Origin of the sequence: Angustibacter sp. Root456, from assembly GCF_001426435.1 — a bacterium.
Classification (GTDB): domain Bacteria; phylum Actinomycetota; class Actinomycetes; order Actinomycetales; family Angustibacteraceae; genus Angustibacter.
Genome location: NZ_LMER01000003.1, coordinates 1 through 57,520, shown reverse-complemented (window position 1 = coordinate 57,520; position 57,520 = coordinate 1). Strand labels below are relative to the sequence as shown.

Genomic DNA, 57,520 nt, shown 5'->3' with positions numbered 1-57,520 from the left:
CTGGCCGGCTACCTGGCCGACAGCGGCTCGGTCGCCGTCCCGGCCCGGATCCGGGCGGCGAACGACGGCGTGCGCTACCCGGTGCCGGTCGACGACGTGCTCTGCGCCCTGGCCGCCGCGGCGGTGACGGCGCGCGCCCACGGGGTCGACCCGACACCTCTCGTGGTGCTGGGCCACTCCTCCGGCGCCCACCTGGCCGCGCTGGCGGTGCTCGCCGCCGACGAGCACCCCCCCGCGTGCCGGGCACCGGCGGTGCGCCCGGACGCCCTGATCGGCCTGGCCGGCCCCTACGACGTCAGCCAGGTGCCAGACATGGCGCAGGCACTGTTCGGCACCACGCCCGAGCAGGACCCTGCCACCTGGGCGGCGGGAAACCCTGCGCGCCGGGCGCAGCTGCGGCCCGAGGTGCCGGTGCTGCTGATGCACGGCGGCGACGACCCCGTCGTGCCGGCGTCCTTCACCGCCGACTTCGCGGCCCGGCTGCGGCAGGCCGGGCACCCCGTGACGATGGAGCTGGTGCCCCATGCCGACCACGGGTCGGTGTACTCCGCCGCGGTCGCCGGCCCGGTCATCACCCGTTGGCTGATGCGTCTGCGCTGACGTGAGGCGGTGCCACCCGCGCCAGCGCCACGCACGCCACGACGGCGACGGCAACGGCAGCGAGCGCCGCGGGCGCCCACCCCGGCCGCACCCGGTCGCCCAGCACGCTCACACCTACCGCCGCCGGCACCACCGCCTCCACCACCCACAGCAGCGCGGTGGCGATCGCCACCGCGCCACGCTCGAGGGCCAGCGCGTACGCCGTCGCGCCCACCACCCCGGCCACCACCAGCGCCCACACCAGCGGCTCGCGCACCACAGCGACCGGCCCGAGCCCGGCCGGCGCGGCACGTGCCGCCGCCGCAGCCACCGAGAAGCCCAGCCCCGACACCACCGCGAGCGCGGCCGCGCTGCCGCGGCGGCTGAGGACGGCCGTGGCGAGCACGAGCACGGCGGTGACGGCCCACGTCGCGGCGGTGAAACCTGCCGGCGCCGGGCGGGCGGACTGCGCGCCTCCGGCCGCCGCCAGCACCGTCAGCGCACCGAGGGCGCACACGACGGCGGCCACCTGCGTCCGGCGCAACGGGGTCCGCAGCAGCAGGTGCGCCGCGACCGCGGTGACCGCGAGGGAGCAGGCCAGCATGCCCTGGACGACGACCAACGGCAGGCGGCGCAGCGCGAGCAGCGACACGAGCCACGCCGCGCCGTCGAGCCCGAGGCCCGCGAGGTACCAGCGGCTCGCCCACCACCCCCGCGCGCCCCCGCGCGCGACCCCGACGGCCTGCAGCACCGAGGCCAGTCCGTACGCCAGGGCCGCGAATCCGGCGGCGAGCAGGCCGATGGTCACGGGCCAGCGTAGGCCCGCGACGGCCAGAGACAGCAGACGACGGCCCGCAGGTCGCGGACCGTCGTCATCGGTGGAGCTGAGGGGACTCGAACCCCTGACCCCTTCCATGCCATGGAAGTGCGCTACCAGCTGCGCCACAGCCCCGTGCCCCCGAAGGGGCTCCGCAAGTCTAGCCTGCGCCCCACCCGTTCCTCCAAATCGGGGTGTCGGCCCTGGTGCCGCCGCTACGACTCGTCGCCGACGACGGGTTCGGGCAGCGAGAACGCGTTGTGCTCGGTGAGCACCCAGCGTCCGTCGCGCTGCTCCTCCAGCACCGTCCAGTGGCAGTTGTTGACACCCGACACGACCGGCCAGCACTCGCGCGGGACGCCCATCAGCACCTGCACGCCGTTGCTGATCGAACCGCCGTGCGAGACGACGACGAGCAGCCCGCCGTCCGGGACGTCGGCCACGTGGTCGCGCACCGCCGCGGCCACCCGCTCCCCCACCTCCGAGCGCAGCTCGCCGTCGCCGCCCGGACGCACCTCGGCGCCAGAGCGCCAGGCCAGCCGCAGCTCGTGGTCCTGCTCGTCGATGTCGGGGCCGAGCATGCCCTGCCAGGAACCGGCGTACACCTCGCGCAGCCGCTCGTCGGTGCCCACCGGCAGGCCGGTGAGCTGGGCCAGCGGGTACGCCGTGTCGCGGGCCCGCCGCAGGTCGGACGACACGATCTTGGCGGGCGACAGCCGCACCAGCTCCGCGGCGGCCCGCTCGGCCTGCACCCGGCCCACGGCGTCCAGGTCGATGTCGGTCTGGCCCTGGAACCGGCCGTCGGCGTTCCAGGTGGTCTGGCCGTGCCGCAGCAGCAGGACCTGCCGCCCCGTCACGCCTCGTCCCGTGGACGGCCGCGCGCCTCGTCCGGCAGCTCGATGAGCGGGCAGTCCTTCCAGAGCCGCTCGAGCGCGTAGTAGGTGCGCTCCTCGTCGTGCTGGACGTGCACGACGACGTCACCGTAGTCGAGCAGCACCCAGCGGCCCTCGCGCTCGCCCTCGCGGCGCACCGGCTTCGCGCCGCGCTCGCGCAGCGCCTCCTCGACCGCGTCGACGATGGCGCCGACCTGGCGGTCGTTGGGGGCGGAGGCGAGCACGAACGCGTCAGTGATGACGAGCTGGTCGCTCACGTCGATCGCCACGACGTCGGTGGCGAGCTTGTCAGACGCCGCGTGGGCGGCAGCCAGGACGAGCTCGTGCGCGCGCTCGGACGCTGGCACGGCGGCTCCTTCGAGGGGGGGCTGGGCGGACGCCCTAGCCTCTCACGAGGCCTTGAAGTCGTGCCCCAGCACGACCACCACATCGGCCACCGTGGGCGAGCTGTCGCTGATCCGCAGGGCCGAGTCAGGCAGCCCAAGCGCGCGCGTGACCACCATCCCCCGCGCCCGGCTGGTCGAGCTGGCGTCGGGCAGCAGCACCATGGTCTGCCGGACCCCGAAGCCGTCGACGTTGCCGCCGCCGAGGTACTTCAGGCCCGCGGCGACGAGCTTGGAGCGCGCGGCGTCGCCGAGGCCGGGAGCGCCGTCGCCGTTCTGCACCAGCACGCGCAGCCGGCCACCGGGCGGGACGGCGATCGCCGCGCCGGCCAGGCGAGCCTGCACCATGGTCGCGGCCGCCGCGCTGTCGAGCCCGTAGGCGCTCACGGCGCCGCCGGTGTCGATCTCGTGCACCGGGACGACGGTGGAGCCCAGCGCCTGTCGCGCCGCGGGGTCGTGCAGGGCGCCGGTGACGTCGAGGACGCGCGCGAGCAACGCCCCGTGCGGCGCGCCAGCGAGTCCGACGACCATGGCCCGCCGTTGCGCGGCGTCCGTCGGCAGCGCCGCCAGCAGGGCCGTGACCACCCGCTCCTGACGCGCCAGGCGCGCCGCCTCCGGCTCGTCACCCACCAGCAGCGTCGCGTAGGCGGCCGCCTGCGTGCCGCCCAGGTGCTGGCCCGCTCCGGCCGAGGCGAGCAGCGCCGCGCCCTCGCGAGCGCTCGCGGGCACGTCGACGTCGACGTCGACCGTGAGGCCACCCAAACCGTCGACGAGCGTCGCCAGCTGGGCGGCGTCGAGCACCCACGTGCCGGCGAGCTTGATCTCGAGCGCGTCGGCGATGGCGGCACCTGGAGCCGACGCGCCCGGGGCCAGGGACTGCGCCACCGGCATACGGCCCGCACCGGGCACGTCGAGCAGCAGCCGGCTGGGCACCAGCACCTGCTGGGCGTCGCCGTCCTCGCGGCCGGCGGCGAGCAGCGAGACGCCGGTGAGCTGCCCGTCGCGCGCGATGGCCAGCGCCACCACCTGCTGCGACGGTGCGCTCGACGCGGAGGCGGTCTGCTGGGCCGGCCCTCCGCCGCGATGGGTGAGCACGAAGCCCCCGCCGGCGACGAGCAGGGCGCCTGCGGCCACGGCCGCGACCCACCGCCAGGGCCGGCGTGCGCGCGTCGGCTCGCTGGGCAGCACCTGCGCGGAGCCGTCCACGGAGTCGGGGTAGCGCTCGAGCTCGACCTCGACCCGCTCGAGCAGCGGCGCCGTGATGTGCGGGGCGGGGTCCCACCCGTCGCTGATCCGCGCCGCCTCGAGCGCGCGCCGGCGAGCCATGCGGGTGGGGTAGCTGACCTGGTCGACCTGCTCGATCACCCAGTCGGGCACCTCGGCCAGAGCGATCTTGGGTCCGCCTGGGGACGCCGACTCCTCCCCGGGCGCGGGGACGCCCTCAGGGCCGTCCCACGGTCGGTCGGTGTCGCCGTTCGGCACGAGCAGGTCTGCCACGACCTATCTCTCGGCAGGTTCACCCGTTCGGTAGAGCCCGTACTTGGCAATGAATTGCACGACGCCGTCCGGCACGAGATACCACACCGGCTCGCCGCGCCGGACGCGGTCGCGGCAGTCGGTGGACGAGATCGCCATGGCGGGCACCGGCATGAGGCCCACGCGGTCGGGGGGCAGGCCGGCGCCGCTGAGCTCGTGCTCAGGCCGGGTGACCCCTACGAACTGCGCGAGGTCGAACAGCTCGTCGACGTCCTTCCACGACAGGATCTGCGCGAGCGCGTCGGCACCGGTGATGAAGAACAGGTCGGAGTCCGGCTGCTCGCGGCGCAGGTCGCGCAGCGTGTCGATCGTGTACGTCGGGCCGGGGCGGTCGACGTCGACGCGGCTCACCGTGAAACGCGGGTTGGAGGCCGTCGCGATGACGGTCATGAGGTAGCGCAGCTCGGCCGGGCTCACCTCGCGGTCGTCCTTCTGCCACGGCTGCCCCGTGGGCACGAACACGACCTCGTCGAGGTGGTAGAGGCTCGCGACCTCGCTCGCGGCGACGAGGTGGCCGTGGTGGATGGGGTCGAAGGTGCCACCCATGACCCCCACCCGGCGCCGGCGCCGGGGCCCGTCAGGGCTCATGCCCGGCTCGATCCGGCTCAGCGGTGCTTGTTCGAGAAGCCGCGGAAGGTCCAGGTGAGGCCGAGCAGCGCCACGAACACGATGATCGCGATGGCGCCGAACATCTCCGGCGCCATCGGCAGCTGGGTGGTGTGCTCGGGGGTCGTGGCGGCCAGGACCAGGGCCTGCGACATCGGTGCTCCTCGGGACGCGGGAAGGGGGGCGCTGCCGCGTACAGTCTGACAGAACCCGCCCGACGACGGTGAAGGAGCCGGTCATCGACGCGCCCACGCTGTCGGTCGTCGTCCCCGTGTACGACGAGGCCGAGGTGCTGCCGCTGTTCGCCGAGCGCCTGCGTCCGGCGCTGGACGCCATCGGCGAGACCTACGAGGTGCTGGCCGTCGACGACGGCAGCACCGATGCCACACCCGTGCTGCTCGAGCGCATGCGCCGCGAGTGGCCGGCCGTGCGCGTCGTGCGGCTGCGCGCCAACAGCGGGCACCAGGCGGCGCTGTCGGCCGGCCTGGTGCGTGCCCGCGGCGACTGGGTCGTGAGCATCGACGCCGACCTGCAGGACCCGCCCGAGACCATCGCCGCGATGCTCCAGGCGGCTCGCTCGCAGGGGGTCGACGTCGTGTACGGCGTGCGCACCGACCGCAGCACCGACTCGGCCTTCAAGCGCGGCACCGCGGCGCTGTTCTACCGGCTGATCGGCCGCTCGGCGCACGGTGCGGTGTCGCACGCCGGCGACTTCCGGATGATGAGCCGGGCCACCGTCGACGCCGTCAACGTGCTGCCCGAGCACCATAGGGTGCTGCGGCTCGTCGTGCCGGCGCTCGGCTTTCCCAGCACGTCGGTGGGCTACCGGCGCGAGGCGCGGGCGGCGGGCCGCTCCAAGTACCCCTTCACGAAGATGCTGCGACTGAGCCTCGACAGCATCACGGGATTCTCGATCGCCCCCCTGCGCCTCGCGACCTGGTTCGGGCTGATCGGTGGCGTGGCGGCCGTCGGCTTGCTGGTCTACGCCTTCGTGTCGTTCCTCACCGGGCACACCACGCCCGGCTGGACCTCCACGTTCGTCGTGGTGGCGGCCGTCGGCGCGGTGCAGCTGCTGGCCCTGGGCGTGCTCGGCGAGTACGTCGGGCGCATGTACACCCAGCTGCAGGGGCGGCCCTCGTACTTCGTGGCCTACGACTCCCTCGAGCAGCCGACCGCAGACGGTCAGGGACGCCGGGCCTCGACCATCAGCGACACCCCAGGCAGCGAGCGCACCGGCAGGTAGCGCTCGGCGGTGATGATCGAGCGCAGGCCCAGGTTGACCACGGGCGACAGCGCCTCGAGGTCGCTGCCCGTGCTGGCGCGACGGCGCAACGACACCACCGGTCGCAGCAGCACGTTCCACGAACGCATCGGGCCGAGCGAGAACCCCCCGCGCACCAGCAGCGAGCTCAGCGTGGCCCGGGTGTAGCGGCGCACGTGGCCCACCGCCTCGTCGTGCGCCGACCACAGCCGCGGGTCGCACGGCACGGCCACCAGGTAGCGCCCACCCGGGCGCAGCACCCGGCGCACCTCGCGCACCGCGGCGTCGTCGTCGTCGAGGTGCTCGAGGACGTCGAAGGCCACGACGAGGTCGAGCGAGGCGTCCGCGACCGGCAGGGCGGTGGCGTCACCGCGCAGCGTGGGCAGGCCGCGCTCGTGGGCGACCTGCGCGCCCTCCGGGCCGTACTCGAGCGCGATCGCGTTCCAGCCCAGCCGTCGCAGCACCCGCGTGTTGCCGCCACCGGCGGCTCCGACGTCCAGCGCGGTGCCCGGGCGCAGACCGCGCAGGTCACGCTCGAGCAGCACCCGGCGCTCGCGGTACCACCAGTGGTGGTCCTCGAGCTCGGCCAGCTTGCGGACTTCGGCGCCTTCCACGGTCGGCCATCCTGCCAGTCGCCGGTCGACGACGACCCGGCGACGCCACTCGGTGCGGCCGGGGCCGTGCTCAGCTGCGGACGTGCCCCTCACCCGTGACCACCCAGGTGGTGGTCGTGAGCTCGGCGAGCCCCATCGGGCCGCGCGCGTGCAGCTTCTGCGTCGAGATGCCGATCTCGGCGCCGAGACCCAGCTGACCGCCGTCCGTGAAACGCGTGGAGGCGTTGACCATCACCGCCGCGGCGTCGACCTCGGCGACGAAGCGGCGGCTCGCGGAGAGGTCCTGGGTGACGATCGCCTCGGTGTGCCCGCTCGACCAGCGGCGGATGTGCGCGAGCGCCTCGTCGATCGAGCCGACCACGCGCACCGCGAGGTCGAGGCTGAGGTACTCGCGCGCCCAGTCGTCGTCGGTGGCCGGCTCCACGACGACACCGGACGTCGTGGCCGAGGCCTGCGTCGCGTCGTCGCCGTGCAGCCGCACACCCGCCTCGACCAGCCGCGGCAGCGCGGCGGCCAAGAACGCGTCGGCGACGTCGCGGTGCACGAGCAGGCTCTCGGCCGCGTTGCACACGCTCGGGCGGTGCACCTTGGAGTTCAAGGCTATGGCGACGGCCTGGTCGAGATCGGCGGCGGCGTCGACGTACACGTGGCAGTTGCCGACGCCGGTCTCGATCACCGGCACCGTGGAGCCTTCGACGACGGTGCGGATCAGGTCCGCTCCCCCGCGCGGGATCAGGACGTCGACCAGCCCCCGCGCCGTCATCAGGTGGTGCACCGCCTCGCGGCCGCCGCCGTCGAGCAGCGTGACGGCGTCGGCCGGCAGACCGGCCTCGGCCAGGCAGCGGCGCAGCACCGCGACCAGCCCGCGGTTGGTGTGCTCGGCCGCCGAGCCGCCGCGCAGCACCACGGCGTTGCCGCTCTTGAGCGCCAGGCCGGCGGCGTCGACCGTGACGTTCGGGCGCGCCTCGTAGACCATCGCGACGACGCCCATGGGCACGCGGGTCTGGCGCACCTCCAGGCCGTTGGCGAGCCGCTGCCCGCGCACCACCTCGCCGACGGGATCGGGCAGCGCGGCCAGCTCGCGCAGCGCGTCGGCGACGCCCACCACGCGGGCGTCGTCGAGGCGCAGCCGGTCGAGCAGCCCGGCGGTGAGGCCGGACTGCCGGCCGCGTTCGAGGTCAGCGGCGTTGGCCGCCACGACGTCGGAGGTGGCGGCCACGAGCGCGTCCGCCATCGCCAGCAGCAGGGCGTCCTTGGCGGCGCGGGTGAGCGGCCGGACGGCGCGGGAGGCCTCGCGCGCCGCGCGGCAGGCGGCCAGCACCTGCTCGCGCGACCCGGCGTCGGGCGGGCTGACGGGGGGGCTCAGCTCAGAGGTGCTCGCCATGCGAGCCAGGCTACGCGCGGGCAGCGGTGCACCGAAGGGCCTGACCACAGGCTGGTCGAGGGTTCCGCCCACTTGTCGAGGGGTGCAACCCTGGGCAAGCGGAGTGTCGCCCACTGAACGTGATCAACTTCGCAGGGGGCGGGGTGGCCGGAGGGCGGGGTGGTCAGAGGGGGGTGACGCCGGCGGCGATGAGCGGGGTCTGCGGGCGGTCCGCGCCGCGAGCGTGCACGGTGTCGCGATCGATCACCTCGACGCCGACCACGCGCCAGGGCGGCAGGCCGCAGCTCGCGCGGTGCTCGGCCCAGATGCGCAGCGCCATGGCGGCCGCGTCGTCGACGTCCTCGGCCTCGTCCCAGTACCGCAGCTCGGCGCGGTCGTCGGCGTAGCGGACGGCGAGCATAAACGGCCGCTCGTGCACCAGCTGCTCGAGCGCGTCCCGTAGCTGCGCTGCCGGCACCGGCTCGCCGGCGACCGTCAAGGTCACGTGCCACAGCGGCATCGCCGACTCCGGCGCCTGCTCGAGGCCCTTCACCGCCACTTCCTTCCAGCGTCAGCGCAGCAGCACCAGGTCGTCGCGGTGGACGACCTCGCGCTCGTACGCGGGTCCGAGCTCACGAGCCAGCTCTCGGGTCGAACGGCCCAGGAGACCGGGGAGCTCTGCACTTGCATAGTTGACCAGTCCGCGGGCCACGGCGTGGCCGTTTTCGTCACACAGGTCGACCGGATCTCCTGCCGCGAACTCCCCGGTGACGGCGCTGACCCCGGCCGGCAGCAGCGACAGGCGCCGCTCGACCACCGCCGCGACGGCGCCGGCGTCCAGGGTGAGCTGACCTCGCGGCCGGGTGGCGTGGGCCAGCCAGAGCAAGCGGCTGGCCCGCCGCGAGCCCGTGGGCGCGAACCACGTGCCGACGTCGGCACCGGCCAGCGCGTCTGCCGCCTGCTCGGCGCTGGTGAGCAGCGTCGCGATCCCGGCGGTCGTGGCGATGGCGGCCGCCTCGACCTTGGTGACCATGCCACCGGTGCCGACGCGGCTGCCGGACGACCCGAGCGCGATGCCGTCGAGGTCGTCGGGCCGGCTCACGCTGGCCACGCGCTGGGCACCGGGCCTGCTCGGCGCGCGGTCGTACAACGCGTCGACGTCGGTGAGCAGCACCAGGGCGTCGGCGTGCACGAGGTGCGCGACGAGCGCCGCGAGCCGGTCGTTGTCGCCGAACCGGATCTCGTCGGTGGCCACGGTGTCGTTCTCGTTGACGACGGGCACGACGCCGAGCTGCAGCAGCCGGTAGAGGGTGCGCTGGGCGTTGGCGTAGTGGCTGCGGCGGATGACGTCCTCGGCCGTGAGCAGGACCTGACCCACCCCGAGGCCGTGCGCGGCGAACGCCGTGGCATAGCGCGCGACGAGCAGGCCCTGGCCCACGCTCGCCGCCGCCTGCTGCGTGGCGAGGTCGCGCGGCCTGCGGGGCAGGCCGAGCGGCTCCAGCCCCGCCGCGATGGCACCTGACGACACCAGCACGACCTCGAGGCCCGCCGCCCGGCGGGCCGCCAGCACGCTCGTCAGCGCCGTCACCCGCGCGTCGTCGACCCGGCCGTCGGAGGTGGTGAGCGAGCTCGACCCGATCTTCACCACGACGCGCTGAGCCCGCGCGAGGTCGGCGCGTCGCGTCAGGTGCGCAGGCGGGGTCACGGGGTCGGGCCTAGTGCTCGGAGCCGTCGCCGGGGTGGTCGTCGCTGTGGTCGCCGGAGTGGTCGTCGCTGTGGTCGATGCCGTCGGGGTCGGTCCAGCGTCCGGCGGCCCGCTCGGCGGCGATCTCGTCGCGGGCGGCGTCACGCGCCGAACGGCGCCGCTCGAAGGCCTCGCGCTTGGCCTGGCGCGTCGGACGCGAGTCCTCGGTGCCGAGGCGCAGGTCGGTGCCGCGCGGCCCGGCGAGCAGCTCGGCGCCGGCGGTCATGGTGGGCTCCCAGTCGAAGACGACCGCGTCGTCGCCCGGCCCGATCACGACCTCGGCGCCCGGCGTCGCACCGGCCTTGAACAGCGCGTCCTCGATGCCCAGGCGGGCGAGGCGGTCGGCGAGGTAGCCCACGGCCTCCTCGTTGGCGAAGTCGGTCTGGCGCACCCAGCGCAGCGGGCGCTCGCCGACGATGCGGAACCGCGGGCCGTCGTCGCCGGCCTCGGTGACCACCTCGAACCCGGTGTCGTCGACCGCCTTGGGGCGCAGCACCACCCGCGGCGCGACGTCGATCGACCGCTCGGCGCGCGCAGCGGCCACCAGCCCGGCCAGCGTGAAGCCCAGCTCGCGCAGCCCCTGGTGGGTCGCAGCGCTCACGACGTGCACCGTCAGGCCGCGCGCCTCGAGGTCGGGCCGCACCATCTCGGCCAGCTCGACGGCGTCCGGCACGTCGGCCTTGTTGAGCACCACGACGCGCGGGCGCTCGGTGAGCGGGCGCCCACCCAGCGTCTCGTCGACCGTGTACGCCGCGAGCTCGGCTTCTATGACGTCGAGGTCGCTGAGCGGGTCACGATCCGGTTCCAGCGTGGCGCAGTCGACGACGTGCACGAGCACCGAGCACCGCTCGACGTGGCGCAGGAACTCCAGGCCCAGCCCCTTGCCCTCGCTGGCACCGGGGATCAGACCGGGGACGTCGGCCATGGTGAACCGCACGTCACCGGCCTGCACGACGCCGAGGTTGGGCACGAGCGTGGTGAACGGGTAGTCGGCGATCTTGGGGCGCGCCGCCGACATGGCTGCGACCAGGCTCGACTTGCCGGCGCTGGGGTAGCCGACGAGCGCGACGTCGGCGAGCGACTTCAGCTCGAGGACGATGTCGCCGGCGTCGCCGGGCTCACCCAGCAGCGCGAAGCCCGGCGCCTTGCGCCGAGCCGAGGCCAGCGCCGCGTTGCCGAGGCCACCCCGTCCGCCGCGCGCCAGCACGAAGCGGGTGCCGGCGCCCACGAGGTCGGCCAGCACCTCGCCGTCCGCGGACTTCACCACGGTGCCGTCGGGCACGGGGAGCACGACGTCCTGGCCGTCCGCGCCGTCGCGGTTCGAGCCCTGACCGGCCTTGCCGCTGCTGGCCTTGCGGTGCGGGCTGTGGTGGTAGTCGAGCAGCGTGGTGGTGTTGGGGTCGACGACGAGCACGACGTCGCCGCCGCGACCGCCGTTGCCGCCGTCCGGGCCGCCGAGCGGCTTGAACTTCTCGCGGTGGATCGAGGCGCAGCCGTTGCCACCGTCACCAGCGGCGACGTGCAGAACGACGTGGTCGATGAACGACGTCACGGTGACCTCCTTCAGGTGGAGTCGGTGGGGGCTGGACACGAGTCGAGGGGGTGGGCCGTGACCGGCCCACCCCCTCGACGAGGTTCAGTCTGCTGCGGGCCGCTCAGGCCTGCGGGACGATGCTGACGGTCTTGCGACCGCGCTTCGTGCCGAAGGTGACCGCACCCTCGACCAGTGCGAACAGCGTGTCGTCGCCGCCGCGGCCCACACCGACACCGGGGTGGAAGTGGGTGCCGCGCTGACGCACGATGATCTCGCCCGCGCCGACGACCTGGCCGCCGTAGCGCTTCACGCCGAGGCGCTGGGCGTTGGAGTCGCGACCGTTGCGCGTGGACGACGCGCCCTTCTTGTGTGCCATGAGAGTGCCTGCCTTGTGGGGACGGAGGGCCTGGGAGTGAGCCGGAGCGGAGGCTCAGGCCTCGATGCCGGTGACCTTGACGCGGGTGAGGTGCTGACGGTGACCCTGACGCTTGCGGTAACCGGTCTTGTTCTTGAACTTCATGATCGTGATCTTGGGGCCCTTCTCCGGGGAGACGAGCTCGGCGGTGACCTTGACCTTGGCGAGCTTCGCGGCGTCGCTGGTCACGGTGTCGCCGTCGACGAGCAGCAGGGGCGCCAGCTCGAGGGTGTCACCCGCCTTGCCCTCGACCTTGTCGATGACCAGGACGTCGCCGACGGACACCTTCTCCTGACGGCCGCCAGCGCGGACGATCGCGTACACGTGAAGCTCACTTCTCTCGACGTTCGTTAAGGGCCCAGGCGCGCGCCACCAGCGGCGAAGCCGCACGAGAGGCGAGCACAGGGAGGCGCGCGCGGAGCGCACCGACTCATCAGGGTACCGCAGGGGCGCGGGGCCGGGTCAAACCGGCCAGTGCACCCCCTGCCAGGGGGCGTCCCAGAACATCCACTCGTAGCGCGTGGCCGTCCCGAACGCCTCCAGCATACGCGCGCGGGTGGCCGGGCCCGAGCACGCCGCCGCCCGGTCGGCCATCTCGCGCGCCTCGATCGTGCGAGCGGCGAAGGCGGTGTCGCCGTACTGGTCGATCCAGCGCCGGTAGGGGTGGTCGGGCTGGTCGCGCGTGCGCTCGAGCAGCCGCTCCCCCACGTCGGCGTACACCCAGAAGCACGGCAGGACGGCGGCGAGCAGCTCGGCGTAGTCGCCGCGCTGGGCCACGGCGAGCAGGTAGGAGGTGTAGGCGGTGCAGGCGGCCGAGGCCGCCGGCACGTCGAGGGCCGGGTCGGCGTCCGGCACGTCGACCCAGGACTCGTGCAGCTGGCGCTCGACGGCGAGGGCCTGCTGGGCCGACTGCGCCCACCACAGCTGCTGGTCAGCGTCCGGGGCGAGCGCGGCCAGCGTCGCCAGGGCCCGGGCGTACTGCTGCAGGTAGAGCCCGTCCTGGCGCAGGTACTCGGCGAACACCGGCTCGGGCAGCGTGCCGTCGGCCAGCGCCTGCACGAACGGCAGGTCGTCGATCGCGGCGCGCACCGCGGCGGTGGCGTCCCACGCCTGCGTCGTGAAGGACCGCCCGGACGACGGCACGGTGTCGTGCAGGTGGTCGACCGGCCCGGCGCCCTGCCCGATCTCGAGTCCCGCACCGGCCTCGATCGCGCCGGCCAGCCACGCCTTGGCGTCACGCACGGCTTCGTACCAGCTCGGGCGGCTGGGCCGCAGGGTCGCCACCGCGGTCGACAGCGTGCACCCGGTGCCGTGCGTGTGCGGCGTGGCGACCCGGTGGCCGCGCAGCTCGTGCACCGTGCCGTCGGCGTCCACGAGGGCGTCGGGGCTGAGCGGGCCACCGAGGTGGCCGCCCTTCACCAGCACGTGCACCTGGTGGCGGCGGGCCAGCTCACGGCCCTGGGTCAGCGCGTCCTGCCAGCACGTCGCCTCGGCGCACCTGAGCAGGTCGGCCAGCTCGGGCAGGTTGGGCGTCACGACGTCGGCGCACTCGAGCAGCCGGTCGCGCAGCGCGCTGACGGCGTCCGCGGGCAGCAGCCGGTGACCGGACTGCGAGACCATCACGGGGTCGAGGACGACGTACCGCGGGGCCTGGCGCGCGAGCCAGTCGGCCACCACGTCGACGACCTCGGCGGTGCCCAGCATGCCGATCTTCACCGCGTCGATGCGCACGTCGTCGGACAGCGCGTCGAGCTGCTCGCGCAGGAAGCTCGCCGGGGGAACGTGCACGGCACGCACGCCCTGGGTGTTCTGCGCGGTGAGTGCCGTGATGGCGCTCATGCCGTAACCGCCATGCGCGGCAACGGTTTTCAGGTCGGCTTGGATGCCCGCTCCCCCGCTGGGGTCGCTGCCGGCAACGGCCAGCACGCTGACGGGTCGGGTGGGTGTGGCAGTACGCGTCATCGCGTGACGATCCCTTCGCTAGTCCTAGCTAGATCAGGTTCGACGGGTCTCATCTCAGCTCCGCGACGGAGCACCCCGTGTCACTGCCAGCCACCGTAGCGAGGGTCGCGACCGCGACCCTCAGGGGGTCAGGTGCGCCCGCAGCGCGCGGACGGCCGCAGCCGGGTCGACCGCCTGCGTCACAGCGCGGACGACGACGACCCGCCGCGCGCCCGCCGCCAGCACCTCCGGCAGCCGCCGCTCGTCGATGCCGCCGATGGCGAACCACGGCTTCGCCGGCTCGGCGGCCGCCGCGGCTCGCGGCAGGTCGAGCCCGGTCGCCGCCCGCCCCGGCTTGGTGGGCGTGGTCCAGACCGGCCCGGTGCAGAAGTAGTCGACGTCGTGGTCGTCGGCGGCCTGCGCGGCCTGCTGAGGGTCGTGCGTGCTGCGACCGATGATCACGTCCGGCCCGACCACCGCGCGCGCCTGCGCCGGCGTGAGGTCGCGCTGCCCGACGTGCAGGACGTCGGCGCCCGCGGTCACCGCCAGGTCGGCGCGGTCGTTGACCGCGAGCAACGCACCGTGGCGCCGGCAGGCCGCCGCGAAGGTCGCCAGCAGGTCGAGCTCCTCGGCGGCCTCCAGGTGCTTCTCGCGCAGCTGCACGACGTCGACGCCGGCGCCGAGGACGGCGTCGAGGAACGGCTCGAGGTCGCCGCGCTCGCGTCGGGCGTCGGTGCACAGGTAGAGCCTCGCCGCGTCGAGTCGACGCGATCGAGCGGTGCGCGGCCTGGGTTCGGTCTCGGTGCGGGTCACGCGCCGATCCAACCAGGCGCTAGGGTCGGCCTCGAAGCACGGGAGCCCGCACGGGCTGAGAGGGTGCGCCCGCACCGACCGTCGAACCTGCTCCGGGTCATGCCGGCGAAGGGAGCTACCGCCGTGGACGTCGTCGTCATCGGTGCCGGCGTCATCGGCCTGTCGTGCGCCTGGCGGCTCGCCCAGCAGGGAGCCGAGGTGACGGTGGTCGACGACGGCGGCCCCGCGGCCAGCGACGTGGCGGCGGGCATGCTCGCCCCGGTCACCGAGGCCGCGTTCGGCGAGGAGCCCTTGCTGCGACTGGCCTGTCACGCGGTCGCCACCTACCCGTCGTACGTCGACGAGCTCGGCGGCAGCGAGGTCGTCCCGGTGCGGCACGAGGGCACGCTCAGCGTCGGGCTCACCGCCGACGACCGCGCGGAGCTGGCTCGTCTCACCACCTACCGCGACGGTCTCGGACTGCGCACCGAGCAGCTCACGCGGCGCGACACCCGCGAGCGCGAGCCCTTCCTCGCGGCGTCGGTGGGCGGCGCGCTGCTGGCCGCCGACGACCTGTCGGTCGACAACCGCGCCGTGCGCGCCGCGCTACGCGCCCAGGCTCGCGCGGCGGGCGCCGAGATGCTGACTGGCGGCCCGGCACGGCTGCAGGTCGACGCGGGGCGGGCGGTCGGGGTGGCCGTGGGAGTCGACGAGGTGCGCGCCGACGTCGTGGTGCTGGCCGCAGGGGCGCGCAGCAGTGTCGTCGACGGCGTGCCCGAGCACGCCCTGCCACCCGTGGTGCCGGTGAAGGGCCACGTGCTGCGGCTACGCCCCCAGCCCGGCCGTCACGGACCGCCGGCCCTCACCCACACCGTGCGGGCGCTCGTGCACGGCCGCGAGGTCTACCTCGTGCCCCGCGCCGACGGCGAGCTCGTCGTGGGCGCCACCGTCGAGCACCAGGGCCTCGACGACACGGTGGTCGTCGCCGCGGTGCGCGGCCTGCTGCGCGACGCCCACGAGGTGCTGCCGATCGTCGACGAGCTGGCGCTCGCGGAGGTGTCGACCGGGCTGCGCCCAGGGACTCCCGACAACGCGCCGGTCGTCGGCTGGTCGGCGGTGCCCGGGCTGTTCGTCGCCACCGGCCACTACCGCAACGGGATCCTGCTCAGCGGCGTCACCGGGGAAGAGGTGGCCAGACAGGTCGCGGGCCATCCGCCGTCGGCGCTGTGGCAACAGCTCGGTCCACGCCGTTTCACCCTCCAGGAGGCCCACGCATGACCGACCGACCATCACCTGACGGCACCGTCACCGTGAACGGCCACCCGGTGCCCGTCGGGGCCGGCGCCGCGCTGGCCGACGTCGTCCGCAGCGCGGGCACCGACCCGGCGGGCATCGCCGTGGCGCTCAACGCGTCGGTCGTAGCGCGCAGCGCCTGGCCGGTCACGACGGTGCGCGCCGGCGACGTCGTCGAGATCGTCACGGCGGTGCAGGGTGGCTGAGCCGACGCCGGGCGACGTCCTGACCATCGCCGGGCGCCCCCTCACCTCGCGACTGGTGCTGGGCACCGGCGGCGCCCCGAGCCTGGAGGTGCTCGACGAGGCGCTGGCGGCGTCAGGCACCGAGCTCACGACCGTGGCGATCCGGCGCGTGCCGACGGGTGCCTCGGGGGGAACGGGCGCGCGCTCGGTGCTCGACGTGGCGCGGGCTCGCGGGCTGCACGTGGTGCCGAACACGGCCGGCTGCCGCACCGCGGCCGAGGCGCTCCTGACGGCCGAGCTGGGCCGAGAGCTCGTCGGCACCGACTGGGTCAAGCTCGAGATCGTGGCCGACGACCGGCTGCAGCTGCCCGACCCGGTCGAGCTGCTCGACGGCGCCGAGCGGCTCGTCGCGGCCGGGTTCGTCGTCCTGGCCTACACCACCGACGACCCTGTGCTCGCCGCGCGTTTGCAGGACGTCGGCGTGGCGGCCGTGATGCCGGGTGGCGCGCCCATCGGCTCCGGGCTCGGCGTGCTCAACCCGCACCACATCGCGCTCATCGCCGAGCAGGCGCAGGTGCCCGTGGTGCTGGACGCCGGCATCGGGACGGCCAGCGACGCGGCCCGCGCCATGGAGCTGGGGTGCGACGCGGTGCTCGTCGCGTCGGCCGTGACACGGGCCCAGGACCCCGTCCGCATGGCGGCCGCCATGGCAGCCGCGGTGCACGCCGGGCGGCTGGCGCGCCTGGCCGGACGCATCCCGCAGCGCTGGTCGGCGCTCGCGTCGTCGNNNCGTGCACTTCGGACCCGAAGTGCACGGTGGGGGGCTCGGACGGCGGGTGTCGGCGCTGGGTGGCAGCCTGGACGGGTCGCGCACCACCCGGGTGCGCCAGTGCTCGGAGGTAGCCCGTGGAGTACGTCCCGCTCGGTCGCACCGGACTGCAGGTCTCGCGCATCGCGCTCGGCTGCATGAGCTACGGCGACCCGCACGCCGGCAACCACGAGTGGACGCTCGACGAGGAGACGTCGCGTCCCTTCATCCGGCAGGCGCTCGAGGCGGGCATCACGTTCTTCGACACCGCCAACGTGTACTCAGCGGGCACGAGCGAGCAGATCGTCGGCCGCGCCCTCGCCGAGATGGCCGACCGCGACGACGTCGTCATCGCCACCAAGGTGCACGGGCGCATGCGCCCCGGGCCGAACGGCGCCGGCCTGTCCCGCAAGGCGATCCTCACCGAGATCGACCACAGCCTGCGCCGCCTCGGCACCGACTACGTCGACCTCTACCAGATCCACCGGTGGGACGCCCACACGCCGATCGAGGAGACGATGGAGGCGCTGCACGACGTCGTGCGAGCGGGCAAGGCTCGCTACCTCGGCGCCTCGTCGATGGCAGCGTGGCAGTTCGCCAAGGCCCAGCACGTCGCCGAGCGCGAGGGCTGGACGCCGTTCGTGAGCATGCAACCGCACTACAACCTCGTCTACCGCGAGGAGGAGCGCGAGATGCTGCCGCTGTGCGCCGACCAGGGCGTCGGCGTGATCCCCTGGAGCCCGCTCGCCCGCGGGCTGCTCACCCGCCCGTGGGACACCGCCACCGCCCGCAGCCGCACCGACGAGTTCGGCAAGACCCTCTACGGCGAGCAGGACCGCGCCATCGTCGAGCAGGTCGCGGCCGTGGCGGGCGAGCGCGGCGTGAGCCAGGCGCAGGTGGCCCTGGCCTGGCTGCTGCAGCAGCCGGTCGTCACGGCGCCGATCGTCGGCGCCACCAAGGCCCAGCACCTCGCCGACGCCGTCGCCGCCGTCGACCTGCGGCTCAGCGACGACGAGCTGGCGCGGTTGGCCGCGCCGTACGCCCCGCGGCCGATCGCCGGCTACTGAGCGCCGGGCCGGCCGCCGCCCTCAGGAGGCGGCGGTCGGCGGACCGGCGGGTGCGGACGCCCGGCGACGCCGGCGGGCCGGCTTCTCGGGCTGCTGCTCGGGCTCTGCGGTCTGCTCGGGCTCTGCGGGCTGGCCCGTGGGAGCCTGCTCGGCCACCGCGTGCTGGGCCTCGACCTGCTCGGCCACAGCGTGCTGGGCCTCGACCTGCTCAGCCTCAGCGTGCTCGTGCACCGCGCCGGCGTGCTCGTGGTGCTCGTCGTGGTGGTGGGCCAGAGAGGCGACCAGGCCGGCCGGGATCGGCTGGCGCGGCGGCGCGGCGGCCGCCGGCTCCGCCGGCTCGCTGCTCTTGCCCCGACCGCGGCGCGACCGGCCGGAGCCGCTCGAGCCGCCATCGCTCTTCGACTCGGCCTTCCCGCCGCTGTTGCCCCCGCTGTTGCCGCCGCTGTTGCCCCCGCTGTTGCCCCCGCCGTTGCCCCTGGCCTGCACCGGCTCGGCGTGGACCACGATGCCGCGGCCGTTGCAGTGCTCGCACGGCTCGCTGAACACCTCGAGCAGGCCCTGGCCGACGCGCTTGCGCGTCATCTGCACCAGTCCCAGCGAGGTCACCTCGGCCACCTGGTGCTTGGTGCGGTCGCGCCCGAGGCACTCCAGCAGCCGGCGCAGCACGAGGTCGCGGTTGGTCTCGAGCACCATGTCGATGAAGTCGACGACGATGATGCCGCCGATGTCGCGCAGCCGGAGCTGGCGAACGATCTCCTCGGCGGCCTCGAGGTTGTTGCGGGTCACCGTCTCCTCGAGGTTGCCCCCGCTGCCGGTGAACTTGCCGGTGTTGACGTCGACGACCGTCATCGCCTCGGTGCGGTCGATCACCAGCGAGCCCCCGCTGGGCAGCCAGACCTTGCGGTCCATGGCCTTGGCCAGCTGCTCGTCGACCCGGTGCGCGGCGAAGACGTCGCCCTCCGCCGTCCAGCGCGAGGCGCGCTCGGCGAGATCGGGTGCCACGGACGCGAGGTAAGGCTGCACCACGTCCCAGGCGCTGCGCCCGCTCACCACGAGGCTCTTGAAGTCCTCGTTGAACACGTCGCGGATCACCCGCACGGTGAGGTCGGGCTCGCCGTGCAGCAGCTTCGGCGCGGAGCCGCCGGACGACGACGAGGACTTCTTCTCGATGTCGGCCCACTGCGCGGTGAGGCGCTCGACGTCGCGCTGCAGCTCCTCCTCGCTCGCGCCCTCGGCGGCCGTGCGCACGATGACGCCGGCGTGCTCGGGGACGACGGCCTTGAGGATCTTCTTCAGCCGCGACCGCTCGGTGTCGGGCAGCTTGCGCGAGATGCCGGTCATCGAACCGTTCGGCACGTAGACCAGGTAGCGGCCCGGCAGCGAGATCTGGCTCGTGAGCCGGGCGCCCTTGTGACCCATCGGGTCCTTCGTGACCTGCACGAGCACCTGGTCACCGGACTTCAGCGCCGCCTCGATGCGCCGTGGCTGCCCCTCGAGGCCGGCGGCGTCCCAGTTCACCTCACCGGCGTACAGGACCGCGTTGCGGCCCTTGCCGATGTCGATGAACGCGGCCTCCATACTCGGCAGCACGTTCTGGACGCGACCGAGGTAGACGTTGCCGATCATCGAGGCGTTGGTCTCGTTGGCGACGTAGTGCTCCACGAGCACGTCGTCCTCGAGCACGGCGATCTGGGTGCGGCCCTCGCGCTCGCGCACGATCATCGTGCGCTCGACGGCCTCACGGCGGGCGAGGAACTCGGCCTCGGTGATCACCGGCTTGCGGCGGCCGGCCTCGCGGCCGTCGCGGCGGCGCTGCTTCTTGGCCTCCAGGCGCGTCGAGCCCTTGACCGAGGCCACCTCGTCCTCAGCCTTGCGCGGCTGGCGCACCTTGGTGACCGTGCCGGGCTCGTCCTCGTGGGTGTCGTCGCCCGAGCCGGCGCGACGGCGACGACGGCGGCGACGGCGGCTGGACGCCGAACCGCCCTCGTCCTCGGCCTCGGCCTGCTCGCCCTTCGACGCCGACTCCTCGTCGGCCTTCTCGGCCTTCTCGGCCGTGTCAGCCTTCGCGGCACCCTGGCCGCCGGTCGTGTCGTCTGCGCTCTGCTCGGCTGACTCCTCGCCGCCTCGACCCTTGCGCCCACGACCTCCGCGGCGGCGGCGCTTGCGCCCGCCTTCGCTGCCCTCGCCGGTCTCCTCACCGGAGGGCTGATCGGTCGCCGGCTCAGCGGTCGGCTCGGCGCTCGTCTCGGCGCTCGTCTGGGCGCTTGTCTCGGCCGGCGCGCTGGCGCTGGGCTGGGTCTCGGCATCCGCCGGTGCCTGCTCGTGCGCCGGCGGCCCCTCGGGGGCCTGGGCCCGACGGCGGCGGCGCGGCGCCTTCACCGGCTCGGGGGCCTGGAAGACGACCGCCACGCCCGGGCGGGCCGTCTCGTCAGCCGTCTCGTCGGCCGTCTCGTCGGTTTCCTCGGCCGCCTCAATCGCCTCGGTTTCCTCGGTCGCCTCGGTCGCCGGGGCCTGCCCCGCGGTGTCGGCGACGGCGACGGAGGCGGCCGCCTCGAGGTCCAGCTGCTCGGCCTGGGGCGCAGCGGCCTTCTTGCGGGGGGCACGCTTGCGGGCGGCCTTCTTGGCCGGTGCGGCCGGTGCGTCGTTCTCGGCGAGCTCGGGCGCGGCGTCGGCGGCAGGCTCTGTGGCGGTCGCGTCGGGCGCTCCGGCCGCGTCGGGCGCGTCGGCTGGGGTCCGCGTCGCGGCCGCCTTCTTGCGCGGTGCACGCTTGCGCGCGGCCTTCTTGGCCGGTGCGGCGGCGTCGGACCCAGCGGGCGTGACGGCGTCCGCCGGCGTGCCCTCGCTCTGGCCTGCCTCGGGGGTGATGTCGGTCATCGGGGGTGTGCTCCCGTCGGCTCCGGGCGCCGTCCACACCCTGCCAGCGCCGCACGGAGCGGGTTGCGTCGTCGTCCCCGCGGTTGCGAGGGCGACGGAAGTCGTGTCGTTGCGTTCGATGGTGTCGCGCGCAGCGCGTGGGCCATCGGACGTCGGCGTCGTACGCGACGGCGCCAGCGGGCCGGTGCCGTGTCGCGCTGCGGGCGGCGACCCTGGCGGGCGGCGTCACCTGGGATGGTGACGGCTTCGCCGAGGTCGGCCACCGCGCGGGCGCGGCAGGTACGTCGTCGGGGCGAGCTGCAGGTGTGGTGTGCAGCTCGACCACCCGCAGTATCGCATACCTGACGGATCGCACCCGGCGCGCGCCACGCCATGGACGCCGGCCGCGGTCAGGCCAGGGGGTCGCCGACCACGCCGTCCCGCAGCGGCCCCTGCCGCAGACGCGTGGCCTGAGCCGGGCGCGGCGGGGTGAAGCCGGTCGTCAGACGCAGCGCCTCGAGCACCTCCTGCGGGCGCACGGTGGGGGTGACGTGGCGGCAGACCAGCCGCAGCGTCGGCCCCTGCGGATCGCCGTCCTCGACGGCGAGCGACTCGACCGGCGCGCGCGCGTCCAGGGCACGCGGCCCGTTCTTGGTGAGGCGCTCGACCTCGACGACCTCGCCGGCCAGGAACGCCGCCACGGCCTCACCCACCGCGGCGGGGTCGGCGCCGGGCAGCACCACCAGCCACTCGCTGGCCTCCAGGCGGTCGGCGAGCGCCCCGGCGTCGGCGTCCACCACCTGCAGCACGTCGAGGCCATCGGGCAGGCTGTCGTCGAGCGCCGCGCGCACCGCGTCGGGGTCACGGCGCTCGGCCAGGGCCAGCTCGACGTACTCGGCCTCGCTGGCCGTGCCCGTGGGCGCGGCGTTCGCGAACGAGATCTTGGGGTGGGGGTGGAACCCCGCCGAGTACGCCATGGGGACGTCGGCGCGGCGCAGCGCCCGCTCGAGCGCGCGCTGGAAGTCGCGGTGGCTGCTGAAGCGCAGCCGGCCGCGCTTGGCGTAGCGCAGGCGCAGCCGCTGGACGACGGGCGGCGGGGGCGGACCGTCCGGGGTGCGGGGCACGTCAGCGGCCGGCGACGGTGAGCGGCAGCATCGTCTTGCCGGTGGGCCCGATCTGGATCTCGGTGCCCAGCTGAGGGCAGACGCCGCAGTCGAAGCAGGGCGTCCAGCGGCAGTCGTCGACCTCGACCTCCGACAGCGCGTCCTGCCAGTCCTCCCACAGCCAGTCCTTGTCGAGACCGGAGTCGAGGTGGTCCCAGGGCAGCACCTCGCTGAACTCGCGCTCGCGGGTGGTGTACCAGGCGACGTCCACCGGCTCGTCGGCCAGCGCGGCCTCGGCGCTCGCCATCCAGCGGTCGTAGGAGAAGTGCTCGCTCCAGCCGTCGAAGCGACCACCGTCGCGCCACACGGCCTCGATGACGCGGCCGACCCGGCGGTCTCCGCGCGAGAGCAGTCCCTCGACGATGCCTGGCTTGCCGTCGTGGTAGCGGAAGCCGATCGAGCGCCCGTACTGCTTGTTGGCCCGGACGGCGTCGCGCAGCTTGGCCAGGCGGGAGTCGGTGGTCTCGGCGTCCAGCTGCGCCGCCCACTGGAACGGCGTGTGCGGCTTGGGCACGAATCCGCCGATGCTCACCGTGCAGCGGATGTCGCGCTGGCCGCTCGCCTCGCGCCCGGCCTTGATGACGTTGGCGGCCATGTCGGCGATCTGCAGCACGTCGTCGTCGGTCTCGGTGGGCAGGCCGCACATGAAGTACAGCTTCACCTGGCGCCAGCCGTTGGCGTAGGCCGCCGCGACGGTGCGGATCAGGTCGTCCTCGCTGACCATCTTGTTGATGACCCGGCGCAGGCGCGCGCTGCCGCCCTCGGGCGCGAAGGTCAGGCCCGAGCGGCGCCCGCCCCGGCTCAGCTCGTTCGCGAGGTCGATGTTGAAGGCGTCGACGCGCGTGGAGGGCAGCGACAGGCCGGTGTTGGTGCCCTCGTAGCGGTCGGCGAGCTGCTTGGTGACGTCGGCGATCTCGCTGTGGTCGGCGCTCGACAGCGAGAGCAGCCCGACCTCCTCGAAACCCGTTGCGGCCAGGCCCTTCTCGACCATCTGGCCGATCCCCTGGATGCTGCGCTCGCGCACCGGGCGCGTGATCATGCCGGCCTGGCAGAAGCGGCAGCCACGGGTGCAGCCACGGAAGATCTCGACGCTCATCCGCTCGTGCACGCTCTCGGCGAGCGGCACCAGCGGCTGCTTGGGGTACGGCCACTGGTCGAGGTCCATCACGGTGTGCTTGCTGACCCGCCACGGCACGCCGGGACGGTTGGGCGCCACGCGCTTGATCCGCCCGTCGGGCAGGTAGTCGACGTCGTAGAACGCCGGCACGTAGACGCCGCCCGACCGGGCGAGACGCAGCAGCAGCTCCTCACGGCCGCCCGGGCTGCCCTCGGCCTTGAAGTCGCGGATGACGTCGGTGATCGCGAGCACGGCCTCCTCGCCGTCCCCGATCACCGCCGCGTCGATGAACATCGAGATGGGCTCGGGGTTGAACGCCGCGTGGCCGCCGGCCAGCACGATCGGGTGCTCGTCGGTGCGCTCAGCAGCGTGCAGCGGGACGCCGGCGAGGTCGAGGGCCGTGAGCAGGTTCGTGTAGCCGAGCTCGGTCGAGAACGACACGCCGAGCACGTCGAAAGCGGCGACCGGGCGGTGCGCGTCGACGGTGAACTGCGGCACGCCGTGCGTGCGCATGAGCGCCTCGAGGTCGGGCCACACCGAGTAGGTGCGCTCGGCGAGGGCGTCGTCGCGCTCGTTGATCACCTCGTACAGGATCATCGTGCCCTGGTTGGGCACACCGACCTCGTAGGCGTCGGGGTACATGAGCGCCCAGCGGACGGCGACGGCGTCCCAGTCCTTGACCGTCGAGTTGAGCTCGCCCCCGACGTACTGGATGGGCTTGCTCACCTGCGCGAGCAGGGGCTCGAGCGCAGGGAAGACGGACTCGACAGGCATGCGGAAGACCCTCCGGGTGCGGCTGGAACAACTCCTCAGGGTAACCCGGGGCCGCCGCCTTGCTCTCCCGCGCGCTGGACGCCGACGTGCCGAGAGGCGGCGGGTGCGGTTACGGTGGGACGTCCGCTTTGCCGGTCCCGGCCGGCGTCGTCGTCCGCTCCCCGAGGAGCCGCATGAGCGCGCAGCTCGAGGCGCGGCCGGGCGTGCCGACGTCCGGCCGCCCCGACGTCGCGCCTCGCCGTCCGCTCATCACCGCCCTCACCGGCCTGCGAGCGGTCGCCGCCGTGTGGGTCGTGCTGTTCCACTACCGCTCCGACGTGCTGGCGCTCGCGCCGTCCCTGCGACCGCTCGCTCCGATCATGGACGCCGGCTACCTCGGCGTCGACGTCTTCTTCGCCCTCAGCGGCTTCGTCCTCGCGTACAACTACGCCGAGTCGATGGGCCACTGGGACGCGCGGGCCACGCGCGGGTTCCTGCGCAACCGGCTCGCTCGGGTCTGGCCGGTGCACGTCGTGACGCTGAACCTGGACCTGCTGCAGGCCGCGCTGATCGGCACTCTCGGCGTCACCGCAGGCGGCCACCGGCGCACCGTGAGCGCCTACGTCGAGAACCTCACGCTGACGCACGCGTGGTGGAACGACCGGCCGAGCTTCAACGCCCCCGCCTGGTCGATCAGCGCCGAGTGGGCGGCGTACCTGGCGGCGCCAGTGCTGTTCGTGGCGCTCGCGCGGCTCCGGCGTCGGGCGGCGGTCGCGCTGCTCGCGACAGGCCTGTACGCCGTGATGCTCACCATCTTCGCGCTGTGGGCGCTGCCGAACGGCAACGTCCCGCACGCCGGCATGCTGCGCCTGGCGACGGAGTTCGGCGCCGGCCTGCTCATGTGGCGCGTCTACCGCTCCCGACCGCGCTGGCTCGGCCGACTCACCCTGCCGCTGGCCGCCGCGGTGACGCTCGTGGTGCTGCTGGTGCCGGCGGCGCGACACGGCTACTGGCTCGCACCGGCGCTGGGGCTGCTGGTGCTCTGCCTCGCGCTCGACGCCGGCCCGCTGGCCCGCGTGCTGTCGAGCCGGCCGTTCGTGTTCTGGGGCGAGGTGTCGTACAGCCTGTACATGACGCACGTGCTGCTGGCGCCGTCGCTGCACGCGCTGCTGCCGGTGCACCTGTACGACCAGTCCGGCTGGCCGCAGCGCACCCTCGTGCTGGCCACGTACGCGGGACTGCTGGGCCTGGCCGCCGTGGCGATGCACCGCATCGTCGAGGTGCCGGCCCGGCGACTGCTGCGCACCCGCCGCCGCGCCGGCGCACCCGAGGCCGCCGCCCCCTGATCCCGCCGACCTGATCCCGCCGACCTGATCCTGCCGCGACTCGGTCAGTCGACGACGACGCGGTGCTCGCCGGCGTCCAGCCAGTGCCGCACCGCGCGCCGAGACAGGGTGCGCGGCCCGCAGTCGCACCAGGCGGGCAGCGCGTCGTCAGCGGCAGCGCCGGGTGCGTCGGCCAGCCAGTCGTACCAGCGGTGCGGATGCTGGTCGCCCTTCGGCTCGTCGGGCAGGTCGCGTGCACCGTGCGAGACGTCGCGCACCGGCGCGGCGTAGACCAGCCCCGCGCCGGTGTCGTAGACGGTGGCGACGTGGTGGCTGCGCGCGCACTGCACCTGCAGCCGGACGGCGTCGCGGCCACCGTGCGGCAGCGCGGCCCAGGCCTGCTCGGCGGCTTCGCTTCGGGTACGGGCTCGAGTGCTCATGCCCTCACGCTGAGCCCGCTGCCGGGCGACCGGGAAGGGCCGAACGGCCCTGGTGTCCCTCGGCCGTCAGCGAGCGGCCGGACGACGGCGCCGGCGTCCCTGGCCCGAGCCGGCCGGCCGCGCCTGGCCTGCCTGGCCGCCCTGCCGCGGCTGACCCGCCTGACCCGACTGACCCGACTGACGCGCCTGCCCCGACTGTCCCGGCTGTCCCGACTGCCGCTGACGCGGCGGCTGCTTGGCGCGGGCCGGCTGGGTCACCGGCTGGGCGGCCTGCGGCTCGACGTACGGCGCCGGCGGCCCCGCGAGCTCGGACAGCAGCGCGTCCCCGGGCGTCACGACCGCCTGCTGCGGCTTGATGCCGGCCTGCCGCGTGAGGGTGCGGACGTCGCCGTGCTGGTCCGGCGTCATGAGCGTGACGACGACGCCCTTGGCGCCTGCGCGGGCCGTCCGTCCCGACCGGTGGGTGTACGCCTTGTGCTCCGCGGGCGGGTCCACGTGCACCACGAGGTTGACGTCGTCGACGTGGATTCCGCGCGCCGCGATGTCAGTGGCCACCAGCACCTTGACGCTGCCGTCACCGAACGCGGCGAGGTTCCGCTCGCGGGCGTTCTGCGAGAGGTTGCCGTGCAGGTCGACCGCGGGGATGCCCGCCGCCGTGAGCTGCTTGGCCAGCTTCTTCGCCGTGTGCTTGGTACGCATGAACAGCAGGCTGCGGCCCTGCCCACCGGCGAGCGAGCGCACGACCTCGGGCTTGTGCGCCTTGTCGACGGCGAGCACGTGGTGCTCCATGGTCGCCGTGTCGGCCTTCTGCGGCTCGACCGAGTGCGTCACCGGGTTGCTGAGGTAGCGCTTGACGATCACGTCGATGCCGTTGTCGAGCGTCGCCGAGAACAGCAGGCGCTGCGTGCCCTTCGGCGTCTTGTCGAGCAGCCGCTTGACGCCGGGCAGGAAGCCGAGGTCGGCCATGTGGTCGGCCTCGTCGAGCACCGTGACCTCGACGGCGTCGAGGTGCACGTGACCCTGGCCGATGAGGTCCTCGAGCCGGCCGGGGCACGCCACGAGGACGTCGACACCGCCACGCAGCGCGGTCACCTGGGGGTTCTGGCTGACGCCACCGAAGACCGTGGTGACCTTGAGCCCCAGCACCTTCGCGAGCGGCGTCAGGGTCTCGGCGACCTGGTTGGCGAGCTCGCGCGTGGGCAGCAGCACGAGGGCACGGGGGCGTCCGGGACGGCGCGCGCGACCGCTCGCGGCCAGCGCCGTCACGGTGGGCAGGGCGAAGGCGACGGTCTTGCCGCTGCCGGTGCGCCCGCGGCCCAGCACGTCGCGGCCCGCGAGCGAGTCCGGCAGCGTGGCGGCCTGGATGGGGAAGGGAGCGGTGATGCCGCGCTCGGCGAGCGAGCGGACGAGCTCGGGCCGCACACCCAGGTCGGCGAACGACGTGGTGGCAGCAGGGGACGAAGCGTTCTGGGACAAGGGAAGACAGCCTCTCGACAAGCGATGCGTGGGTGGCCGCTGATGCATGGGCAACCCCGCGATCACTCGCGGCAGACCTGGCGTCGTCCCGAGACGGGACGGGCGCTGCACTCGACCGCAGGGCGGACGACGTCCGCACCTGCCGACACCATTGTGCCCTACCGAGCGTCCCGGGCCCGCACCCGGCCCGGCGGTGAGGGTCAGGCGGAGCGAGCGGACATGCCGAGACGCACGTTCTGCAGCAGCCCGATCGCGAGCCAGGACGCGAACATCGACGACCCGCCGTACGACACGAAGGGCAGCGGCAGCCCGGTCACCGGCATGATCCCGAGGTTCATGCCGACGTTCTCGAACACCTGGAAGGTGAACCAGCACACCACCCCCACCGCCACCAGCCGCCCGAAGAGCTCCTCGGCGCGGTAGGCGACGAGCAACCCGCGGAAGAGCACGAACCCCTGCAGCAGCAGGATCCCGCCGGCACCGATGAAGCCCAGCTCCTCGCCGGCCACGGAGAAGACGAAGTCGGTCTGCTGGTAGGGCACGAAGCCGCCCTGGGTCTGCGCGCCCTGGAACAGCCCCTGCCCCTCGACGCCACCGCTGCCGATCGCGATGCGCACCTGCCGGGTCTGGTAGCCGATGCCGCGCGGGTCGACCGTGGGGTCGGCGAAGGCCGTCAGCCGGTCCTTCTGGTAGGTGTCGAGCACGTCGGTCGTGAGGGCCACGCCCACGCCCACCGCACCCACGAGCACGAGGCCCACCACCCACCGCGCTGGCGCACCGGACGACGCCACGACCCCGACCAGCAGCGCCGCCAGCACCAGCACCGAGCCCAGGTCGGGCTGCAGCAGCACCAGCGCCATCGGCACCGCCGCGACCACCAGCGCGAGCGCGACGTCGACGTGCCGGGGAGTGTCGTCGGCGTCGCGCTTCTCCGCGAGCAGCAGCGGCAGCGCCACGACGAGCGCGACCTTCGCGAACTCCGACGGCTGCACCGAGAAGCCAGCCGGCAGCACGATCCACGAGTGCGAGCCGTTGATCGTGGAGCCGAGCGGCGTCAGCACGGCGACCAGGCCGGCGATCGAGGCGACGTACAGCACCGGCGAGTACGCCCGCAGTCCGCGGTAGTCGACGAGGGCGACGGCGCCGCCGAGCACCAGCCCGAGCGCGAGGTTCACCAGGTGCTTGACCAGCACGGCGTCGCCGGACCCGCGCCGCGTCGCAGACCACACCAGCAGCGCGCCGATCAGCGACAACCCGAGCGCGGCGACGAGCAGGCCCCAGTCAAGACGCACCCACACGCTCCCGTGCTCGCGCGCGCGCCGGGTGCGCGCGTCGCGCAGGCCGAAGGCGCTCACCGACGTCCCCGCGGGTCGGGCAGGCCCTCGGTGGCCGGCACGACGCCCTCGGGCGTCACGATCGTGCCGTCGGGCCGGATGCGGGGCAGCGACGCGGGAGGCCGCCCGCCCGGCAGGGCCGCGGCTGACGGCACGATCTTCGACCCGCGTACGCCGTAGATGGCGGCGTAGATGGCGCGCACGATCGGCGCCGCCGTCGAGGCGCCCGTGCCGCCCTGGCTCACCACCACCGACACCGCGTACTGCGGGTGGTCCGCCGGGGCGAACGACGAGAACCACGCCGTCGCCTGCTTGCCGTAGACCTCACCGGTGCCCGTCTTGCCCGCGACGGCGACCGGGAAGCCGGCGAACGCGCCCCGGCCGGTGCCCGACGTCACGACACCGCGCAGCGCGCTGCGCAGGAACTTCAGGACGTCCGGCCGCACCGGCACCTTCGCCGCCGCGTGCGGGGCGATGCGCTGCACGACCTTGCCGGACGGCGAGACGACCGCCTTGCCGACGTGCGGCGTCCAGAGGGTGCCGCCGTTGGCGATCGCGGCGTAGACGCGCACCATCTGCAGCGGCGTCACGCTGACGTCGCCCTGCCCGATCGAGAAGTTCGCCTCGTCGCCAGCGCGGAAGACGTTGCCGTCGGCGCAGTTCTCCTTGGCCAGCTGGGTGAGGAAGCGCGCCCGGCTGGGATCCTTGCCGGCCACCTCCGGGAAGCCCGTGCGGGCCTTGCCGCAGTAGTAGTCCTTGGTCGACTCCCAGTACGACTGCTTCCACGCGCGGTCGGGGATGCGCCCCGCGGAATCGCCGGGAAGGTCGATGCCCGTCGGCTTGCCGAGGCCGAAGGCCGTCGCCATGTTCACGAACGGGTCGCGCGCGTCGCTCTTCGCCTTCGACCCACCGAGCCGCAGCCACGTCTTGTAGGCGAACTGGTAGAAGATCGTGTCGCACGACACGACGATCGCCTTGTGCAGGTCGATCCGCCCGTACGCCTCCGACTCGTAGTTGTGGAAGGCCCGGTTGCCGACCTGGTAGGAGCTGCCGCAGTCGTAGGTGCCGTGCAGGTCGAAGCCGTGCTGCACCGCCGCCGGCAGCGACACCACCTTGAACGTCGACGCCGGCGGGAACAGCCCCTGCGTCGCGCGCGACACCAGCGGGGTCCCGGCCTTCTCGTCCGACAGGCGCGCGAGCTCGCGGTCGGTGATGCCGCCGAGCCACACGCGCGGGTCGTACGACGGCCACGAGGCCATCGCGACGATCTGCCCGGTGCGCACGTCCATGACGACGGCGGCGCCGGAGTCGGCCTTCAGCCGCCCGCGACCACCGGGGTCCTGGCGCGTGCGGGCGGCCCGGATGCCGTCGCGCAGCGCGCGTTCGGTGGCCGCCTGCACCTTGGCGTCGATGCTCGTGACGAGGTGGTTGCCGGCGTCCGGGTCGACCTGCGAGAGCGTGCCCGTCACGCGGCCGCGGATGTCGACGCCCACGGTGGTGACCCCTGGCGTCCCGCGCAGCGCGGTGTCGTACTGCGCCTCGAGCCCGGCTCGACCGACCCGGTCGGTGCGTTGCAGCTCGGTGCGCCCGTCGCGAGCCGCCTGCGAGCTGGCCTTGAGCTCCTCGTCGGTCACCGGTCCGAGGTAGCCGAGCAGGTGCGCAGCCTGCACACCGAACGGCTCCGGGATGGTGCGCACCGCCTGCAGCTCGGCGCTCACCCCCGGGAAGTCCTCGCTGCGCTCCATGATCTGCAGCGCGACGCGCGCGGGGACGTCCTCGGCAACCGGCACCGGCTGGTACGGCGCGCCGTTGAAGCACACCGGTGCCTTCGGCGCCCCGGGGGTGCCGCACAGCTGCGTGCGCCCCCACACGGTCTCGAACGGCAGCCCGAGCACGTCGGCGAGCCGGTGCAGCAGCGCGCGCCCCTCGTCGTCGCTGTTGAGCAGCTCGGTGCGGCTCACCGACACCACGAGCGCCGAGCGGTTGGAGATGAGGGGCCGGCCGCGGTCGTCGAGCACCAGGCCGCGCACGGCGGGCGTGATGATCTCGCGCTCGCGGTTGGTGGCCGCCGCGGCGCGGTAGCCGTCGGCGCCCACGACCTGCACCGTGAACAACCGCGCGACGAGCGTCACCATGAGCGACAGCACGAACACCGCGACAGCCAGCAGTCGCACGTTGCTCTTCACAGCCGTGCCACCTCCGCCGGCTCGCCCTCGACCCACCGATCGAGCACCATCACGAGCGGCACGACGAGCAGCGAGGCCACGACGGCGTAGCCGACACCTCCGACGACCGTCTCGAGCGCGCGAGCGAGCGAGTCGCCGCCGGCCAGCTCGGCCAGCGCCTTGACGACGGACGACGTCGCAGCCGCGGCCCCCGCGGCCACGAGCAGCAGCACCAGCGAGCGCTCACCGGGGCGGTGGTAGCGGCCGGCGACCAGGCCAGCCAGTCCGTAGGCCACCGCGGTGAGGCCGAGCAGGCCCGCGCCGGGCGGGGTGAGGTCGGCGACCAGCCCCGCCGACAGGCCGACGGTGGCACCCGATCGGCTGCCACCGAGCAGGGCGAGGGCCACGACCACGAGCAGCGTGAGGTCGGGCGTCGCCAGCGGCCAGTGCGTGCGAGCGAGCACCGTGACGTCGACCAGCCGCGCCAGCACCACCAGACCGGCCGCCAGCACCACGCGCGCCGAGCTCACGACGAGCCCTTCGACGACGACGGCTGGGGCCGCGGCGGCAGCACCGCATCGCGGGGGTCGGTGCGCGGCGGCTGCACGACGATGCCTACGAGGTCGGTGGTGGCCGGCTCGACGTACGGTCGCACCCGGCCGCTGCGCGACAGCGTGCCGGGCGACGTCCGCACCGACTGCACCTCGCCCACCGGCACGCCCGGGACGAACGGCGAGCCCCCGACGCTGCCGAGCGTCACCAGCCGCGCGCCGGGCTCGACGGTGGTCTGGGCGTCGAGCAGCCGCAACCGCATGGGGCTGCTCCCCGCTCCGGTGGCCACGCCGACCAGGCCGGTCGACTCCACCCGCACCCCCACCGAGAACGTCGGGTCGGTGAGGAGCAGGACGTCGCACGTCGTCGGCGCGACGCGCACGATGCGCCCGACCAGCCCGTCACCGCTCAGCACCGTCATCTCCCGCCGGATGCCGTCGCGCGACCCGGCGTCGAGCGTCACCTCCTGACGCGCGGCCTGCTGGGGTGCCAGCGCCACGACACGCGCGGGCACGATGCGGTAGCCACCGAGCCCGGCGGTGTGCAGCAGCGCGTCCAGCTCACCGGCCCGGCGCCGGTCGTCGTCGGAGGCGCGGGCAGCCAGGCGCAGCGCGTCGTTCTCGCGGCGCAGCTCGTCGAGCTGGCGTCGGGTGCTGCCGGTGAGGCCCTGCCCGGCGTCCGACAGCGCACGCCAGGTGCCGGACGCCAGGCGCTCGGCCGGGCCGAGGACGGCGGCCGCGGCGCCACGCAGGCGGTCGGTGGAGCCGCCGGGCCCGGCAGCGAGGTCGAGCAGGATCAGGCAGGCCGTCAGCACGACCAGCGGGGCGAGGACGGTGCGGGACCGGCGAGGCGACCTGCGCACCATGCGGTCACAGGCGCCGTTCGGGCACGAGCACCCGCTGCAGCGCGTCGAAGTCCTCGACGCAGCGGCCAGAGCCCAGGGCCACCGACATCAGCGGCTCGTCGGCCACGTGGATCGGCATGCCGGTCTCGTGCCGCAGGCGCTCGTCGAGCCCACGCAGCGCGGCGCCACCACCGGTGAGCACGATGCCGCGGTCCATGATGTCGCCCGACAGCTCCGGCGGGCACTTGTCGAGCGTGGACTTCACGGCGTCGACGATCGCGTTGACCGGCTCCTCGATGGCCTTGCGGATCTCCTCGGCGCCCACCGTGATGGTCTTGGGCAGGCCGCTCACCAGGTCGCGGCCGCGGATCTCGGCCGTGGGCTCGTCGCTCAGCGGGAACGCCGAGCCGATGCTCATCTTGATCTCCTCGGCGGAGCGCTCGCCGAGCATGAGCGAGTACTCCTTCTTCACGTACTGGATGATCGCGTTGTCGAGCTCGTCGCCGGCGACGCGGATCGACTGGGCGGTGACGATGCCGCCGAGGCTGATCACCGCGACCTCGGTGGTGCCGCCACCGATGTCGACGACCATGTTGCCGGTGGGCTCCTCGATGGGCAGGCCCGCGCCGATCGCCGCGGCCATCGGCTCCTCGATGATGTAGACCCGCCGGGCGCCCGCATGGCTGGCGGCGTCCTCGACGGCCCGCCGCTCGACGCCGGTGATCCCGCTCGGCACGCAGATGACGATGCGCGGGCGAGCGAAGCGCGAGCGCTTGTGCACCTTGTGGATGAAGTAGCGCAGCATGCGCTCGGTGGTGTCGGCGTCGCTGATCACGCCGTCCTTGAGGGGCCGGATCGCGCGCACGTAGCCCGGGGTGCGACCGATCATGCGCTTGGCCTCGGCGCCCACCGCCACGAGGCGTCCGGTGTGCTCGTCGATGGCGACGACGCTCGGCTCGTCGAGCACCACACCGCGACCGCGCACGTACACGAGGGTGTTGGCGGTGCCGAGGTCGACGGCCATGTCTCGGCCGATGAAAGACAGGCTGCTCATGAGGGGGGGTACCACGGCTTCCGGGTCGCGAGCGAAGGGAGATTTCGGACGCCATCGTACGCGGCCCGAGCGGCGTCTCGGCCGGGGCGCGCGGGGGGCTCAGCCCAGGTGCGGGAACCAGATCGCGATCTCGCGCTCGGCCGACTCAGGAGAGTCCGACCCGTGCACGATGTTCTGCTGCACGGCGCTCCCCCAGTCACGACCGAGGTCGCCGCGGATCGTGCCCGGCGCGGCCGCCGTGGGCTCGGTGGCGCCGGCGAGCGAGCGGAAGCCCTCGACGCAGCGCTGACCCTCGATGACGACCGCGGCGACCGGGCCGGACGACATGAACTCCACGAGCGGCTCGTAGAACGGCTTGCCCTCGTGCTCGGCGTAGTGGCGGGCGAGCGTGTCGCGGTCGGGAGTGCGCAGGTCGAGGGCCACCAGGACGTAGCCCTTGGCCTCGACGCGCCGCAGCACCTCACCGGTGAGGCCGCGCCGGACGCCGTCCGGCTTGACGAGGACGAGGCTGCGCTCGAGGTCGGGCGTGCTCACAGGAGTGGACCTTCCGGTCGGACGTCGGGGGCGCGGCCAGCCTACCGACCCAGGCGTTGGCCCCGCCCGCACCCGCCACCCCGCCGGCCGCCGTCGTCCCGCTGATCACGTTAAGTGGGCGACACTCCGCTTGCCGAGGGTTGCACCCCTCGAGAAGTGGGCGGAACCCTCGAGAAGCGCGGGCCGTCGTCCGGGGACGGCGCACTGCGCCCTTGTCGAGGTCTGCACCCGCTTGTCGAGGGATGCACCCCTCGACATGCGGAGTGTCACCTACTGAACGTGATCAACGGGGCCAACGTCGGCACGGGCGGCGGCGAGGCGCTGGGCGGTGACGGCGTCGGCTCGACCGCCCGCCACGAGCACGAAGCCCCACACGACGGCGAAGACGATCCCGATGAAGAACATCATCGGTACCCACACACCGCTCACGACGAGCACGACCTGCACCAGCCAGCCGAGCACGTACCCGAGGCGCGAGCGCAGCAGGCCGGCGGCGAGCACGGCGAGCAGGGCGGTGACGCCGGCCGCGAGGGCCACGGTGCGGCCGGACACGTCCGAGAGGTCCTTGGCCACCAGGGCGGCGAAGCCCACCACCAGCACCTCACCCACGAGCACCATGGCCGCGAACGAGCGGCGCAGCGACCGCGGCGGACGCTCGCTCACCGCACCCCCAACAGCGTCCGGACGTCGGCCGCCATCGTCACCGAGCCCGTGGCCAGCACCCCGACGCCGAGGTCGCCGTCCTGCTCGGCGAGGTCGACCGCGCGGGCCAGCGCGTCGGGCAGCCGGCCGACCACGTGGACGCGGTCCTCACCGAACACCTCCACCGCCACCTCGCCGAGGTCGTCGGGGTTCATCGCCCGCGACGACGACGTGCGGGTCACGACCACCTCGTCGAGCACCGGCTCCAGCGCGGCCAGGATGCCCTCCGGGTCCTTGTCGGACAGCACGGCCACGACACCCACCAGCCGTCGGAAGCTGAACGCCTCGTCCACCGCCGCCGCGAGCACCTGCGCCCCGGCCGGGTTGTGCGCCGCGTCGACCACCACCGTGGGGCTGCGCCGCACGACCTCCATCCGGCCTGGCGACGTCATGTCGGCCACCGCCACGCGCACCACCTCGGGGTCGAGCCGGTCGGTGCCCCCGCCGACGAACGCCTCGACGGCCGCGATCGCCGTCACGAGGTTGTGCGCCTGGTGCTCGCCGTGCAGCGGCAGGAACAGGTCCTCGTAGTCGCCGCCGATGCCCCGCACGCTGACCAGCTGGCCGCCCACGGCCACCTCGCGCGACAGCAACCCGATCTGCTGGCCCTCGACCACGACGTCGGCGCCGACCTCGCCCGCCCGGTGCAGCAGCACCTCGGCGGCCTCGCGCTTCTGGGTGCCGAGCACGGCGACGGCACCGGGCTTGATGATCCCGGCCTTCTCGGTGGCGATCTGCTCGACCGTCGACCCGAGCAGCCGCTCGTGGTCGATACCGATGGGCGTGATGACGGCGACCTGACCGTCGGCGACGTTCGTGGAGTCCCAGGTGCCGCCGAGGCCGACCTCCACCACCGCCACGTCGACGGGCGCGTCCGCGAACGCCGAGAAGGCCATGGCCGTGAGCACCTGGAAGTAGTTGATCAACGGCTCACCGGCCTCGCGCGCGCGGGCGTCGATGATCTCGAGGTACGGCGCGACGTCGTCCCACGCCGCCACGAACCGCTCCGGACTGATCGGCTCGCCGTCGAAGGCGATGCGCTCTCGGATGTCGGTGAGGTGCGGGCTGGTGAAGCGGCCGGTGCGCAGGCCGAGCTCGCGCAGCAGCCGCTCGATCATCCGCGACGTCGACGTCTTGCCGTTCGTGCCCGTGATGTGCACGACGGGGAAGGCCCGCTGCGGCTCGCCCATGAGGTCCATGAGCGCGCGGATCGCGTCGAGGGACGGGTCGACGTGGTGCTCCGGCGTGCGGGCCAGCACCGCGTGCTCGACCTCCGCTAACCGCGCGGACACGACCTCGGGCTGCTCGCTCGTCACGACAGGTCCTCGCGCTCGCTGATCACGCCGCCAACGGTACGGCAGACTCCTCACCATGGTGACCGACGACGTCGACGCTGCAGCCACCGCGCAGGGCGACTGCCCGCCGGACACACCCCTGCTGCAGCGCATCCGCGAGTCCATCATCGGCGACGACCTCACCCTGCCCGGCCCCTACGGCCCCCGCCGGGTCACCTACGCCGACTACACCGCGAGCGGCCGCTCGCTGGCCTTCATCGAGGACTTCATCCGCGACGAGGTGCTCCCCCGCTACGCCAACACGCACACCGAGTCGTCGGGCACCGGGCTGCAGACGACCCGGCTGCGCGAGGACGCCCGACGCATCGTCCGCGAGGCCGTCGGCGCGGACGACGACTGCGCGGTGCTGTTCTGCGGCTCGGGCACCACCGGGGCCATCGACAAGCTGGTGGCGGTGCTGGGGCTGCGCATCCCGTCCGAGCTCGACGACCGCTGGCACCTGTCGGCGCAGATCCCCGCCGACCAGCGTCCGGTGGTGTTCATCGGCCCCTTCGAGCACCACTCCAACGAGCTGCCGTGGCGCGAGTCGGTCGCCGACGTCGTCACCGTGCCCGAGGACGCCAACGGGCACATCGACCTCGACCGTCTCGCCGCCGAGCTCGCGCGCTACGCCGACCGCCCGCTCAAGATCGGCTCGTTCTCGGCGGCCAGCAACGTCACGGGGATCGTCACCGACACCCACGCGGTCACGCGGCTGCTGCACGAGCACGGCGCGCTGGCGTTCTGGGACTTCGCCGCGGCCGCGCCGTACGTCGAGATCGAGATGACGCCGGACGACGACCCCGCCGCGGCCAAGGACGCGATCTTCCTCAGCCCGCACAAGCTCATCGGCGGCCCGGGCACGCCGGGCGTGCTCGTCGTCCGCAAGTCGTTGCTGCGCAACCGAGTTCCGGCCGTCGTCGGGGGCGGAACGGTGGCCTACGTGAACCCGGCCGAGCACGTCTACCTCGACTCCCCCGAGCACCGCGAGGAGGCGGGCACGCCCGCCATCGTGGAGTCGATCCGCGCCGGCCTGGTGTTCCAGCTCAAGCAGGCGGTCGGGATCGACGTGATCCGCGCGCACGAGGAGCACTTCCTGCGCTGCGCGGTGCGCACGTGGTCGCAGAACCCGGCGATCGAGATCCTCGGAAACCTCGACGCCGAGCGGCTGTCGATCCTGTCGTTCGTCATCCGGCGTCCGGGCGGCCAGTACCTGCACCACAACTTCGTCGTGGCGGTGCTCAACGACCTGTTCGGCATCCAGTCGCGCGGCGGCTGCTCGTGCGCCGGCCCCTACGGCCACCGGCTGCTCGGCATCGACCTCGAGCGCTCGCACGAGTTCGAGCAGGAGATCTCGCGCGGGTGCGAGGGCATCAAGCCGGGCTGGGTGCGGGTGAACTTCAACTACTTCCTGTCGCACGCCGTGTTCGACTACGTCGTCGCGGCCGTCGACGTCGTCGCGCGCGACGGCTGGCGACTGCTGCCCGACTACCGCTTCGAGCCGGCCACCGGCCTGTGGCGGCACCGCGGCGGGCCGGTCGAGCCGCCGCTGCGGCTGGGCGACCTGCACTACGACACCGACGGCGTCCTGCGCTACGACAGCCACGCCGAGCACGCGCCGGAGTCGACGCTGCAGGGCTACCTCGACGACGCGCGCGCCCTGCTCGCCAGCCGCCCCGAGCCGGACCTCACGCCGGGCTCGGGGCCGGATGACGAGTTCGACCGGCTGCGCTGGTTCGAGCTGCCCGCCGCATGCACCGCCTGACTCACGTCTCTGCTCTGGTTAGGCCTGCGACTTCTCGACCCGCACGCGGACCTTCAGGCTGTCGCCGACGGTGGCCTCGCTGACGCCGTCGCCCACGGGTAGCGCGTCGAGGTCGCCGGCGACGCCTACCTGCACGGCCAGCGTCTCGGACATCAGCAGGCCCTGGTGCTCGGTGAGCGCCGCGGCCACCCCACCCTCGGCCGCCACGGTGAGGCGGATGCGGTCGCTGACGTCGAGACCGGCGTCCCGGCGGGCCTGCTGCACCACCCGGACGACGTCGCGCGCCAGCCCCACCGCCTCCAGCTCGGGCGTCACCTCGGTGTCGAGGACGACGAAGCCGCCGCGGGGCAGCACCCCGACGGCCCGGTGCTCGTCGGCACCACCCTCGACGACCATGTCGAGCGTGTACTCGCCCTCGACCAGCGCGATGCCGCCGGAGCTGACCGTGCCGTCGTCCGCGACCTGCCAGTCACCGGACTTGCTCGCCCGGATCGCGGTCTGGACGTCCTTGCCGAGCCGGGGGCCGGCGGCGCGCGCGTTCACCGTGAGCCGCCGCGAGACCCCGAACTGCTCCGCACCCGCACCGGACTCCTCGAGCGTGACGAGCCGCACCTCGCGCACGTTCACCTCGTCGGCCACCAGCGAGGCGAAGTCCTCCAGCGCGCTCGCGTCGGCGTCGACCACCGTGAGCGAGTGCAGCGGCAGGCGCACGCGCAGGCCCTCGGCCTTGCGCAGCGCCAGCGCCGCCGAGCACACCTCGCGGGTGCGGTCCATGGCCGCGACGAGCGCGGCGTCGGTCGGCAGGTCGTCGGCGTCCGGCCAGTCGGTGAGGTGCACGCTGCGCCCACCGGTGAGCCCGCGCCAGACGTCCTCGGCGACGAGCGGCAGCAGCGGCGCGCTGACCCGGGTGAGCACCTCCAGCGTCGTGGAGAGGGTGTCGAAGGCCGCGGTGTCGTCCTCACCCCAGAAGCGCTCGCGCGAGCGGCGGATGTACCAGTTGGTCAGCACGTCGCAGAACTCGCGCACCGACTGGCAGGCGGCGCTGACGTCGTACACGTCGAGCTGGGCCTGCACGTCGGTGACGAGGTCGTGCAGCTTGGCCAGCAGGTAGCGGTCGAGGACGTCGGTGGACGCCGTCGACCACCTCGCGTCATAGCCCGCACCCTCGTTGACCGCGTTGGCGTACAACGAGAAGAAGTACCAGGCGTTCCACAGCGGGATCAGCACCTGGCGCATGCCCTCGCGGATGCCGCGCTCGGTGACGATGAGGTTGCCGCCGCGCAGCACCGGCGACGACATGAGGAACCAGCGCATGGCGTCGGCGCCGTCGCGCTCGAACACCTCGTTGACGTCGGGGTAGTTGCGCAGGCTCTTCGACATCTTCTGGCCGTCGTCGCCGAGCACGATGCCGTGGCTCACGCACGACGAGAAGGCCGGCCGGTCGAACAGCGCCGTCGCCAGCACGTGCAGCGTGTAGAACCAGCCGCGGGTCTGCCCGATGTACTCGACGATGAAGTCGCCCGGGTAGTGGTGCTCGAACCAGTCGGCGTTCTCGAACGGGTAGTGCACCTGGGCGTACGGCATCGACCCGGAGTCGAACCACACGTCGAGGACGTCGGTGACCCGGCGCATCGTCGAGCGGCCCGTGGGGTCGTCGGGGTTGGGCCGCGTGAGGTCGTCGACGAACGGCCGGTGCAGGTCGGTCGGCCGGACGCCGAAGTCGCGCTCCAGCTCGTCGAGCGAGCCGTAGACGTCGACCCGCGGGTAGTTCGGGTCGTCCGACTTCCACACCGGGATCGGGCTGCCCCAGAAGCGGTTTCGGCTGATCGACCAGTCACGCGCGTTCGACAGCCACTTGCCGAACTGCCCGTGCTTCACGTGCTCGGGCACCCAGGTGATCTGCTCGTTGAGCTCGACCATGCGGTCGCGGAACTTCGTCACCTCGACGAACCACGACGAGACGGCCTTGTAGATCAACGGGTTCCGGCAACGCCAGCAGTGCGGGTACGAGTGCTCGTAGCTCTCCTGGCGCACCAGGTGGCCGCGGGCCTTGAGGTCCTGGGTGATGGGCCGGTTGGCCTCGAACACCTGCAGGCCCTCGAACGCCGGCACGATGGAGGTGAACCGCGCGCGGTCGTCGACGGTGAGGATCGTGGGGATACCCGCTGCCTCGCAGGCGATCTGGTCGTCCTCGCCGTAGGCCGGCGACATGTGCACGACGCCGGTGCCGTCGTCCGTCGTGACGTGCTCGGCGGCGATCACGCGGAAGGCGTTCTGCGTGCCGAACCGCTCGGTGTCGGTGAGGAACTCGAAGAGCGGCGTGTACCGGCGTCCGACGAGCTCAGAGCCCTTGAGCCGGGCCACGACGCGGTCGGCGGCGTCGTCCCCGAGCTCGCGGGCGTACGCCGCCAGGCGGTCGGCCGCCAGCACGTAACGCGCGCCCTCGTGCTCGACGACCACGTAGTCGAGGTCGACGCCGACGGCCATGGCCTCGTTGGAGGGCAGGGTCCACGGCGTGGTCGTCCAGGCCATGAGCCGCTCGCCGGTCTCGAGCTCGACCCACACGGTGACGGACGGGTCCTGCCGCTGCTGGTACACGTCGTCGTCCATGCGCAGCTCGTGGTTGCTCAGCGGCGTCTCGTCGACCCAGCAGTACGGCAGCACGCGCTGGCCCTCATAGACGTACCCCTTGTCGTACAACGTCTTGAACGCCCAGATGACGCTCTCCATGTACGGCAGCTCGAGCGTCTTGTAGTCGTTCTCGAAGTCGACCCAGCGGGCCTGGCGGGTGACGTAGTCCTCCCACTCGCGGGTGTACTTCAGCACCGACTCGCGGCAGGCGGCGTTGAACGTCTCGATGCCCAGCTCGAGGATGTCGCCGCGGCCCTTGATGCCGAGCTGACGCTCGGCCTCGAGCTCGGCGGGCAGGCCGTGGGTGTCCCAGCCGAAGCGGCGCTCGACCCGGCGACCGCGCATGGTCTGGTAGCGCGGCACGACGTCCTTGACGTAGCCGGTGAGCAGGTGGCCGTAGTGCGGCAGGCCGTTGGCGAACGGCGGCCCGTCGTAGAAGACGAACTCGTTGCTGCCGTTCTCGCCCGCGGGCCGCTGCTCGACGCTGGCGCGGAAGGTGCCGTCGGCGGCCCAGTAGCGCTCGATCCGCTCCTCGATCTCCGGGAAGCGCGGGCTCGAGGGGACGCCGGCGGGGACGTCGGAGCGCGCGGAGCCGTCGTGGGCGTCAGAGCCGGCCTTGGGGTACGTCATCGGTGCCTCTCGCGGGGTCGTCGCTACCACCACGAGGACGACGTCACCCGGAGAACCCGGGCGGCACCGCGGTACCACCTCGCTTGCCGGCCGATGGCGAGCCACGGCCGACCGCTCGTTCGCCGGCTGGGGTGCGGGCCGGTCCGCCCGGGTCTAGTGAGGCGCCGCCCTGGTGGGGCGGCGCCCGTTCTTCCGGAGGCTCCCCGGTGATGGTCGGTTCAGCGCCTGCCCGCCATGGTAGCGAGCGACCGCGCGGGGCGTCGCGGGCATATCCGGCGTGCCTCGGATGTCCCGGAACGCCGGACACCGCCCATCCGCTGGCGCTAGCGTCGGTCAGCGACACCGGACGGCAGCGGGCTGCCGACACGACGACCCTGCGCTCCGGCGAGGAGGTCCGCATGGCCGACACCCAGCTACCCGGCTCGTTCGTCGCTGCCGACGCGGTGGACGTCGGCGGCCCGGCAGCCGAGCTGCTGAAGCTCTGGCAGCTGCTGCCGACAGCGGGCGCGGACCAGGTCGGCGCGCTCCGCGGGACGCCCGACAGCGTGGCGGTGATCAAGACCGGCATGTCCGCGGCAGCCAAGTGGTGGTCGACGGCCGGGGTCGGGGCAGCCACCCTCACCGCCCTGCTCGCGCAGTTCGAGGCGCTGCCGAAGATCCTGCAGCGCAGCGTCGGCATCGGGCTGCCCGTCTTCACCTCCGCCGTGGTGCTCGGCATCGCCTACATCGTCGCCAACGACGTGCGCGGACGCGCCGACGCCACGCAGGAGCAGCTGCGCAGCCGGGCCGCCGTCCTGCAGGCCTACCTGGCGCTGCTCGCCACCACACGCGCAGCAGCAGCGTCAGGAGCAGGGCAGGCGGCGGGGGCGGCGTCCGGCAAGACCGCGGCACCGTCGTCCGATGAGCTGGACGCCTGGAGCCGGGCCCTGGTCGTGGCGGTCGCCTCGACCGGTAGCGAGCAGCTGACCGGCAACGGCGACGGCAGCACCGGCGTCCTCGGGGCGTTGCGCCAGCTCGACGGCCGCCCGCCCCAGGTGCAGGTCGGCGACGACTGGGTCGACCTCGCGGACGTCATCGACTTCCACCCCTGACCCCGCGGGCAAACCGGGTCGAGAGCACCGGCGCCGATCTGGGAGAATCCCACGCATGCCGACGACGCCCCAGGTGCCCGAGAAGCCGACCCTCGACGGACTCGAGAGCCGCTGGGTAGCCGCGTGGGCCGAGCAGGGCACCTACACCTTCGACCGGACGGCGCCGCGCGAGCAGGTCTTCTCGATCGACACTCCCCCGCCGACCGTGAGCGGCAGCCTGCACGTCGGGCACGTGTTCAGCTACACGCACACAGACCTCATCGCGCGCTACCAGCGGATGACCGGCAAGCAGGTCTTCTACCCCATCGGCTGGGACGACAACGGCCTTCCGACCGAGCGCCGCGTGCAGAACTACTTCGGCGTGCGCTGCGACCCCTCGCTGCCGTACGACCCCGACTTCGAGCCGCCGGCCAAGCCCGACCCCAAGAAGCAGGTGCCGATCAGCCGGCCGAACTTCATCGAGCTGTGCAGCCGCCTCACCGTCGAGGACGAGAAGGCGTTCGAGGAGCTGCTGCGCCACCTCGGCCTGTCGGTCGACTGGTCGACGCAGTACGAGACGATCAGCGACGACTCCCGGGCGGTGGCGCAGCGAGCCTTCCTGCGCAACCTCGCCCGCGGTGAGGCCTACCAGAGCGAGGCGCCCAGCCTGTGGGACGTGACGTTCCAGACCGCGGTCGCGCAGGCCGAGCTCGAGGCGCGCGAGTACCCCGGCTTCTACCACCGCGTCGCCTTCCACGGCCCGGCCGGCGACGTCCACATCGAGACGACCCGGCCTGAGCTCATCGCGGCCTGCGTGGCGCTCATCGCCCACCCGGACGACGAGCGCTACCAGGCGCTGTTCGGCACCACCGTGCGCACGCCCCTGTTCGACGTCGAGGTGCCCGTGCTGGCGCACCCCGCGGCGGAGATGGACAAGGGCGCCGGTATCGCCATGTGCTGCACCTTTGGTGACCTGACCGACGTCCTGTGGTGGCGCGAGCTGCAGCTGCCCACGCGCGCGGTGGTCGGGCGAGACGGGCGGATCCTGCGCGACGTGCCGCAGTGGCTGCCCACCGACTCCGGCCGCGAGCTGTACGGCGAGCTGGCCGGCAGGACGACGTTCTCGGCGCGCGAGGCCGTGGTGCAGGCGCTGCGCGACAGCGGCGACCTCGAGGGTGAGCCGACGCCCACTCAGCGCATGGCGAACTTCTTCGAGAAGGGCGACAAGCCGCTCGAGATCGTCACCAGCCGGCAGTGGTACATCCGCAACGGCGGGCGCGACCCCGAGCTGAAGGCGACGTTCCTCGAGCGCGGGCGCGAGCTCAAGTTCGTGCCGGAGTTCATGGCCCACCGCTACGAGAACTGGGTGGGCGGTCTCAACGGCGACTGGCTGATCAGCCGACAGCGCTTCTTCGGCGTGCCCTTCCCCGTCTGGTACCGCCTCGACCAGGCCAGTGAGATCGACTACTCCGAGCCGATCGTCGCCGACGAGTCCGCGCTGCCGGTCGACCCGTCGTCCGACCCGGCACCGGGCTTCACGAACGACCAGCGCGGCGTGCCCGGCGGCTTCGTCGGCGACCCCGACGTCATGGACACCTGGGCGACGTCGTCCCTCACGCCCCACATCGCGTGCGGCTGGGAGCGTGACCCTGACCTGTTCGCGCGCACGTTCCCGATGGACCTCAACACCCACGCCCACGAGATCATCCGCACCTGGCTGTTCTCCCGGGTGGTGCGGGCCCACTACGAGAACGGGTCGCTGCCCTGGGCCCGCTCGATGATCTCCGGCTTCGTGGTCGACCCCGACCGCAAGAAGATGAGCAAGTCCAAGGGCAACGCCGTCGTGCCCACCGAGATCCTCGAGAAGTTCGGCACCGACGCGGTGCGCTGGCGCGCGGCGATGGCCCGCCCCGGCATGGACTCGCCGTTCGACGAGAGCCAGATGAAGGTCGGCCGCCGCCTGGCCATCAAGGTGCTCAACGCCAGCAAGTTCGTGCTCGGCGCCGGTGCGAGCCTGGACGCCGGGCCGGTCACCGAGCCACTCGACACGGCGATGCTGGCCGCGCTGGCCGACGTCGTGCGCGAGACCGGCGAGGCGTTCGCCGCCTTCGACTACACGCGGGCTCTGGAGACCACCGAGCGCTTCTTCTGGACCTTCTGCGACGACTACCTCGAGCTGGTCAAGGAGCGCGCGTACGGCGACGGGCCGGGTGCGGCGTCCGCGCGCACCGCGCTCGCCACCGCGCTGTCGGTGCAGCTGCGCCTGCTCGCACCGATCATGCCGTTCGTCACCGAGGAGGCGTGGTCGTGGTGGCAGGAGGGCTCGGTGCATCGCAGCGCCTGGCCGACCGTGGCCGAGCTCGAGCGCGCGGTGCCCGCCGTGACGGACGGCGACGCCGCCCTGCTGACCGTCGTGTCGGCCGCGCTGGCGGGCGTGCGAGGTGCCAAGTCGCAGGCCAAGGTCTCGCAGCGCACCCCGGTGACCCGAGCGGTGATCGCCGCCACGGACGCCGATCTGCCCCGGCTGCGCGCGGCCGAGGCCGACCTGCGGGCCACAGGGCGCATCGAGCAGCTCGAGCTGGTGAGCGGCGAGGGCGAGCCCACGGTGACCGACGTCCAGCTCGGTGAGCAGGACGCCGGCTCGCGCTCGGGCGCCGCGTTGTAGGTCCGGCCGTCACCGGGTCGTTCACCGCGTCACCCGCGGTCATCACTCGGACGGCCCAACGTGACTGGAGATCGTCACTCAAGAGCACCATCGAGCCTGCCGATGCACCGGAGGTCGGCGGGAGCGTCCCGCGGACGCGTCCTGCGGAGGGACCGGGCTCATGGGTGGGATCGCTCTGGTCGTCACGACCGTCTGCGTGGTCGTGGCGGTCGCGTCCGCCGCTGCCCTTGCTGTGCTGCTGGTGCTGCGCGACCGCGAACGCGAGCGGGTGGCGCGCCGTGACCCGTTGACCCAGCTGGGTAACCGCACGCTGCTCGCGGAGGCGGCCGAGCAGGTGCTCGCCGGGCTGGACGACCTCGACGGCAACGGCAGCCACGGCCCCGCCCTGCTGCTGGTCGACCTGGACGGGTTCAAGGACGTCAACGACACCCTGGGGCACGTCGCCGGTGACGAGGTGCTGGTGGAGGTGGCCCATCAGCTGGTGGCCGGGGCAGGCAGCGACTCGCTGGTGACCCGGCTGGGTGGGGACGAGTTCGCGATCTTGATCCGCGGCCCGATCAACATGTCGGGCGCGAGCGTGCGGGCCAAGCGGATCCTGGGCGCCCTGACGCTCAACGAGTTCCGCACGCGAGGTGTCTCGATCGACATCCGCGCCAGCATCGGCGTCACGGTGGCGCCGCAGGACGGCCGCACGCTCAACGACCTCATGCAGCACGCCGACGTCGCGATGTACCAGGCCAAGCGCTCGCGGTCCGGTGTCGCGACCTACGACCCGGCCTACGACGACCACTCCACCGACCGGCTCGAGACCCTCGCCCACCTGCGTGAGGCGATGCTCGACGACCAGCTGCACGTGCGCTACCAGCCCGTCATCCGGGCCACCGGCCACGAGCTCGCGGGCTTCGAGGCGCTGCTGCGCTGGGAGCACCCCGAGCGCGGGTTGCTGCTGCCGGCCGAGTTCATCCCGATCGCCGAGCGCACCAGCCTGATCCACGCCCTCACGCGCTGGGTGCTGCTCACCGCCGTCCGCGACGCCTCGCGGTGGCGGGCGCAGGGGCTCGAGGCGTCCATCGCCGTGAACATCTCGCCGGTGTCGCTCGAGTTCGGCCTGCTCGGCATCGTCGAGGAGGTGCTGGCCCTGCACCGCTGGCCAGCCGAGCTGCTCGTCCTCGAGATCACCGAGAGCGCCGTCACCGACAACCCCGAGACCGCACGCGCCGTCGTCGAGGCACTGCGCGACCGCGGGATCCAGGTGTCGGTCGACGACTTCGGCGCCGGCTACACGAGCCTGAGCCAGCTGCGCGGGCTCCCCGTGCACCAGCTGAAGATCGACCGCCAGTTCATCACCGCGCTCGAGCGCTCCCCCAACGACGACGCCGTCGTCACCTCGATCATCGAGCTCGGCCACCGCCTCGGCCTCACGATCGTCGCCGAGGGCGTCGAGACCGAGGCCACGGCGAGCCGGCTGTCGGAGATGGACTGCGACGACCTGCAGGGCTTCTGGTTCGCCCGCCCCATGGTGGCGGCCGAGGTGCTCGAGTGGGCCAGCGAGCACGCGGCGGGCCGGCTGCGCCGTCCCGCCGTCGCCGATGACCCCAGCGACACCCAGGACTCGACCGACGGGGCCACCCTCCCCGCCTGACCGCCCTCTCCCCCCTGCCCCCCTCCCCGCCTGCCCCCTCCCCGCCCGTGATCATGCACGCCAGACCACCCCACCCGCCGTGATCATGCACGCCAGACCACCCCTGTGGATGACGCGCACGGCCAGACGTCGTGGTGCACGACGCTGCCAGGGTGCTCAATGACGGACACCCCTTCCTCGCCGCGCGCGCCCGAGAGATGACGGGACGCCGAGCCCACCGACTCGTGACCGCCGGCACCGTTCGCGAGGTCCTGCACCGCGTCTACGTCGACGCGAACGCGCCGGACGACGTCCAGACCCGAGCGGCAGCGGCCGCCTTGGTGCTGCCGCCGGGCGGCGTCCTCTGCCGCAGCACCGTGGCCTGGCTGCGCGGGATGGGGCGCGTGTGGAGCCTCGCAGAGGACGCGCTGCCCGTCGTCGAGTGCGTCGTTCCCGCCGGACGCACCCCGGTGCGCCGAGCCGGCCTGCGCTGCTACGCCGCGCCGCTGGCGTCCCACGACGTCGTCGACGACCTCGTGCTGCCGCGCACGAGCGACCTGCGGACGGTGCTCGACCTGGCCCGCTGGCTGCCGCGGCCCATGGCCCTCGCGGCCATCGACAGCGCGGCGCACCTCGCGCTGGTCGACCTGGCCGAGGCCGCATGCGAGCTCGAACGCTTCGCCGGCCACCGCGGCGCCGCGCAGGCGCGCGAGCTCATCGGCTACGGCGAGCCGCTCACGGAGTCCTTCGGTGAGTCGTGGCTGCGTCTGCGCATCCTGGACGCCGGATTCCCTCGACCGTGCGCCCAGGTGCCGATCCTCGACGCGTCGGGGCGGCAGGTGTACCGACTGGACCTCGGGGACCCGGCGCGCCGGGTGGGTTTCGAGTACGACGGCGAGGAGTTCCACTCCACCGCCGCCCAGCAGCGGGCCGACGGCGAGCGCCGCGACCGACTGCACCGGGAGTTCGGGTGGCAGGTCGTCGGCTTCCACCGGGGTCACGTCTGGGGTCAGTCGTTGCGGCTCGAGCGGACGGTCGGGGAGCTGCTCGGGCTGGAGCCGCAGATCGTCCTGCGCCGCTGGTGAGGTCTGGCGTGCATGATCACGGCGGGTGGGGTGGTCTGGCGTGCATGATCACGGCGGGTGGGGTGGTCTGGCGTGCATGATCACGGGGGATGGGGGGGGTGCGGTCCTGCATCTCCCAGGCGTGGTCGAGGACGTGCCACGCGATCCTCCGCACGCCGTAGCGCAGGGGCCACGCGCCGCCCGTGCCGCCCGAGCGCACCGCTGCGTCGACGAGCGCCCGCTGCTCGGGCCAGGGCGTGCGAGGAGGGACGGCGATCGCCAGCTTGCGCGCGTAGGCGCGCTCGGCCTCGCGGACGTGGTCGAGCATGGCGGTGCGCTCGCGGCCGCCGCCGCGGGGACCCTTGGCCAGCTCCTCCGGCGAGCTCTCGGCGACGTGGTCGAGCGCCGTCCAGCACGCCTGCAGCAGGTCGGCCTGGCGCGCGGCGTCCGCACCGGTCAGGGAGACGTCGTCCCAGGGACCGGCCACGGCCGGGGCGCCGAAGTCGGTGGTGGTGTCGCCGGCGACGGCGCCGACGACCTCGAGGTCACCGGGCGCGAACTCCTCGCCGACGACGAGCGCGTACCGGCCGGCGTAGGCGAGCAGCGCCTCGAGCGCCGCCTCGTCGCCGTCGCGGGTCTTGGCCCGACGGCACCAGCCGGGCCAGTCGAGGGCGGCGGCGAACGTCCACGTCCGCCCGCGTTCGAGGGCGACGCGGGTCACGACCGGCTCAGGCGGACTTCTCGCGCGGGGTGCGCTTGCGCGGCTCCGGGGTGTCGCGCCGGACGATCGTCGGGTTGACGTTGTCGAGCACGACCTCCTTGGTCACCACCACGCGGGCGATGCCGTCGTCGCTGGGGACGTCGAACATCACCGGCAGCAGCACCTCCTCCATGATGGCGCGCAGGCCACGAGCGCCGGTACCGCGCAGGATGGCCTGGTCAGCCACCGCCTCGAGCGCGTCGTCGGTGAACTCCAGCTCGACGCCGTCGATCTCGAACATCCGCACGTACTGCTTCGACAGCGCGTTGCGCGGCTGGGTGAGGATGTTGACCAGCGCGTCGCGGTCGAGGTTCGAGACCGTCGTGATGACGGGCAGGCGGCCGATGAACTCCGGGATCAGCCCGAACTTCATGAGGTCCTCGGGCATGACGTCGGCGTAGGAGTCGGCCGTGGGGTCTGCAGCGGTGTGCAACTGGGCACCGAAGCCGAGGCCCTTCCTTCCCGCGCGCTGCTCGATGAGCTTGTCGAGCCCGGCGAACGCACCCCCCACGATGAACAGCACGTTCGTCGTGTCGATCTGGATGAACTCCTGGTGCGGGTGCTTGCGCCCACCCTGCGGCGGCACCGAGGCGGTGGTGCCCTCGAGGATCTTCAGCAGCGCCTGCTGCACACCCTCACCGGAGACGTCGCGGGTGATCGACGGGTTCTCGCTCTTGCGGGCGATCTTGTCGACCTCGTCGATGTAGATGATGCCGGTCTCGGCCTTCTTGACGTCGTAGTCAGCGGCCTGGATCAGCTTGAGCAGGATGTTCTCGACGTCCTCACCGACGTACCCGGCCTCGGTGAGCGCGGTGGCGTCGGCGATGGCGAAGGGCACGTTGAGCATGCGCGCCAGGGTCTGCGCCAGGTACGTCTTGCCGCAGCCGGTGGGGCCGATCAGCAGGATGTTGGACTTCGCCAGGTCGATCGGCTCGTCGCCCTTGCGGGCGGGCTCACCGGCCTGGATGCGCTTGTAGTGGTTGTAGACCGCGACCGCCAGCGCCTTCTTGGCGGGCTCCTGGCCCACGACGTACTGCTCGAGGAAGTCGAAGATCTCGCGCGGCTTGGGCAGCTCGTCGAGGCCGAGCTCGCTGGTCTCAGCGAGCTCCTCCTCGATGATCTCGTTGCACAGGTCGATGCACTCGTCGCAGATGTAGACCCCAGGGCCCGCGATCAGCTTCTTGACCTGCTTCTGGCTCTTCCCGCAGAAAGAGCACTTGAGCAGGTCACCACCGTCACCGATGCGCGCCACGTGGGGGTCCTCCCTCGATCACTGCTGTCGTCCCGGGCGGAACGTCCTGCTTGGTCCAGCGACGGTACCCCGCCCGGGGCGGCACCCTCTTCATTGAAGCCTGGTGTCGGGCCCCGCGTCAGCCGTGTACGCCAAGAGCGGACGACCGCACGCGGGGACCGACGCCGGACGCCGGCTCACTCCTGCGCGGAGGCCTTGCGGCTCGCGAGCACCTCGTCGATGAGGCCGTACTCCTTGGCCAGGTCGGCCGTGAGGATCTTGTCGCGCTCGATGTCGGTGCGCACCTGCTCCGTCGTGCGGCCGGTGTGCAGCGCCAGGGTGTCCTCGAGCCAGGTGCGCATGCGCAGCACCTCGTTGGCCTGGATCTCGATGTCGCTCGCCTGGCCGTAGTCGCCGCCCGCCATCGCCGGCTGGTGGATGAGCACGCGGGCGTTGGGCAGGGCGTAGCGCTTGCCCTTGGCACCGGCGCCGAGCAGGACGGCCGCGGCCGAGGCGGCCTGGCCGAGGCAGTACGTCTGGATGTCGGGACGGACGTACTGCATCGTGTCGTAGATCGCGGTGAGCGCCGTGAACGATCCGCCGGGCGAGTTGATGTACATGAGGATGTCGCGGTCGGGGTCCTGCGACTCCAGCACGATCAGCTGGGCGATGATGTCGTCGGCCGAGGCGTCGTCGACCTGCACGCCGAGGAAGATGATGCGGTCCTCGAACAGCTTCGTGTAGGGGTCGAGCCGCTTCATCCCGTAGGACGTGCGCTCCTCGAACTGGGGAAGGATGTAGCGGCTGCTCGGGCCGGGGGCGGCCAGTCGGCCGGACGGCAGACGCAGACCGCCGTCGTACGGGGTGGGGACGCTCATCGCGCTTCAGTCTCCTGATCGTTCGAAGGGTGTGGTCGAGGGGCGGGTCAGCGGTCGGTGCCGCCGCCCTCGCGGGCCTCGCTGGCGCTCTCGACGACGTGGTCGACGAAGCCGTACTCCTTGGCCTGCTCGGCCGTGAACCAGCGGTCGCGGTCGGAGTCGCGCTCGATCTGCTCGAGGGTCTGGCCGGTGTGCTGGGCGATCAGGTCGGCCATCTGTCGCTTGATGTGCAGCATCTGCTCGGCCTGGATCTTGATGTCGCTCGCGGTGCCGCCGATGCCGCCGGACGGCTGGTGCATCATGATCCGCGCGTGCGGGGTCGCGTAGCGCTTGCCCGGGGTGCCCGCGGAGAGCAGGAACTGCCCCATCGAGGCGGCCAGGCCCATCGCCACGGTGGCGACGTCGGGCTTGACGAACTGCATCGTGTCGAAGATCGCCATACCGGCCGTGACCGACCCGCCGGGCGAGTTGATGTAGAGCCAGATGTCGCGCTCGGGGTCCTCGGCCGCCAGCAGCAGCAGCTGGGCGCAGATCGCGTTGGCGTTCTCGTCGCGCACCTCGGAGCCGAGGAAGATGATGCGCTCCTTCAGCAGCCGGTTGTAGATGGAGTCGTCCAGGCCCATGCCCTGCGCGGGCCCCTGGGCCGTGACGGTGCCGAACTCGCTCACGCTGTTCTCCCGATCCTCAAAGTGACTGCCGGCTCGAAGCGGTGGCTCCGTCGCCGTCCTGCATGGACCCTAACGTCGCCCCCCGACGGTCCACTCCCGGGACGGCCGCGTGTTCGCCGTGAGCGCAGCAGGCCCGGAGGGGCCTCTAGGGTCCTGCCATGGACGTCGGCCGCGTGCTCTCCCTGCACCGTTACCCCCTCAAGTCGGTCGGCGGAGAGTCGCTCGACGCCGCCGACGTCACGGCGCGAGGGCTCGCGCACGACCGGCGCTGGGGGGTCTACCTGGAGGACGGCGGCATCGGCAGCGGCAAGACCACGCGCCGCTTCCGCCGCGTGGACGGCCTGCTCGACCTCGCCTCCCGGGTGGTCGACGGTGAACTCGTCGTGGTGCTGCCGGGCGGCGAGGAGCTGGCCGGAGACGACCCGGCCACGGCGGCGCGCCTGAGCGACCTGCTCGGCACCCCCGTGACCGTGCGCGAGGAGACCACGGTGCGCCACCACGACGAGTGCCCGGTGCACGTGGTGACGACCGGGTCGCTGCGGGCCTGGAGCGACCTCGTCGGCGACGGCGTCGACCCCCGCCGGGCCCGCGCCAACGTCGTGGTGGACGTCGAGGGCGATACCTTCGCCGAAGACGCCTGGCAGGGCCGTCGCCTGCGGCTCGGCGGCGTCGAGCTGACCATCGGGGCGGGCATGCCGCGCTGCGTCATGGTGAACGCGGGCCAGCCCGGCCTCCCGCGCGACAGCCGCTACCTCAAGGCGCTCGGCGCCCGGGACGTCCGGCTCGGGGCGATGGCGGACGTCGTCACCGCAGGCACCCTCGCCGTGGGCGACACCGTCACGCTCCTCGACTGACCACTCGCCAGCCGCGGACGCGCGAAGGGCCCCGGACGTCGTCCGGGGCCCTGGTGCGGTGATGCTCAGTGCGTGTGCTCGGTGTCCTCGTCGGCGTCCTCGTCGGACTCCTCGTCGGACTGCTCGAGGTCGGCCACCTCGTCGGCCTGCGGGCGCAGGGCCTCGAGGTCGACGGTGTTGCCGCTCTCGTCGGTGACCTTGGCCTGCTCCAGCGCGACGGCGAGCGCCTTGCGGCGGGCGACCTCAGCCACCATGGCCTGCACCTGGCCGGCCTCGTCGACCGCCTTGGCGAAGGCGTCGGGCGACATGCCGTACTGCTGGGCGCTCATCACGAGGTACTCGACGAGCTCGGGCTGGGTCACCGAGACCTTCTCCTGCTCGACGATGGCGTCGAGCAGGAACTGCGCCTGCAGGGCCTTGGTGGCGTTCTCGCTGACCTCGGCGCGGTGCTCGTCGTCCTCGAGCCGGTTCTCGTTCTCCAGGTGCGAGTGCACCTCGGCCTCGACCAGCGCCGGCGGCACCGGGATGTCGGCTGCCTCGAGCAGGGCGTCGAGCACCTTGTCGCGGGCCTGCACGCCCTGCTGCATCTTCTTGGCGCGCTCGACCTGGCCGCGGATGTCGGCGGTGAGCTCGTCGAGGGTGTCGAACTCGCTGGCGAGCTGGGCGAAGTCGTCGTCGAGCTCGGGCAGCTCGCGCTCCTTGACCGACTGCACCGTGACGGTGACCTCGGCGTCCTGACCCTCGCGGTCGCCGCCCGCGAGCGGCGCGGTGAAGGTCTTGGTCTCCCCCGCGCTCATGCCGACCAGCGCCTCGTCGAGGCCCTCGAGCATGTTCTTGCTGCCGATCTCGTACGACACCCCGGTGACGGCGTCGATCTCGTCGCCGTCGATGTCGGCCTTGAGGTCGATCGAGACGAAGTCGCCCTCAGCGGCGGCGCGCTCGACACCCACGAGGGTGCCGAAGCGCTGGCGCAGCGCGGTGATCTCGGCGTCGACGTCGTCGTCGGCCACGGCGACGTCGTCGACCGTGACGCTGAGGGTCGAGAAGTCGGGCACCTGCACGTCGGGGCGCACGTCGACCTCGATGCTGAACTTCAGGTCACCGTCCGACGCCGGGTCGGGCGCCTCGGTGATCTCGACCTCGGGCTGGCCGAGGGGGCGGATCTTGGCCTCCTCGACGGCCTGACCGTAGAAGGTGGGCAGCGCGGAGTTGATCGCCTCCTCCAGGACGGCGCCACGGCCGACCCGCTGGTCGATGATGCGCGCCGGCACCTTGCCCCGACGGAACCCGGGGATCTGCACCTGCGTCGCGATGGTCTTGTAGGCGGCGTCCAGGCTCGGCTTGAGCTCGTCGAACGGCACCTCGACGGTGAGCTTCACCCGGGTGGGGTTGAGGTTCTCGACGGCACTCTTCACTGCGCTGGTCTCCTGGGGTTGCGATCGGCGTGGCGGGATCGGGCACGCGATCGACCATGCTATCGGCGCCGCGCGCGCCCACCCAATCGTGCTGGTCGGATCGTGCTGGTCGGATCGTGCTGGTCGGATCGTGCTGGGGTCGTGCTGGTCGGGGTACCCGGATTTGAACCGGGGGCCTTCCGCTCCCAAAGCGGACGCGCTACCAAACTGCGCCACACCCCGCCCGCGCGCCGACCGTCGTCCGAAGCCGACCGCGAGGCCGGTACCCTGGGACGGCGGACCGCTCCGGACGACGACTGACGTCGACCGGACCGCACGCGGATGTAGCTCAATGGTAGAGCCCCAGTCTTCCAAACTGGCTACGCGGGTTCGATTCCCGTCATCCGCTCTCTGATCGGAGACGCTGCTCCCACGCTCTCTCACCTGGGCAAACACTGCGCAACCGTGGCTTGGCTCCGTCGAGCGGCTGAGGTGCCGGACAGGGGCAGAGCCACCGGAGAGCCACTAACGCGTGGAGTTCGCCTCCGAGCCGGCCGCCTTGGGCAGCGGCACGGCGAACGCGGACAGCCGGTTAGCGATCTCGACGTCACGGCTCTCGGCAACGTGCTGGTAGACCATGCTCGCTGCGACCGTGCGGTGCCCGGCCCGCGCCTGCAGCTCCTTGAGGGTCGCTCCGGCCTGGGCGGCGTACGTCAGTCCGGCGTGCCGGAAGTCGTGGAAATGAACGGTCGGCAGACCCACCTCGGCGCGAGCCTTGCGCCAAGCGAGACCGATGTGATGGCGGGCCAGTGGAAGGCCGCTCGGGTGGGTGAACATCGGAGCCGAGGGCAGGGCGAGGTTCGCGGCCAGGTGCTCGGCGAGGTCGGCGGCGACTCCTGGCGGGAGCGTGACCGTCCGAGCCTGCCCCGTCTTGGTGTCGGTGATCTGGGTCGACCCGTCCTTGAGGCGGACCAACTGCCGCTCGACGCGAAGGGTGCGGGCGTCCGGGTTGAAGTCACCTCGGCGGAGCCCGAGCACCTCCCCCAGCCGCAGGTGCCCGAACAGGGTGACGGTGGTCATCACGTGCATATGGGCGGGCATGGCGGCGATGAGCGCGGCGGCCTCCTTAGGTGCGACGTAGGGGCGCTCGGGCGCCTTGGCGACGCCGGCCCCACGGATGCGGCAGGGGTTGCTGGGGACGAGGCCGTCGTCCACCGCTTCGCGGAACACCGAGCGCAGTAGCGCGTAGGCCTGGCGGGTACGGGCCTTTCCTGTCACCTTGAGCCGGCCAGCGCGCCAGCGCTCAACGTCGGCTGGCCGCACCTTCCCGATGGGGTAGTCGCCCAACACGGGCACGATGTGCAGCCGGAGGAGGTCGTCGTACAGCTCGCGAGTGCGCACGGCTAGGGTCCGCCCAGCGATGACGCGCTCGGCGTACTCGGAGAGCCGGGTCGCCTGGTCCTTGGGGTCGAACCAGCGGCCCGTGCGCATGCGCTGCTCGATGGCGTCGAGTTCGACCTCGGCCTGGCGGCGGGTCGGGAAGGTGCGGTCTGCCTGACGCTCTCGGCCGTCCGGTCCCTTGTAGCGGGCTTGCCATCGGCCGTTGGCTTGCTGACGGACGGAGCCGAAGCGTCGGCGCTTGCGTGGGGTGGTCACTCGGTTTCCTCGCTCATCTTGCTTACTACCGATGAGCGGAGAAGTTGTCCGCCGAGGCTAGGCCGACAGCGCGAGCGGTGGTTGATCGTGAGTAGTCGGTACATGACCAATTCTACCCGCGTTGGTTGCCTTGTGTACGCCAAAGCCTTACTGGCGCAACATGTCTCACATGAGCGCGGCGGTCACCAATTCAGGAGTGCGGAGGCGCAACGCTCGCTCGGATCAGGGCTGCCGTGGCTGGTGGCGTAGCAGGACACGGAACCGAGGACGGCGCGTTGGCGGCGGCCTGCGCTATGACCCCGTTGGTCCACGCGCTCCAGACGCGCAGCGGCATCGTCACGTATGCGTCCTCGACCGAGCGGCCACGGCGATGCTGGATGCAGCCGTACAACTGGTGGCCGTCGTGGGCTGCTGCCTTCGCTGCGGAGGTCAGGGCTCCGGACAGGTCCATGGTCCGCTCGTTACGGACGAGGATCGTCCATGGTGCGTCGAGGACGATGGAACCCGCCGGGAGAGCGAGGCGGTCGGCGGGGGTGGGCTCCTTGGGCTCGGGTCGCCGGGCGGCCTCGGGATGGCCGTGCCGTCGCAGGTAGTCGATGACGTCGTCTCGGAAGCGGGCCGTGGCCGCCTTGTTGGAAGTCACCGGTTGACGTAGCCGAGCGTGCGCGAGCAGGCAGACGGGTCGATGCCGTACTTCGCTCGCACCTTGGCGAGGGCCTCGGTGCGCTCGCGCTCGGTCGGCAGGGTATTGGCGGCGGCGCGGGCATCGGCGCGTGCTTGGTCCCAGGCGAAGGAGCCGGGCTCGATACGTTCCACGCCGGTCGGCCACGGGCCGGGGCGCATCAACACTCGGCCAAACTCTCGTCGCTGGCCCTCGTCGTCTCCGAGCAGCTCAAGCAGACGCCAGCGGCCATCCCTCCCCCGGTTGGCGGCGATGATCTCGGCGGTGAGAAGGAATTCGCTGCCGTGCTCGCACAGGATGGACACCTGGGCCGGTCCCATGCCTGTGTGGACGGCGACGGTGCCGAGGAAGTGCACCATCACCCCGGTCTCGCCCTGTGACTGCGCGATCTTGGTCATGACTGCTCCTTGTGTGTCTAGTGAGGCCCGAGGGCGGACGGCCGTGGCGAGGCGGATCCCTCGGGCCTCGGCTTGAGGTCGGCGGACGCCGGGGGCCGCGGAGCACGTTCGGAGTCGCTGGCGAGGCGCAGGAAGCCGTCTGCCAGGTCGAGGGCGCCACGGGCGCGGAGGCTCGCTGCGATGTCGCGAGCGACCTGTGGGTGAGACCCCAGCACGGCGGCGCACGACGCAGCGAGCGCTTCAGCCTCCAGCCGCTGCTGGACCGGCGTCCCGACGATGCGCGTGGTGGTGGAGTGCATGGTCTCCGGCAGCGATGACGCGACGATGTCAGCGGCGGCGTCCGCGCCGTCGGCGTAGAGCCGTTCGGCGAGGCGGCGAGCGATCGAGGGCCAGCCCTTCAGGGCGTCGCGGGCGGCGATAGCGACCGTGAGGCCAGCCGGGTCCGGTGCCAGGTCGACCTCATCATGCGGTGCGGTACAGCGCCCGATATGTCTGGCAATAGCGTCTTTCGACAGTCTGTGGCCCTCGGCGGTCATGGTGGCCGCGATGCTCCGCAGGGTCTCGCCGCTGCGGTGCAGCTCGACCACCCGCGCTCGCGGGATGGCTGGAAGCCGGCAGACGGTGCAGGGCGTGGACATGGTCAGTCGTCCATCGGGTGATGGCCGTTGAGCGCCTGCCACATGGCGCTGTAGCGGTCGACCTGCTGGCTTACGTAGATGACGGTCGGCGCGCCGAGGTCCGCCAACAGGAGTTCGGGCTCGTCGCTGGGCTCGTAGGCGCGGCTGCCGAACCCCTCGCTCGTCAGGGCCAGCACGTCGCGGCGGGAGAGGCGCGAGCGGGCAAGGGCTGCGGAGTTGAGCCAGAGCGTCATGCCGGGACTATCGGATGCTGGCCCGTCGAGACCTCGGAGTGTGTGCTGCTCCATCAGCGCCGACCGACCCGCGCACCTCGCAGAGGCGTCGAGGCCGATGGCGGGTGGGCGCTGGACGCGAGCCGCGCGGTCGCTCACCGCGGATCGGCAGCGGAGCCATCCGTATCGGTGCCCGCAATGGCGCGTTGACTGGAACTCAAGTTCATCTTGAATGGGTCGATCCACGAACGTGGCAGACAGCCGACAGCCGACCAGTGCCGAAGCATCGGACGCCACCGGCCCATGCATGCGTGGACATCGGCTCGAGCGAAGCGATCTGGACGAGGCCGCGATGAGCGTTGCGGATGGCACTGGCCTCAAGGAGTCAGGTCGGTCACAAGATGGCCGGTCAGCCAAGAGGCTGCGGTCGCGACTCTGGTCAGCGCTTTGCATGGGCGTTAGCGCTCTCATACATGTTGTTGTTGTGCTCGCGCTCCTTGCTCTCGTGCTGGTCGCGCTGCGCTGGCTCGTGACTGAGTGGATGACGACCGAGTGCACACGAGTGACCAGTTGCTGAACGTCGGTGGGCGCGCCGCCCCTGAGCGCCTACAGGAGCGGGCGGCTGGACCCTACTGCCCCCAGCCGAGGGGCTGAACTCCTCCGGAGGGTTCAGAGAGCGGCCCAGGTGAGCCGTCACGCTCCCTCGCCCGGCCAGGGTTCCTCAGGTGGCTGGTGAGCAGCTTGGCTGCCGTCTCGCGGATGAGCGGCTCGACGCCGAACGAGCGGGGGCCCAGGCCGGGCTGCGGCCGGTGGAACGTCTTGCCGCTCTTGGCCGACACCGAGGTCGCCGGGGTGGTGACGTCGGCGAAGTCCGGAGAGGCGAAAGGGCACGAACCGAGACCGCACGCCTCTGGCACGTCGCAGCGGAACTGCGGGCGGCAGGAGCACTCCTGGATGGCGCCGGTGACGGCTTCGCGGATCTGAGCCCGGACCTCGTAGACGAGCCTCTTCCGGATGATCACGGACGCCCGGCTGGCCATCGCGACCGCGTAGCCGACGTCCACGCGGTAGGCGACGAGAGCGGCGGCCATGACGTCGGCGTAGACGGCGGGGTCGACCGGGCGTCCTCGCTTCACCATGCCGCCACCTGCGCCGGTGGCTGGTGTCAACGACGGGTGAAAACGGACCCCCTGGCGTCGTGTGAAAGTGGACCCCTCTCGTGGTGT

The 57,520-nt window shown here is 72.8% G+C and carries 51 protein-coding genes, 3 tRNA genes, 1 pseudogene and 2 riboswitches (1 of these 57 cut by a window edge); of the genes and pseudogenes, 14 read left to right on the top strand and 41 right to left on the bottom strand.

The window, feature by feature from the left end; all coding sequences use genetic code 11:
• Positions 1-600, top strand: the 3' portion of a protein-coding gene (locus tag ASD06_RS04140) for a S9 family peptidase (protein WP_056673615.1). It extends 273 nt beyond the left edge of the window; only the last 600 of its 873 coding nucleotides appear in the window; its start codon lies beyond the left edge, outside the window; the stop codon is at positions 598-600.
• Here ASD06_RS04140 and ASD06_RS04135 read toward each other — a convergent pair.
• The 7 genes from ASD06_RS04135 to ASD06_RS18735 form a co-directional block, all read right to left on the bottom strand.
• The gene (locus ASD06_RS04135) at positions 572-1,387 is read right to left on the bottom strand and encodes a hypothetical protein (protein WP_056673611.1); all 816 of its coding nucleotides are present in this window, start codon (positions 1,385-1,387) and stop codon (positions 572-574) included. The two genes, ASD06_RS04140 and ASD06_RS04135, sit on opposite strands and share 29 nt — an antisense overlap.
• A gap of 71 nt (positions 1,388-1,458) precedes the next feature.
• Positions 1,459-1,531 (bottom strand) — tRNA-Ala (locus ASD06_RS04130).
• Positions 1,532-1,611: 80 nt separating this feature from the next.
• Positions 1,612-2,253, bottom strand: a complete 642-nt coding sequence (locus ASD06_RS04125; RefSeq protein ID WP_235502206.1) for a histidine phosphatase family protein — start codon at positions 2,251-2,253, stop codon at positions 1,612-1,614.
• Positions 2,250-2,636 (bottom strand): ribosome silencing factor, encoded by a 387-nt coding sequence (gene rsfS, locus ASD06_RS04120; RefSeq protein WP_056673605.1) that lies wholly within the window; start codon positions 2,634-2,636, stop codon positions 2,250-2,252. Before rsfS ends, ASD06_RS04125 begins: the two co-directional genes overlap by 4 nt.
• A 42-nt stretch (positions 2,637-2,678) precedes the next feature.
• Entirely contained in the window at positions 2,679-4,169 is a 1,491-nt protein-coding gene (locus ASD06_RS04115; RefSeq protein WP_056673602.1) for a LytR C-terminal domain-containing protein, read from the bottom strand.
• A 3-nt stretch (positions 4,170-4,172) separates the two neighbouring features.
• A complete protein-coding gene (gene nadD, locus ASD06_RS04110; protein ID WP_082537690.1) occupies positions 4,173-4,796 on the bottom strand; it encodes a nicotinate-nucleotide adenylyltransferase in 624 nt (207 codons plus the stop codon).
• Between the two features lie 17 nt (positions 4,797-4,813).
• Entirely contained in the window at positions 4,814-4,969 is a 156-nt protein-coding gene (locus ASD06_RS18735) for a hypothetical protein (protein WP_157371495.1), read from the bottom strand.
• Between the two features lie 68 nt (positions 4,970-5,037).
• Between ASD06_RS18735 and ASD06_RS04105 the strand changes: the two genes are divergently transcribed.
• Positions 5,038-6,057 carry a glycosyltransferase family 2 protein gene (locus ASD06_RS04105; protein ID WP_235502205.1) on the top strand — a complete coding sequence of 340 codons (1,020 nt, stop codon included), beginning with the start codon at positions 5,038-5,040 and terminating at the stop codon, positions 6,055-6,057.
• Here the strand turns inward: ASD06_RS04105 and ASD06_RS04100 are convergent.
• The 9 genes from ASD06_RS04100 to thiE form a co-directional block, all read right to left on the bottom strand.
• Positions 5,997-6,689, bottom strand: a complete 693-nt coding sequence (locus tag ASD06_RS04100; RefSeq protein WP_056673717.1) for a bifunctional 2-polyprenyl-6-hydroxyphenol methylase/3-demethylubiquinol 3-O-methyltransferase UbiG — start codon at positions 6,687-6,689, stop codon at positions 5,997-5,999. The genes ASD06_RS04105 and ASD06_RS04100 overlap by 61 nt on opposite strands.
• Positions 6,690-6,759: 70 nt before the next feature.
• Complete coding sequence (locus tag ASD06_RS04095; protein WP_082537698.1) at positions 6,760-8,073, bottom strand: glutamate-5-semialdehyde dehydrogenase; 1,314 nt, start codon at positions 8,071-8,073, stop codon at positions 6,760-6,762.
• 163 nt (positions 8,074-8,236) lie between these two features.
• Complete coding sequence (locus ASD06_RS04090) at positions 8,237-8,605, bottom strand: hypothetical protein (protein ID WP_157371494.1); 369 nt, start codon at positions 8,603-8,605, stop codon at positions 8,237-8,239.
• 18 nt (positions 8,606-8,623) lie between these two features.
• Complete coding sequence (proB, locus tag ASD06_RS04085) at positions 8,624-9,757, bottom strand: glutamate 5-kinase (protein ID WP_056673596.1); 1,134 nt, start codon at positions 9,755-9,757, stop codon at positions 8,624-8,626.
• 10 nt (positions 9,758-9,767) lie between these two features.
• The gene (gene obgE / locus ASD06_RS04080) at positions 9,768-11,348 is read right to left on the bottom strand and encodes a GTPase ObgE (protein WP_082537697.1); all 1,581 of its coding nucleotides are present in this window, start codon (positions 11,346-11,348) and stop codon (positions 9,768-9,770) included.
• Between the two features lie 103 nt (positions 11,349-11,451).
• Positions 11,452-11,706, bottom strand: coding sequence for a 50S ribosomal protein L27 (rpmA, locus tag ASD06_RS04075; RefSeq protein ID WP_056673592.1), 255 nt, complete (start codon positions 11,704-11,706; stop codon positions 11,452-11,454).
• A gap of 54 nt (positions 11,707-11,760) precedes the next feature.
• Complete coding sequence (rplU, locus tag ASD06_RS04070) at positions 11,761-12,069, bottom strand: 50S ribosomal protein L21 (protein ID WP_056673589.1); 309 nt, start codon at positions 12,067-12,069, stop codon at positions 11,761-11,763.
• Positions 12,070-12,207: 138 nt separating this feature from the next.
• Entirely contained in the window at positions 12,208-13,707 is a 1,500-nt protein-coding gene (gene thiD / locus ASD06_RS04065; protein ID WP_056673585.1) for a bifunctional hydroxymethylpyrimidine kinase/phosphomethylpyrimidine kinase, read from the bottom strand.
• A riboswitch (TPP riboswitch) is annotated at positions 13,700-13,795 on the bottom strand. It overlaps the preceding gene by 8 nt.
• A gap of 32 nt (positions 13,796-13,827) precedes the next feature.
• Complete coding sequence (gene thiE, locus ASD06_RS04060) at positions 13,828-14,499, bottom strand: thiamine phosphate synthase (RefSeq protein WP_056673583.1); 672 nt, start codon at positions 14,497-14,499, stop codon at positions 13,828-13,830.
• Positions 14,500-14,527: 28 nt separating this feature from the next.
• Positions 14,528-14,630, top strand: a riboswitch (TPP riboswitch).
• Between thiE and thiO the strand changes: the two genes are divergently transcribed.
• The 4 genes and pseudogenes from thiO to ASD06_RS04040 all read left to right on the top strand — a co-directional run bounded on the left by thiO (position 14,623) and on the right by ASD06_RS04040 (position 17,831).
• On the top strand, positions 14,623-15,756 hold the full coding sequence (thiO, locus tag ASD06_RS04055) for a glycine oxidase ThiO (RefSeq protein WP_082537689.1): 1,134 nt from the start codon (positions 14,623-14,625) through the stop codon (positions 15,754-15,756). Its footprint overlaps the riboswitch before it by 8 nt.
• On the top strand, positions 15,753-15,977 hold the full coding sequence (thiS, locus tag ASD06_RS04050; RefSeq protein WP_056673577.1) for a sulfur carrier protein ThiS: 225 nt from the start codon (positions 15,753-15,755) through the stop codon (positions 15,975-15,977). Before thiO ends, thiS begins: the two co-directional genes overlap by 4 nt.
• Positions 15,970-16,743: pseudogene (locus tag ASD06_RS19900) on the top strand (thiazole synthase); the annotation flags it as partial. The gene thiS and the pseudogene ASD06_RS19900, both read left to right, overlap by 8 nt.
• Before the next feature lie 119 nt (positions 16,744-16,862).
• Positions 16,863-17,831: an aldo/keto reductase gene (locus tag ASD06_RS04040; RefSeq protein ID WP_056673575.1), complete on the top strand. Its 969-nt coding sequence runs from the start codon at positions 16,863-16,865 to the stop codon at positions 17,829-17,831.
• Between the two features lie 21 nt (positions 17,832-17,852).
• Here the strand turns inward: ASD06_RS04040 and ASD06_RS19815 are convergent, their stop codons facing one another.
• The 3 genes from ASD06_RS19815 to ASD06_RS04025 all read right to left on the bottom strand — a co-directional run bounded on the left by ASD06_RS19815 (position 17,853) and on the right by ASD06_RS04025 (position 23,738).
• Positions 17,853-20,705 carry an Rne/Rng family ribonuclease gene (locus ASD06_RS19815; protein ID WP_056673572.1) on the bottom strand — a complete coding sequence of 951 codons (2,853 nt, stop codon included), beginning with the start codon at positions 20,703-20,705 and terminating at the stop codon, positions 17,853-17,855.
• Between the two features lie 389 nt (positions 20,706-21,094).
• The gene (locus tag ASD06_RS04030) at positions 21,095-21,808 is read right to left on the bottom strand and encodes a TIGR03936 family radical SAM-associated protein (RefSeq protein ID WP_056673568.1); all 714 of its coding nucleotides are present in this window, start codon (positions 21,806-21,808) and stop codon (positions 21,095-21,097) included.
• Between the two features lies 1 nt (position 21,809).
• On the bottom strand, positions 21,810-23,738 hold the full coding sequence (locus tag ASD06_RS04025; RefSeq protein ID WP_056673565.1) for a TIGR03960 family B12-binding radical SAM protein: 1,929 nt from the start codon (positions 23,736-23,738) through the stop codon (positions 21,810-21,812).
• A gap of 173 nt (positions 23,739-23,911) precedes the next feature.
• Here ASD06_RS04025 and ASD06_RS04020 point away from each other — a divergent pair, with 173 nt between their 5' ends.
• Complete coding sequence (locus tag ASD06_RS04020; RefSeq protein WP_056673562.1) at positions 23,912-25,063, top strand: acyltransferase; 1,152 nt, start codon at positions 23,912-23,914, stop codon at positions 25,061-25,063.
• 44 nt (positions 25,064-25,107) lie between these two features.
• Here the strand turns inward: ASD06_RS04020 and ASD06_RS04015 are convergent, their stop codons facing one another.
• The 10 genes from ASD06_RS04015 to ASD06_RS03970 form a co-directional block, all read right to left on the bottom strand.
• Positions 25,108-25,482 carry a hypothetical protein gene (locus ASD06_RS04015; protein WP_056673558.1) on the bottom strand — a complete coding sequence of 125 codons (375 nt, stop codon included), beginning with the start codon at positions 25,480-25,482 and terminating at the stop codon, positions 25,108-25,110.
• Positions 25,483-25,548: 66 nt separating this feature from the next.
• Complete coding sequence (locus ASD06_RS04010; RefSeq protein ID WP_056673555.1) at positions 25,549-26,958, bottom strand: DEAD/DEAH box helicase; 1,410 nt, start codon at positions 26,956-26,958, stop codon at positions 25,549-25,551.
• A 200-nt stretch (positions 26,959-27,158) separates the two neighbouring features.
• Complete coding sequence (rodA, locus tag ASD06_RS04005) at positions 27,159-28,313, bottom strand: rod shape-determining protein RodA (RefSeq protein WP_200941874.1); 1,155 nt, start codon at positions 28,311-28,313, stop codon at positions 27,159-27,161.
• A complete protein-coding gene (gene mrdA / locus ASD06_RS04000; protein WP_082537686.1) occupies positions 28,310-30,478 on the bottom strand; it encodes a penicillin-binding protein 2 in 2,169 nt (722 codons plus the stop codon). The genes rodA and mrdA overlap by 4 nt, the downstream gene beginning before the upstream one ends.
• The gene (gene mreD, locus ASD06_RS03995; protein WP_056673552.1) at positions 30,475-30,987 is read right to left on the bottom strand and encodes a rod shape-determining protein MreD; all 513 of its coding nucleotides are present in this window, start codon (positions 30,985-30,987) and stop codon (positions 30,475-30,477) included. The genes mrdA and mreD overlap by 4 nt, the downstream gene beginning before the upstream one ends.
• The gene (gene mreC / locus ASD06_RS03990) at positions 30,984-31,874 is read right to left on the bottom strand and encodes a rod shape-determining protein MreC (RefSeq protein WP_056673549.1); all 891 of its coding nucleotides are present in this window, start codon (positions 31,872-31,874) and stop codon (positions 30,984-30,986) included. Before mreC ends, mreD begins: the two co-directional genes overlap by 4 nt.
• A 4-nt stretch (positions 31,875-31,878) precedes the next feature.
• A complete protein-coding gene (locus tag ASD06_RS03985) occupies positions 31,879-32,907 on the bottom strand; it encodes a rod shape-determining protein (RefSeq protein WP_082537685.1) in 1,029 nt (342 codons plus the stop codon).
• 99 nt (positions 32,908-33,006) lie between these two features.
• Entirely contained in the window at positions 33,007-33,441 is a 435-nt protein-coding gene (ndk, locus tag ASD06_RS03980) for a nucleoside-diphosphate kinase (protein WP_056673545.1), read from the bottom strand.
• Between the two features lie 270 nt (positions 33,442-33,711).
• Positions 33,712-34,104 carry a DUF4233 domain-containing protein gene (locus ASD06_RS03975; protein ID WP_056673542.1) on the bottom strand — a complete coding sequence of 131 codons (393 nt, stop codon included), beginning with the start codon at positions 34,102-34,104 and terminating at the stop codon, positions 33,712-33,714.
• On the bottom strand, positions 34,101-35,459 hold the full coding sequence (locus tag ASD06_RS03970; RefSeq protein WP_056673540.1) for a folylpolyglutamate synthase/dihydrofolate synthase family protein: 1,359 nt from the start codon (positions 35,457-35,459) through the stop codon (positions 34,101-34,103). Before ASD06_RS03970 ends, ASD06_RS03975 begins: the two co-directional genes overlap by 4 nt.
• Positions 35,460-35,514: 55 nt before the next feature.
• Between ASD06_RS03970 and ASD06_RS03965 the strand changes: the two genes are divergently transcribed.
• On the top strand, positions 35,515-37,242 hold the full coding sequence (locus ASD06_RS03965; RefSeq protein WP_056673537.1) for an aminotransferase class V-fold PLP-dependent enzyme: 1,728 nt from the start codon (positions 35,515-35,517) through the stop codon (positions 37,240-37,242).
• An 18-nt stretch (positions 37,243-37,260) separates the two neighbouring features.
• On the opposite strand, the gene ileS is transcribed toward ASD06_RS03965, so the two are convergent.
• Positions 37,261-40,503 carry an isoleucine--tRNA ligase gene (gene ileS, locus ASD06_RS03960; protein WP_056673534.1) on the bottom strand — a complete coding sequence of 1,081 codons (3,243 nt, stop codon included), beginning with the start codon at positions 40,501-40,503 and terminating at the stop codon, positions 37,261-37,263.
• Between the two features lie 398 nt (positions 40,504-40,901).
• On the opposite strand from ileS, the gene ASD06_RS03955 reads away from it, so the two are divergent.
• The 4 genes from ASD06_RS03955 to ASD06_RS03940 all read left to right on the top strand — a co-directional run bounded on the left by ASD06_RS03955 (position 40,902) and on the right by ASD06_RS03940 (position 46,944).
• Positions 40,902-41,594 carry a hypothetical protein gene (locus ASD06_RS03955; protein WP_056673531.1) on the top strand — a complete coding sequence of 231 codons (693 nt, stop codon included), beginning with the start codon at positions 40,902-40,904 and terminating at the stop codon, positions 41,592-41,594.
• 55 nt (positions 41,595-41,649) lie between these two features.
• Complete coding sequence (valS, locus tag ASD06_RS03950) at positions 41,650-44,238, top strand: valine--tRNA ligase (protein ID WP_056673528.1); 2,589 nt, start codon at positions 41,650-41,652, stop codon at positions 44,236-44,238.
• 160 nt (positions 44,239-44,398) lie between these two features.
• Entirely contained in the window at positions 44,399-45,880 is a 1,482-nt protein-coding gene (locus ASD06_RS03945; RefSeq protein ID WP_056673525.1) for a bifunctional diguanylate cyclase/phosphodiesterase, read from the top strand.
• 152 nt (positions 45,881-46,032) lie between these two features.
• The gene (locus tag ASD06_RS03940; RefSeq protein WP_157371492.1) at positions 46,033-46,944 is read left to right on the top strand and encodes a hypothetical protein; all 912 of its coding nucleotides are present in this window, start codon (positions 46,033-46,035) and stop codon (positions 46,942-46,944) included.
• A gap of 16 nt (positions 46,945-46,960) precedes the next feature.
• On the opposite strand, the gene ASD06_RS03935 is transcribed toward ASD06_RS03940, so the two are convergent.
• From ASD06_RS03935 to ASD06_RS03920, 4 genes are all read right to left on the bottom strand, one after another.
• A complete protein-coding gene (locus ASD06_RS03935; RefSeq protein ID WP_056673519.1) occupies positions 46,961-47,644 on the bottom strand; it encodes a hypothetical protein in 684 nt (227 codons plus the stop codon).
• Between the two features lie 7 nt (positions 47,645-47,651).
• A complete protein-coding gene (gene clpX, locus ASD06_RS03930; protein ID WP_056673516.1) occupies positions 47,652-48,935 on the bottom strand; it encodes an ATP-dependent Clp protease ATP-binding subunit ClpX in 1,284 nt (427 codons plus the stop codon).
• 176 nt (positions 48,936-49,111) lie between these two features.
• Entirely contained in the window at positions 49,112-49,792 is a 681-nt protein-coding gene (locus ASD06_RS03925) for an ATP-dependent Clp protease proteolytic subunit (protein ID WP_056673513.1), read from the bottom strand.
• Positions 49,793-49,839: 47 nt separating this feature from the next.
• Positions 49,840-50,415, bottom strand: a complete 576-nt coding sequence (locus ASD06_RS03920; RefSeq protein WP_056673697.1) for an ATP-dependent Clp protease proteolytic subunit — start codon at positions 50,413-50,415, stop codon at positions 49,840-49,842.
• A gap of 203 nt (positions 50,416-50,618) precedes the next feature.
• Between ASD06_RS03920 and ASD06_RS03915 the strand changes: the two genes are divergently transcribed.
• Positions 50,619-51,314 (top strand): MOSC domain-containing protein, encoded by a 696-nt coding sequence (locus ASD06_RS03915; RefSeq protein ID WP_056673509.1) that lies wholly within the window; start codon positions 50,619-50,621, stop codon positions 51,312-51,314.
• Between the two features lie 65 nt (positions 51,315-51,379).
• On the opposite strand, the gene tig is transcribed toward ASD06_RS03915, so the two are convergent.
• Positions 51,380-52,729 (bottom strand): trigger factor, encoded by a 1,350-nt coding sequence (gene tig / locus ASD06_RS03910; protein WP_056673506.1) that lies wholly within the window; start codon positions 52,727-52,729, stop codon positions 51,380-51,382.
• A gap of 145 nt (positions 52,730-52,874) precedes the next feature.
• A tRNA-Pro gene (locus tag ASD06_RS03905) sits at positions 52,875-52,951 on the bottom strand.
• A 95-nt stretch (positions 52,952-53,046) separates the two neighbouring features.
• Here ASD06_RS03905 and ASD06_RS03900 point away from each other — a divergent pair.
• A tRNA-Gly gene (locus tag ASD06_RS03900) sits at positions 53,047-53,117 on the top strand.
• 116 nt (positions 53,118-53,233) lie between these two features.
• Here ASD06_RS03900 and ASD06_RS03895 read toward each other — a convergent pair.
• From ASD06_RS03895 to ASD06_RS03870, 5 genes are all read right to left on the bottom strand, one after another.
• Entirely contained in the window at positions 53,234-54,364 is a 1,131-nt protein-coding gene (locus ASD06_RS03895; protein ID WP_056673503.1) for a site-specific integrase, read from the bottom strand.
• 639 nt (positions 54,365-55,003) lie between these two features.
• Positions 55,004-55,444, bottom strand: a complete 441-nt coding sequence (locus ASD06_RS03885) for a hypothetical protein (protein ID WP_056673497.1) — start codon at positions 55,442-55,444, stop codon at positions 55,004-55,006.
• 17 nt (positions 55,445-55,461) lie between these two features.
• The gene (locus ASD06_RS03880) at positions 55,462-55,980 is read right to left on the bottom strand and encodes a hypothetical protein (protein WP_157371491.1); all 519 of its coding nucleotides are present in this window, start codon (positions 55,978-55,980) and stop codon (positions 55,462-55,464) included.
• 104 nt (positions 55,981-56,084) lie between these two features.
• Positions 56,085-56,315, bottom strand: coding sequence for a hypothetical protein (locus ASD06_RS03875; protein ID WP_056673492.1), 231 nt, complete (start codon positions 56,313-56,315; stop codon positions 56,085-56,087).
• Positions 56,316-56,923: 608 nt separating this feature from the next.
• The gene (locus ASD06_RS03870; RefSeq protein ID WP_056673489.1) at positions 56,924-57,433 is read right to left on the bottom strand and encodes a hypothetical protein; all 510 of its coding nucleotides are present in this window, start codon (positions 57,431-57,433) and stop codon (positions 56,924-56,926) included.
• Positions 57,434-57,520: the final 87 nt, after the last annotated feature.

Coding starts and splice junctions, on each gene's coding strand:
- nadD (WP_082537690.1), bottom strand. CDS start 4,796: ATGAGCCCTGACGGGCCCCGGCGCCGGCGCCGGGTGGGGGTCATGGGT.
- ASD06_RS04095 (WP_082537698.1), bottom strand. CDS start 8,073: ATGGCGAGCACCTCTGAGCTGAGCCCCCCCGTCAGCCCGCCCGACGCC.
- ASD06_RS03915 (WP_056673509.1), top strand. CDS start 50,619: ATGGACGTCGGCCGCGTGCTCTCCCTGCACCGTTACCCCCTCAAGTCG.
- ASD06_RS03870 (WP_056673489.1), bottom strand. CDS start 57,433: ATGGTGAAGCGAGGACGCCCGGTCGACCCCGCCGTCTACGCCGACGTC.
- mreC (WP_056673549.1), bottom strand. CDS start 31,874: ATGGTGCGCAGGTCGCCTCGCCGGTCCCGCACCGTCCTCGCCCCGCTG.
- ASD06_RS03875 (WP_056673492.1), bottom strand. CDS start 56,315: ATGACGCTCTGGCTCAACTCCGCAGCCCTTGCCCGCTCGCGCCTCTCC.
- valS (WP_056673528.1), top strand. CDS start 41,650: ATGCCGACGACGCCCCAGGTGCCCGAGAAGCCGACCCTCGACGGACTC.
- ASD06_RS04015 (WP_056673558.1), bottom strand. CDS start 25,482: ATGAGCACTCGAGCCCGTACCCGAAGCGAAGCCGCCGAGCAGGCCTGG.
- ASD06_RS03880 (WP_157371491.1), bottom strand. CDS start 55,980: ATGACCGCCGAGGGCCACAGACTGTCGAAAGACGCTATTGCCAGACAT.
- ASD06_RS03920 (WP_056673697.1), bottom strand. CDS start 50,415: ATGGGCCTGGACGACTCCATCTACAACCGGCTGCTGAAGGAGCGCATC.
- ASD06_RS03945 (WP_056673525.1), top strand. CDS start 44,399: ATGGGTGGGATCGCTCTGGTCGTCACGACCGTCTGCGTGGTCGTGGCG.
- ASD06_RS03955 (WP_056673531.1), top strand. CDS start 40,902: ATGGCCGACACCCAGCTACCCGGCTCGTTCGTCGCTGCCGACGCGGTG.
- ASD06_RS04025 (WP_056673565.1), bottom strand. CDS start 23,738: ATGCCTGTCGAGTCCGTCTTCCCTGCGCTCGAGCCCCTGCTCGCGCAG.
- ASD06_RS03885 (WP_056673497.1), bottom strand. CDS start 55,444: ATGACCAAGATCGCGCAGTCACAGGGCGAGACCGGGGTGATGGTGCAC.
- ileS (WP_056673534.1), bottom strand. CDS start 40,503: ATGACGTACCCCAAGGCCGGCTCTGACGCCCACGACGGCTCCGCGCGC.
- rpmA (WP_056673592.1), bottom strand. CDS start 11,706: ATGGCACACAAGAAGGGCGCGTCGTCCACGCGCAACGGTCGCGACTCC.
- ASD06_RS04020 (WP_056673562.1), top strand. CDS start 23,912: ATGAGCGCGCAGCTCGAGGCGCGGCCGGGCGTGCCGACGTCCGGCCGC.
- ASD06_RS03925 (WP_056673513.1), bottom strand. CDS start 49,792: ATGAGCGTCCCCACCCCGTACGACGGCGGTCTGCGTCTGCCGTCCGGC.
- ASD06_RS03985 (WP_082537685.1), bottom strand. CDS start 32,907: ATGAGCAGCCTGTCTTTCATCGGCCGAGACATGGCCGTCGACCTCGGC.
- thiS (WP_056673577.1), top strand. CDS start 15,753: ATGACCGACCGACCATCACCTGACGGCACCGTCACCGTGAACGGCCAC.
- ASD06_RS03965 (WP_056673537.1), top strand. CDS start 35,515: ATGGTGACCGACGACGTCGACGCTGCAGCCACCGCGCAGGGCGACTGC.
- thiD (WP_056673585.1), bottom strand. CDS start 13,707: ATGACGCGTACTGCCACACCCACCCGACCCGTCAGCGTGCTGGCCGTT.
- ASD06_RS18735 (WP_157371495.1), bottom strand. CDS start 4,969: ATGTCGCAGGCCCTGGTCCTGGCCGCCACGACCCCCGAGCACACCACC.
- ASD06_RS19815 (WP_056673572.1), bottom strand. CDS start 20,705: ATGACCGACATCACCCCCGAGGCAGGCCAGAGCGAGGGCACGCCGGCG.